Origin of the sequence: Aquamicrobium sp. LC103, assembly GCF_001014615.2 — a bacterium.
Taxonomy (GTDB): domain Bacteria; phylum Pseudomonadota; class Alphaproteobacteria; order Rhizobiales; family Rhizobiaceae; genus LBCQ02.
Window position 1 is genome coordinate 225,421 of the sequence record NZ_LBCQ02000012.1, and the last position, 44,544, is coordinate 269,964.

Here is a 44,544-nt window from a genome sequence, read left to right on the forward strand (position 1 = left end):
GCCGCGGTGACTTCCGGAGTGTCGCTGATCAACGTGGGCAGCAGGGCTGTCGTTCCGAACCGGGCGTGGGCCTCGCAGATAATGCGGATCGCCTCGACATCCTGGCGGTCGTTCAGCATCACGCCGCCACCGCCATTGACCTGCAGGTCGATGAAGCCCGGCGCGAGAATGCCGCCTTCCAACCGATGAAGAACAGCGCCTCCGGGGATTTGCGCTTCCGGAACTATCCTCTCGATGACCCCTCCGCGTGCGATCAGCGCCGCGTTCTCATGCCATTGCTCGCCGTCGAATATCCGCGCGCCCGCAAATGCCGTGATTTCGCTCATAGGGTTTCCGTCACTTTATTCAGATTCCGCGGCTCGTCGGGGTTCAGCCCGCGATGCCGGGCGAAAGCTTCCACGAAACCGTAGAAGGACACGATCAGCGCCAAGGGGTCCGTCAGCGGGTGGCCGGTGGCGGCGAAGGGCAGGGGGGCGGCCTTCGTCTTCCCCTTGGAGGTAACGAAGACGGCCGCCTGTTTGGCATGGAGAGCGTCCGCCGCCTCGATCATCGAGGCTTCGGAGGAGTCGCGCGCGGCGAGCGCGATGATCGGAAAGCCCGGGCCGACGAGCGCGAGCGGCCCGTGCATCACCTCCGCCGCGCTGTATGCCTCGGCATGCATGCCGCAGGTTTCCTTGAATTTGAGCGCCGCTTCGTTGGCGATGGCGAAGGAGGGGCCTCGTCCGAGGATGAAGAGCGAATTCTGACCGGCAAGCGCCGGGGCAAGTCCCATCCAGTCGCAGGCGATCGCTTTTTCGAAGTGCCCGGGAAGCTCGCCGAGCGCGGCAAGCAGTGCCTCGTCCTGCGTCGCGTGCGCCATCAGCGCGAGACCGGCGACTGCCGAATTGACGAAGGTCTTGGTCGCCGCCACGCTCTTCTCGGCGCCCGCCATGATGTCGATCGGAAAGTCGCAGGCACGCGCAAGAGGCGAATCCGCGGTATTGGTGAGCGCGATCGCGAGCGCGCCGCCCTTCCGCGCCTCCTCCGCCATGGCGACGATGTCCGGGCTCTTGCCGGATTGCGAGATCGCGAGACAGGCGGAGCCAGCGAGCCGGAGCCTTGCGCCATAGATCGAGGCGATGGACGGTCCGACCGAGGCGACCGGAATGCCGGCCGTCAGCTCGACGGCATATTTGAGGAACGCTGCGACATGATCCGAAGAACCGCGCGCGACCGTTACCAGGAAGCGCGGATCGCGCTCGCGAACCGCCGCGCCGGCTTCGCCGAGCATCTTGCCCGAGGCGCTGAGCAGCCGCGCCGTCGCCTCGGGAATCTCCCTGATTTCGCGCATCATATGCGTGGGTCCCGAAATCATCGCCTTTCTCCAATATCGTCGGCATCGCCAAGCCTCAGCTCGGCGACGAAATCATAGGTGTCGCCCCGATAGATGGAGCGGGTGAACTCGATCACCTTGCCGCTGGCCAGATAGGAGATGCGCTCGATGTTGAGACCCGCCGAGCCGATCGGCACGGCGAGCAGTTCGGCGTCGGCCTCGCCGAGATTCGTGGCCGAAATTCGTTGAACGGCGCGGATCGGCCGGTGGCCGGTTTCCTGCAGCGCGAGGTAGAGCGATCCGGAAACCGCTGTCGGATCGGGCAGGACGGTCGCTGACAGCGATGCGCGCTCGATCGCCAGCGGCGTCTCGTTGGCGATCCGCAAACGCGCGATGCGCGCGACCATCTCGTTGGAGGACAAGCCGAGGACCATCATCTCTTCCGGCGAAGGGGAATAGACGCCGCGGTCGAACCAGACCGACCGGGCATTGAGCCCACGCCGTGCCATGTCCTCCGTGAAGGAGGTGAGCCGCGAAAGCGACTGCTCGACACGCTCCATGCGCGGGGCGACGAAGGTGCCGGAGCCGTGGCGCTGGACCAGGATTCCGCCTCGCACGAGATCCTGCACCGCCTTGCGCACGGTGACGCGCGACACGTCCGCCTTGGCGGCGATGTCGCGCTCCGAAGGCAGGGCGTCGCCGGGGCTGATGATTCCGCGCAGCACGGCCTCCTCGATGTTCCGTTTCAGGCGGATATAGAGCGGAGCACCGTTTTGTCCGCCGTCCTTGACCGTGGAAAATATTTGTTCAGCCAGGTCGGACATGTCAGCCGCTCCCGCTCTTGCCGAAAAGCTCGACCGCCATTTCGACCGCCCCGCCAAGCGCGTCGCGCAGCGGCGGCTCGAGAATTTTCCGGTATCCCGGCGAAAGGCGCGGCGCCACGAAATCGGCCAGTCCGCCAAGAAGACAAAGTCGCTCGCCCGCGGCGAGATCGAGCGTATCCAGAGCCTCTTCGATATTGTCGACCGATCTTGCGACGAGGGTTTCGGCCACGGCGTCGCCTTGCGCGAAGTGCTCGAACACCATCGGCGCGAAGGAACCGAAATCGCGCGGCTTCGCCCTGGCCGCGAATTCCACGAGGTTGCGTGGATCGTTTTCGAAATGCTGGAGAACCGCCCGCGCGAGGCTCGATCCATCGTGGATGCCATCATGGGCAAGCAGCGCTTCCTCCAGAAGATCCCGGCCGAGGCGCGCGCCGCCGCCGAGGTCACCCAGCTTGAACCCCCAGCCGCCGATCGTCCGTGTCTGCCGTCCTCTGCGGGACATGAATATCGAGCCGGTGCCGATGATCGCGATCGCCCCGTCATGCCGGCCCAGGGCGCCATGAAGCGCGATCAGTGCGTCGCTTTCGACGGCACTTTCATGGAAGGGCAGAATTTCGAGGAGCTGCTGCCGATAGTCGCCGACATTCGTGCCGGCGAGGCCGAGCACCGCGGGCGTGGAAGACAGGAGCAGCGGATTCTGACCGGCGTCGGCGAAGGCGAGCCGGGCCGCTTCGACGATGCTGTCGCGGGCGCCGTGCAAATCCGTCATTATGTTGGCCGAGCCGCTTTTGCCGTAGCCGAGCACTTCGCCGCTCGTCCTGGCGAGTGCCGCCCTGCAGCTTGTGCCGCCGCCGTCGATGCCGAGTATCAATTTCACGCCGAATTTTCCTCCAACCTTGATGATACCAATAAAATACCAATAGCCAAGCGCCAATTTGGCTTCCAGGCCGCGTGTTAACGAAAACCGAGTGGAAATGCTTGGATGTGCCAGGAATTTTCTGCGTTCCGGTGAAAAGCATTAACCTTGCTGGACAAGTGGTATTTTTTTGGTATGGTCTGGTGAGTGGGAGGATTTGATGACGCTACGCCGGACCGAAGAGCAGCATCGGAATGCGCAAGGGCTCGACCTTGAAGCCCCGCGGACCGTGCTGCGGCATCTCGCCGAGGCGCAGGTCGAAGCGGCAAGCGCCGTCCACGATGCCATCGAAACCATCGCCAAAGCCGCGGAAGCCGCCGCCGCATCGCTGCGGAGCGGCAACCGCGTCGCCTATGCAGCCGCCGGAAGCTCGGGCCTGATGGCGCTGGCCGACGCGCTGGAACTGCCCGGCACGTTCGGCATTCCGCGCGACCGCATCGTCGTCATGCTTGCCGGCGGAACCGAGGCGCTCGTCAACCTTGCCGGCGCGGTCGAGGACGATACCGAAGAGGCGCGCCGCGCAGTCGCCGCTGCCGGGCTGGGGGAGGGCGACTGCCTCGTCGCCGTATCGGCCAGCGGCTCCACGCCCTATGCCGTCGCCGCGATCGAGGAGGCCAAAAGCCGCGGCGTGACGACCATCGCGTTCGCCAATAATGCCGGCACTCCGCTCGTATCGCTTGCCGATATCGGCGTCGTGCTTGCCACGCCGCCGGAACTGATCGCCGGCTCCACAAGAATGGGGGCGGGCACCGCGCAGAAGATCGCCCTCAATATGATGTCGACGCTCATGGCGGTTCATCTGGGCCATGTCCACGACGGATACATGATCAATCTCCATGCCGACAACATCAAGCTGAGGGAACGCGCGGCGCGCATGGTCGCGGCGATCAGCGGCTGCGACCCCCAACAGGCGCATCGGCGTCTCGGCGAGGCGGGAGGCTCGGTCAAGATCGCCGTTCTTCTCGAAGCCGGCGCCACCGATGGACGTGCCGCTCGGGCGCTCCTCGATAGTTCCGGCCAGAATCTCAGAGCGGCGCTCTCGCTGTTGGAAGGCCACGGCGCGTCTCGCAAACACGGAACCTGAACAGGTCAAAAGGGAGGATGAAATGACGATCAAGGCAATCACGGCGCTTCTGCTGGGCTCAAGCGTTCTCGGCTTTGCCGGAGCGGCCGCCGCGCAGGATGCCACGCTCACCATCGAAAGCTGGCGCAACGACGACCTCGCCATATGGCAGGAGAAACTGATTCCCGCCTTCGAGGCGAAGAACCCCGGGATCAAGGTGGTTTTCTCGCCGTCAGCGCCGACGGAATACAATGCGGCCCTCAATGCGAAGCTCGATGCGGGCTCGGCCGGCGACCTCATCACCTGTCGTCCCTTCGACGCCTCGCTCGAGCTGTTCAACAAGGGCCATCTCGCCGACCTGACGGACCTTTCGGGCATCGAGAACTTCTCCGACGTCGCAAAGTCCGCCTGGACCACAGACGACGGCAAGAGCACCTTCTGCGTGCCGATGGCCTCGGTCATTCACGGCTTCATCTACAATCAGGACGCCTTCGAGCAGCTCGGCATCACGCCGCCGACGACCGAGGAGGAATTCTTCGCCGTGCTCGACAAGATCAAGGAGGACGGCACCTATATTCCGATGGCGATGGGCACCAAGGATCTGTGGGAAGCCGCGACCATGGGCTACCAGAACATCGGCCCGACCTATTGGCACGGCGAGGAAGGGCGCCTGGCGCTCATCAAGGGCGAGCAGAAGCTGACGGATCCGGAATGGGTCGAGCCCTTCGCCACGCTCGCCAAATGGAAGGACTATCTCGGCGACGGCTTCGAAGCGCAGAGCTATCCGGACAGCCAGAACCTCTTCACGCTTGGTCGTGCCGCCATCTTCCCCGCCGGTTCGTGGGAAATCTCGGTGTTCAACACCCAGGCCGACTTCAAGATGGGCGCCTTCGCGCCGCCGGTGAGGAAGGCGGGCGACACCTGCTACATCTCCGACCACAACGACATCGGCATCGGCCTCAACGCGAAGAGCGCCAATGCCGAGGCCGCCAGAACCTTCCTGACGTGGGTCGCCTCGCCGGAATTCGCAACCATCTACGCCAACGCGCTGCCGGGCTTCTTCAGCCTGTCGTCGACGCCCGTCGAGATGGAGGACCCGCTGGCGAAGGAATTCGTCTCATGGCGCGAGAAGTGCGAGCCCACCATCCGCTCGACCTATCAGATCCTGTCGCGCGGCACGCCCAATCTCGAAAACGAAACCTGGGTGAAGTCGGCCAATGTGATCAACGGCACCGAGACGCCGGAGGCCGCGGCGGCCGAACTCCAGAAGGGCCTCGATAGCTGGTACAAGCCGGCGAAATAAGATACTCGGCCTCTCTTGCCGGGAGGGCCGGAAAGAATGTGAACGGGGAAGCGCAGGAGAAGCGGTAGACGTCCGTCGATCCGTCCCCCGCTTCCCTCCTTGTTTCCACAGGGTAGGGCAGGCTGGCCGGGTATCGGCAGCCTGCCTCGGGTCCTTCCTTTCCAGTCGGGTACCCTCCTTTCAAGATTGAAGATGGCCGGAAGCTCCCCTTTGGGGATATCGTCATCGATACTGCAAAAGGCTCGCGACGGCGCATTCATGGCGACTAGGATCAAGAAACCTTTCCGCTGGCATATTTTGGTGTTTTTGGCGCCGGCCGTGTTCGTCTACACGGCGGTAATGATCCTGCCGCTCTTCGGCACGCTGCAGCTTTCGCTGTTTCGCAATGCCGGCGGCGAGCAGGCCTTCGTGGGGATCGAGAATTTCCGCGCGCTTTTGACCGATCCTCGCTGGTCGGCGAGTTTCTGGAACGCGCTCGGCAACAATGTCTGGTTCTTCGTCGTTCATATGCTGGTGCAGAATCCGATTGGCATCCTCCTGGCGGCTTTGCTCAGCCATCCGAAGCTGCGTTTCAGCGCCTTCTACCGTGCCGCGATCTTCATCCCGACCATTCTTTCCTTCGTGATCGTCGGCTTCGCCTGGAAGCTTATCCTTTCGCCGCTGTGGGGCGTCGCGCCCAACCTGCTCGACCTCGTCGGCCTGAAGAGCCTCTTCACCCCCTGGCTCGGCAAGGCGGAATATGCGCTGACGACGTTGAGCCTGATCTCCGTCTGGCAGTTCGTCGGCATTCCGATGATGCTGATCTACGCCGCTCTTCTCGCAATCCCCGACGAGATTCTGGAGGCCGCCGAATGCGACGGCATCACCGGCATGGCGCAATTCTGGAAGATCAAGCTGCCGCTGATCCTGCCTTCGATCGGCATCATCTCGGTGCTCACCTTCGTGGGCAATTTCAACGCCTTCGACCTGATCTACTCCGCCCAGGGCGCGCTGGCGGGACCGAACTTCTCGACCGACATTCTCGGCACGTTTCTCTACCGCACCTTTTTCGGCTTCCAGTTGCAGCTCGGCGATCCGCATATGGGCGCCACCATCGCCTCGATGATGTTCTTCATCATCCTCGCCGGTGTCTGCCTCTATCTTTTCGCCATCCAGACGCGCCTGCGTCGCTATCAGTTCTGAGGGGAGGGAAGGATGAGCCAGGCCCGTTCCTCCCTGCCGCGCACGATCGCCGCGCATGCGATCCTGATCGCCTACACGATCATCGCGCTCTTCCCGGTGATCCTCATCGTCATGAACTCGTTCAAGTCGCGTCAAGCGATATTCCGTTCGCCGCTGATGCCGCCGACCGCCGAGACCTTCGACCTGGTCGGCTATCGGACCGTGATGGTGCAGGGCGACTTCTTCCTCTATTTTCAGAACAGCCTGATCGTGACCGTCGTGTCGCTGTTCCTGGTGCTGCTGTTCGGCGCAATGGCCGCCTTCGCCCTCGCCGAATACCGCTTCCGCGGCAACACGCTGACGGGGCTCTACCTCGCGCTCGGCATCATGATCCCGATCCGGCTGGGCACGGTCGCCATCCTGCAGCTCATGGTGGCGAGCGGCCTCGTCAACACGCGAACGGCATTGATCCTTGTCTATACCGCGCAAGGCCTGCCGCTGGCGATCTTCATCCTGTCCGAATTCACCCGGCAGATTTCCGACGACCTCAAGAATGCCGGCCGGATCGACGGGCTCTCCGAGTACCGCATCTTCTTCCGCCTGGTCCTGCCGTTGCTGCGGCCGGCGATGGCGACGGTGGCCGTCTTCACCATGATCCCGATCTGGAACGACCTTTGGTTCCCGCTGATCCTCGCGCCGGCCGAGCCGACCAAGACGATCACGCTCGGCGTGCAGATATTCCTCGGGCAGTTCGTGACCAACTGGAACGCGGTGCTTTCGGCGCTGTCACTCGCGATCGTGCCGGTACTCGTCCTCTACCTCATCTTCTCGCGGCAGCTCATCCGCGGCATCACATCGGGAGCGGTGAAGTGACTTCTGAAAGACCCGTTCGAGTTCTCGTCGCCGGGCTCGGCAATATGGGCCGGAGCCATGCGCTCGCCTATGCCAAGAACCCTGGCTTCGAGATCGTCTCGCTCGTCAACCGGTCGGACGTGCCGCTGCCCGTCGAGCTCGGTGGACACGAAATCCGGCGCTCGCTCGATGACGAAATCAAGGAGCTGGCGCCCGATCTCGTCTCGATCAACACCTATTCGGACAGCCACGCCGCCTATGCGATCAAGGCGATGGAGGCGGGCGCTCACGTCTTCGTCGAAAAGCCGCTGGCGACCACGGTCGCCGATGCCGAACGTGTCGTTGCCGCCGCCAAGGCGAACGGCCGCAAGCTGGTGGTCGGCTATATCCTGCGCCATCATCCTTCGTGGATGCGGCTGATCGAGGAAGCACGCAGGCTCGGCGGGCCCTACGTGTTCCGCATGAACCTCAACCAGCAGTCGAGCGGTCCCACATGGGAGACGCACAAGCAGCTGATGAAGACGACGTCGCCGATCGTCGACTGCGGCGTCCACTATCTCGACGTCATGTGCCAGATCACCGACGCCCGGCCGGTGCAGGTGCGCGGCATGGGCGTGCGGCTGACCGAGGAGGTCGCACCGCACATGTACAATTACGGGCACCTGCAGGTGCTGTTCGACGATGGTTCGGTTGGCTGGTACGAGGCGGGGTGGGGGCCGATGATGTCGGAAACCGCTTTTTTCGTGAAGGATGTGATCTCGCCCAATGGCTGCGTTTCGATCGTCATGGACGAGAGCGCCAAGTCCGACGACATCGACACCCACACCCGGACGTCGGTCATTCGCCTCCACAGGTCCGAAACCGGGCCCGACGGAAAGTTCCTCAAGTCCGACGACCATCTTTCTATGGAGGGCGAGCCCGACCATCAGGCGCTTTGCGACCGTGAGCAGGCCTTCGTTCTCAAGGCGATCCGCGAGGATCTCGACCTTACCCGCCACATGGACGACGCGGTCAAGTCGCTGCGCGTCTGCCTTGCCGCCGACGAGAGCGTGCGGACGGGCCACGCGGTCAAACTCTAACAGATTGGACGGAAGACGCCGTGGGTTCCCTAAGGCTCGAAAACATCAAGAAATCCTTCGGTCAGGTCGAGGTGCTCAAGGGTATCGACCTTGACGTGAAGGAGGGCGAATTCATTGTCTTTGTCGGGCCTTCGGGCTGCGGCAAGTCCACGCTGCTGCGCATCGTCGCCGGGCTCGAGGATGCCACCTCGGGCGAGGTGCTGATCGACGGCGCGAAGGTCAACACCGTCCCGCCGGCCAAGCGCGGCATTGCGATGGTATTTCAGACCTACGCGCTCTATCCGCATCTCACCGTGCGCAACAATATGGGACTCGGCCTCAAGCAGGCCGGCGCGCCAGCCCCCGAGATTGCCAAGCGCATCGCCACCGCCTCGACCATGCTGTCGCTCGATCCCTATCTGGAGCGGCGGCCGGCCGAGCTTTCCGGCGGACAGCGCCAGCGGGTGGCGATCGGCCGTGCCGTGGTGCGCGAGCCGAAGCTCTTCCTGTTCGATGAGCCGCTGTCCAATCTCGATGCCGCGCTGCGCGTCAACACGCGGCTGGAGATCGCGCAGTTGCACCGGCGGCTTTCGGCGACGATGATCTACGTCACGCATGATCAGGTCGAGGCGATGACGCTGGCCGACAGGATCGTCGTGCTCAACAACGGTCACGTCGAGCAGATCGGCGCGCCGATGCAGTTGTACAACGCTCCGGCCAACGAATTCGTCGCCGGCTTCATCGGCTCGCCGAAGATGAATTTCATCGACGGCGGCCGGCTCGGCGAGAGCGTCAAGACCATCGGCGTGCGGCCGGAACACCTGTCGGTCGATGCCGCAAAAGGTGATTGGAAAGGCACCGTCATCCATGTCGAGCATCTCGGCGCCGACACCAATCTCTACATCGACACGGAAAAGGCCGGCTTGCTGACGGCACGGATTTTCGGTGAGTACCGGGCTGAACCCGGCTCGACCGTCCATGCCACGCCGGAACCCGCGAAAACCTATCGGTTTGACGAGGAAGGCAGACGCATCGAATGACGGGTACCGACGCCTTGTCCGCGAAACCGCAACCTTGCCTGCCTTTCCCACAAGTTCCATAAGATAGATTATCTGACAAACCCCCGTGCCGGGGCGCGCGGCTCAGGGCTCGCGCTGCGCGAGATTTCGCAGCGGAACCCATCCCTGCCTCCCGTCGGCTGAACGGCACCAGGCCCAGCCATGTGTTTCCATGGCAATGGAGAGTGTTTCGCCCTCGAAGCAGGTCAACTCCATCGCGGAATAGTCATGCCTGGCGTAAAGCTTGCCGTGACTGGATTGCACGATGGTGTCGGGCACCCATCCAGCCTTTCCGTCCGGTCCCTCGGCCCAAAGCCAAGCGTGTCCATCCCAGACCTCTTTCTCGCCGGTCAGACGGATCGGATCGCCGGCATTGAGCACGACCGGATCAGCGTAGGAAGCCGCATGATCCCGGATGACGGTTTTCATGTCGAGAAACTCCATGATCGCCTTTGTCACAGCCACAGAAGATTTTTGGAACGCCGTGGTCAATCCGCGTCGTTCCTTGCCGCTTCGATGAGCCAGGCGCGGAAGCTCATCATCGCCGGCGTTTCGGCGCGTGACTGCAGGCGCGTCAGCCAATAGCTGCCGATCGTCACCTCGACGTCGAATGGCTGCCGGATCGTCTCGGCGCGCAGATGGCGCGAAAACATCGATGGTGGCGCCAGGGCGACGCCTGCCCCTTGCAGCGCAGCCTCCATCATGGCGAGCGAAGAATCGAAGACGAAGCTTTTCGTCAAGGGCATGTTTGCAGGCAGCCCCGCCGCCGCAAGCCATTGCGGCCATTCATCCGCCCTGTAGGAGCGCAGGAGCGTATGCTTGGACAAATCGGCAGGTGTCTTCAGATCGTCGGCGATCGATGGCACGCACAGGACGGATAGCGGCGCCTCCAGAAGCCGCACCGCCTCAACCCCGTGCCACGCGCCCGTTCCGAAACGGATCGCATGATCGAGCCCCTCGGCGGCGATGTCGACGCGGTTGTTGTTCGTCGAAAGGCGCAGATCGATGAAAGGATGTCGCGCCTGAAAGTTCGGCAGGCGGGGCAACAGCCAGCCGACCGCGAAGGTTCCGACGGCCCCTACCCTCAGCACCTCGTGGTAATGGCCGCCTTCGAAGCGTTCCAATGTTCCCGCGATGCGATCGAAGGCGTCGCGCAGCGTCGGCAGCAGCGTCTCGCCTTCCTGCGTCAGCATCAGGCCGCGAGGAAGCCGCTTGAACAGCGCAGCCTTCAAGAGGCTCTCCAGGCTCTTCACCTGATGGCTTACGGCGGCCTGAGTGACGTTCAACTCGATCGCCGCCTTGGTGAAGCTCAGATGCCGCGCCGATGCCTCGAAGGCTCGCAGCGCGTTCAACGGCAGATGGGGTCGGACCATTCGGATACCCAAATTTTTCTAATAGCTCGCGCTAGATATCGTCGTTTGTTGGGCGGGAACGGAACTCGTATATCGGCCACGCGCATCCGATGTGGATGCCGGCGACCATTTGGGCAAGCGCGATCGATTACATGAACCATGGGGATTATGTAGCTGTTATGAAATGTTTTTCCTTTTGGCACTTTGGAATTTTCACGGCCACTTCCTTGCTCTTCGGCACGGCCGTTCAGGCGGCCGACCAAAGCCTGATCGAGAACGTCGTGAACGAGGCGGTCCGTCAGGTCATGGAAGAGAACGAAATCCCCGGAATGACCGTCGCGATCACCGTTCGGGGTGAACGACATGTCTTCAACTATGGTGTCGCTTCCAGGGAGAACGGGCGAAAGGTCACCGACAACACGCTCTTCGAGATCGGCTCCATCAGCAAGACCTTTACCGCAACGCTCGCCTCCTATGCCGAGGCGCGGAGCGCCCTCTCCTTCTCCGACAATGCCAGCGAACACCTCCCGGCGCTTGCCGGCAGCAGCTTCGACCGCATTAGCCTCCTCGATCTCGGCACCTACACGGCGGGTGGCCTGCCCTTGCAGTTTCCCGACCACGTCACCGATCGGGAAACGATGATCGCCTATTACAAGAGCTGGCGCCCAGCCCATGACACGGGCACACAGCGGCAATATTCAAATCCGAGCATCGGTCTCTTCGGCCATATCGCAGCCGCGAGTTTGAACGAGCCTTTCGATGAGTTGATGGAAGAGACCATCTTTCCAGCGTTCGGCCTGTCCAGCACCTACATTCGCGTCCCCGAGGATCGCATGGACGACTACGCCTACGGCTATTCGAAAGCCGGCAAGCCAATCCGGGTGACGCCCGGTGTTCTGGATTCGGAAGCCTATGGCGTGAAGACGAGATCGGCCGATCTGATCCGCTTCGTCGAGGCGAACATGGACGGCTCGGAACTGGACGAAACGATGCTGCATGCGATCGCCTCGACGCATACCGGCTACTACAAGGTCGGCGACATGGTGCAGGGGCTGGGATGGGAAATGTACGCCTACCCCGCAACGCTTGAAACGCTGTTGGCCGGCAACTCCTCCGACATGGCCCTCAAGCCCAACGAAGCGAGCAAGCTCGTTCCGCCGCTGGCGCCGCAAAGGGACTTGCTGATCAACAAGACCGGCTCGACCAACGGGTTCGGCGCCTATGTGGCCTTCATTCCTGCGAGGAGTGTCGGCATCGTGATGCTGGCGAACAAGAACTATCCGATTCCAGCACGGGTGAAGGTCGCCCATCGAATATTGGAAGCGCTGGCGAGCGGGTCCGGATCGGAGCAAATCCGCTGAAGGCCGCCTTTCGGGCGGCCGAACATCCAATCGGCTGCCTACGGCATGTCCGGCACGCCGGCGGGCAATTCGGCCAGGGACATGCGTTGCCATCTAGCTTTCAGGCGCGAACACCGGAACGACGAGCCCGTCTTCCTCCGCCCAAAAGCGGACCGTCACCCGTTGACCGATCGAAAGCCGCTCGGGATCGCAGTCGACGATATTGGTGAACACGGAGATTCCCTCGTCGAGCGTGACATAGGCCGGCACCTTGCCGCCGCCGCGCCGCAATATGGTGAAGCTGTAGATCGTTCCGCCGCCCGATGCGTCGACCCATTCCGTCTCGCCGCCGCCACAATGCGGGCAATGGCTGCGCGGGTACCAGTGATGCTTCCCGCAAGCCGTGCAGCGCTTGATGACGAACCGGCCATGCGCCGCCTCGCGCCAGAAATGCCCCGTCTCCGGGTTGCCGAATGTTTGCGGATCGGGCACGTGGCCCCTCGCCTCTGCCATTATCTTTGCCTTTCAAGGATAACCACGCTGCCGCCATGACGCATGGCGAGCGAGCCGCCTATGCCGCTGGCGAGCGCGAGATCGCAGCCCGGCACCTGAACGGCCGGATGCGCTTCGCCGCGCAATTGCCGCACCGCCTCGATGATCTTGGTCATGCCGCCGCGGTTGTTGGGGTGATTGTTGCAGAGCCCGCCGCCGTCGGTGTTGAAAGGCAGGCGGCCGGATCCGGATATCAGATTCCCATCAGCGACGAACCGTCCCCCCTGTCCCTTCGGACAGAAGCCGAGATCCTCGATCTGCATCAGCACCGTTATGGTAAACGAATCGTAGATCGAGGCATATTTGATGTCGTCAGGCGTCACGCCCGCCTCGGAGAAGGCGCGCGGTGCCGCCGCGGCGATCGCCGAGTAGGTCAGATCGACATGGCCTCCGTCCTGACCCTTCATCGCTTCGCCCATCCCGATCACGCCGACGAGCGGACGGGCGAGTTGCCGGGCGATCTCCGGGCTGGTGACCACAAGGGCGCCGCCGCCGTCGGTGATCACGCAGCAATCAAGGCGGTGCAGCGGGTCGGCGACCAGCGGCGAATTGACCACCTCCTCGACCGTGACGACCTCGCGCAGCAAGGCGCGGGGATTGTGTTGCGCGTGGTGCGAGGCCGCCACCTTCACCCATGCAAGCTGCTCGCTCGTGGTGCCGAATTCATGCATGTGCCGCCTGGCACACATCGCGTAAGACCCTGCGATGACGTTCCCAAAGGGCAGCTCGAAGGGAATGTCCGGTTGCGCGTGATGGTAGGGCCGCGGCGCGGTGCCGGTCGACGCACCCTCGGCGCGCGGCCGACCGCCGAGCGTCACGAGCGCGACGCTGCATTTGCCCGCGGCGATCGCCTCCACCGCATGAGCAACGTGGATCATGTAGGAGCAGCCACCGGTATCGGTGGTGTCGATGTGGCGCAGCCTCAGATTGAGATAGTCGACGATGGCGAAGGCGCCGATGCCGGGCATGTCGTTGCCGCAGAAGAAGCCGTCGACGTCGTTCAATCCGAGGCCGGCGTCGGCCAGTGCGCCGAGCGCCGATTCCGCGTGAAGCTGCGCAATGGTCTTGTCGGTTGCCAGGCGCGTCGGATGTTCATACGCGCCCATTATATAGGCGCGGCTCTTGCGTTCGGTCATTTACCGTTTCTCCGTCAGGTCCGAGCATCGATCTCGGCGAGCGAGCCGCCCGTATCGGCCAGTTCGCGCAGAAACCGGGTCGGCCGCAATTCCTCTTCTCCGAGCGTCTCGGCCATCCGGTCGAGGTCGTCGGCCAGTCTTTTCAGACCGTAGGTCTCGGCGTGATGCATCGGCCCGCCTTTGTCGCGCGGCCAACCATATCCGTGGAGGTAGACGACGTCGATGTCGCCTGGACGCTCGACCATACCTTCCTCGACGATCCGGAAACCTTCATTGATCAGGGGGAACAGCAATCGCTTGCGTATCTCCTCGCCGCCGACGCGCCGGCGGGGGACCTTCAGTCGGCCAGCCACGCCGGCAACGATCTCCAGGAGTTCGGGATCGTCGACGCCGGTTCGCACCCCTTCCGGATAGAGATAGTAGCCCTTGCCCGTCTTCTGCCCCCAGCGTCCTGCATCGGCGATCGTATCGACCGGCTCCATCCGCTCGCCCCGTGCCTTGCGCAAGCGCCAGGCGACGTCGATTCCAGCAAGATCCTGCATCTGGCAAGGTCCCATCCGGAAGCCGAAATTTGTGAGCACGGTATCGATTTCGCGTGGCGAGCAACCCTCGAGCAGCAGCTTCTGCGTCTGAACCGTGCGCTGCCAGAGCATCCGGTTGCCGACGAAACCGTAGCAGACGCCGACGACGACGGGAATCTTGCCGGTTCTTCGCGCGATATCCAGTACGCTCGCCAGCGTCTGCGGCGAAGTCGCCGCGCCTCGGACCACTTCCAGCAGCTTCATCACATTGGCCGGGCTGAAATAATGCATGCCCACGACCCGCTCCGGCCGTGCCGTCTCCCGCGCCAATGCATCGATGTCCTGATAGGATGTGTTGGAGGCCAGGATGGCATGGTCCGGCGCCAGCCGCGACAGTTCCGCGAAGATACGCTTCTTGAGGTCCATATCCTCGTAGACCGCCTCGATGACGAGATCGGCCTCGGCCACGCCTTCGGCAAGATCGGAAAACCAGCGCAGGCGGGCACGGGCAGTCTCGGCGGCACCGGCGCTCATACGTCCGCGCCCGACGAGATCGCCATAGGTGGTGTTTATGCGAGTCCTGGCCGCATCCAGACTTTCCACGGCCGCGTCGACGACACATACGGCGTATCCGGCGTTTGCCAGCGTGATGGCGATGCCGGCGCCCATCGTGCCGGCGCCGATGACCGCCACGGTATCAACCGGCCGGCGCGGTGTGTCGCTCTTGACGCCAGGGACATGACGGGCGGCGCGCTCGGCGAGAAACGCGTGGATGCGCGCCTGAGCCACCGGACTCGTGCGCAGGCGCGTGAAGGCCTCGATTTCGCGAGCGAGAGCCTCGTCAAAGTCGCGATCGAAACTGTCGGCGACTGCCGCGATCGCCGCCTGGGTTGCCGCTGTGCCGTTAGTTCCAAGCTCCGCAGCCTTGCAGTCGAAAGCCGTTCGCGCCGCTTCGATGTCGGTCATGTCTCCCGAGGGCTGACGATCCCGCGCCCGTGGCAGAAGCGACCGGGCGAGCAGCCTGTCGACCCAGGCGAATGCATGTCCCAGCAGATCGTCCTCGACCACCGCATCGACAGCGCCGAGCCGCAGCGCCTCCTCGACTTCCAAATGCCGCCCCGACACGATCATCTCCAGTGCGACCGCTGCGCCGACGAGGCGCGGCAGGCGCTGCGTTCCGCCCGCGCCTGGAATGAGGCCGAGCGTGGCTTCCGGCAGGCCTACGCGGTTTCCAGCTAAGGCGACGCGGGCATGGCATCCCAGTGCTATCTCGAAACCGCCGCCGAGCGCGGTTCCCTGCACCGCCGCGACGACGGGTTTGCGCATGCCTTCCACATGGGCGAGGAAATCGCCGATCGTCGGACCCGTGCGCGGCATGTTTATGAGCTTGATGTCGGCTCCCGCGACGAAGACCTTGCCTGTTCCGGTGAGAACGACACCTCGAATCGCCGGGTCTTCGTCCGCCTTGCGGATCAGTTCGTTGAGCGCGAGCCGCACATGTGGCGACAGCGCGTTCACCGGGGGATTGTCGACCCGCAGCACCGCGATGCCGTCGTTTACCTCGTAGACCACACCTTCGGTCATGCCGTTCCTCCTTCCGAAATGCTTCTCAAGCCGCTTGTTGCAAGGCCGGCAGCGAATGACGGATGCGCTGGCGGTGGAGGACGGGAGCTCCTAGCCAGGCGTTGAGCTGCATGATGCGCTTGACGTAGAGGCTGACGTCGCATTCGTGGGTGTAGCCGATGGCACCGTGAAGCTGGATCGCCTGCCGCGCCGCAAGAAAAGCCGCGTCGCCGCACCGGCTCTTGCAGCCGGCTACACGCGCCGCCCTGGCTTCCCCATCCGAGAAGAACCGGGCAGCGCTCGCCAGCACGGAATTCGCCAGCTCGATCCGGACGAAGAGATCTGTCGCGACGAACTGCAGCGCCTGATTGGCGCCGATCGGACGGCCGAACTGCTTGCGTTCGCGCAGATAGCCGAGGGTCATCTCGAACACCGCCTCGGCCGCGCCCACCAGCTCCGCCGAAACCGCCAGTCGCGCGAGGTCGAGGATGATGTCGAGGCAGCCTGCGCCGCGCTCGGGTCCGCAAATCACCGCGTCGTCCGTCAGCACGGCACCGTCCAGGATGACGGTCGCGAATTCGGTCTTGTCCACTCCAGTACCGGCGTGGACGGTCATCGAAGGTGCGCCGGCCGGTATCCAGCCGAGCACCACGCCCTCCGAAGTCCCCGCGGCGACGACGATCGCGTCGGCCTGGCTCGCCCAGGGCACGAAACGTAGGGTTCCGTCGATCGTCCACCCTCCGACGATTCGACGCGCCCGCGCACCGCAATGCTCGGCGTCGATGGCGCCTCCCTTCCCTTGCCAGGCCAGAGTTGCAACGATTTCTCCCGCGCAGAGCTGCTCCAGCCGGGCGGCGAAGGCTGGATTGCCTGCCTCGGCCAGGATGCCCGCCGCCAGAACGCCGCTTGCCAGCACCGGCTCGGGAAGGACCTTCCGGCCCAATTCCCGGTGCAGCGCGACGAGGTCGCCAGCGTCCAGCTCGCCCTCGGACGAGAACATCATGCCCAGCCAGCCGAGTTCGGCCATTTTCCGAAAGAATTCGCGATCGAACATGCGGGTCTCGGCCAAGGCGCGGATATCGGCCAGCGGGCGCGCCGCGAGGAATTCGGCCGCGTTGGCCCGCAGGATTCGCCGGTGCTCGGGCTCGTGGGTGGTGACCGCCTTGGCAAACATTCGCTCTCCCCTTCTGCAAGTCGCAAATCCTATTGCACGCGCGCTTCAGATGGTCAAGAATACGAATAGTGTTTTAATATGTGAATAAACAAGGAGGAAGGCCATGGCCCATTACGACTATGCCGGGACATCGGTATTCGTCGCGGGAGGGACGAGCGGCATCAATCTGGGCATCGCCGACGCCTTTGCCCGGGCGGGCGCCAAGGTGGCGGTGATGAGCCGCAGCACGGAACGCGTCGATGCCGCCGTCCGGCAGCTCTCGCGCCATGGCCGCAAAACACTGGGGCATGCGGGAGACGTGCGAGACATCGATCAGGTGCGGGCCGCCATGCAGGTCGCGCATGATGCGCATGGCCCGTTCGACGTTCTCGTCTCCGGCGCCGCCGGCAATTTCCTGTGCCCGGCGCTCGACCTGTCGCCAAACGGGTTCAAGGTCGTCATCGACATCGACCTCATCGGGACGTTCCATGTCATGCGCGCGGGCTTCGATTTCGCGCGCCGGCCGGGTGCCTCCTTCATCAATATTTCCGCGCCGCAATCCGTGTCCCCTGCCCCCATGCAGGTGCATGTCTGCGCAGCCAAGGCCGGGCTCGACCAGATCATGCGGGTTCTTGCACTGGAATGGGGCGAGCACGGCGTACGCGTCAATTCGATCATGCCCGGACCGATCGAGGGAACGGAAGGGTTGAGCCGGCTGCTGACGGAGACGGAGCGGCCGCAATTCGAAAGCCGGGTTCCCATGCGGCGCGTGGGACAAAAGGAGGACGTTGCCAACATGGCGCTTTTCCTCGGCTCGCCGTTGGCGAGCTACGTCACCGGCGCGCTGATCCCCGTCGATGGCGGAGTCTCGCTTCTCGGTGGCCGCAACTATGCGGGCACGCCCGCGCCGACCCCCCGCGATTGAAAAACTCCAGCATAGATAGACGAGAAGGATCGAGAAATGACCGAACAGGTTGTCACCCGCGAACTGCGCGACGGAGTCGCGATCTGGCATATGAACCTGCCGCACCTGCGCAATCCGTTGTCGAGCGAGTTGAAGGCCGCCTTCGCCGAAGGCATCGCCGACTTCGCCAAGGATGGCGAACAACGCGTTCTGGTCATCACCGGCAGAGACGGCGCATTCTGCGCCGGCGGGGACCTGCGCACGATGGACAGCACGCCGGGAACCGTGGCCACGCGCCAGCGCATGCAGGTCTCCCATGCCTTCGTCCGCGGCTTCGCACGGGTCGAGAAGCCGATCATCATGGCGGTCAACGGCGCCGCGGTCGGCGCCGGCGCCTCGCTGGCCATGCTGGGCGACGTCGTCATCGCTTCCGAATCGGCCTATTTCGCCGCCGGGTTTCCCCGTGTCGGCGTATTGCCGGATCTCGGCCTGCTCTGGACGTTGCCGCGCGCCATCGGCTTGATTCGGGCCAAGGACTTCGTGCTGAGCAACCGCACCTACAAGGCCCGCGAGGCGCTGGAGATCGGCATGATCAGCCGCGTGCTGCCGGATGAAGGCTTCCTCGACCAGGTGGTGGAGCTTGCCGCTTCCATCGCGCGGGGACCGGCTGTATCACTCGGCATGTCCAAGCTGCTCATGGATCTCGGCCTGGACGACACTCTTGACGCCTACCTGCTTCGCGAGGAAATGGCACAGGCTGTCGTATTCGGCACTGAAGACTTCCGCGAGGGCACGCTCGCATTCCGCGAGAAGCGCAAGCCGGCGTTCAGGGGACGGTGACGAAATACGTGCAGACAGGCCTTGCAGAAAGACAGCCACGAAAGCCGGGAACGGAATGAACGAGAAACAAGCCACTCATCACGCCACACCCCGCTCGGCCGATCGGCTGCTGGCCATATTGGAGATGCTTGCCGAGGACGAGCGCGGTTGCACCCTCGCCGCCTTGAGCAAGCGCATGGGGACCCCCAAGAGCAGTGTCCTCAACCTCATGCGCGCGCTCACGCAGGCAGGCTATGTCGATCATGTCGAGGGCGTTTACCGGCTGGGAGGGCGCGCTTTCCGGCTGGCCTCGGCGATCGTCGCGCGCAGGCGCTTTCCAGAGGCTGCCCTGCCGATCCTGCGGCGCCTGGCGGAGACCACCTCAGAGACGGCGATGATCTGCGAGATGGCCCCCGGAGGCGACGAGTTCGTCTACATCGCGAAGGCGGAATCGACGCAGGCGCTGCGCTTCGCCGCAACCGTGGGTGACCGGCGTCCGCTCTACGCGACGGCGGGAGGGCTGGTGCTGCTCGCCTATTTGCCCAAGCGTTTCGTGGACGACTATCTGAGCCGCACGACGTTCAGCAAACTCACGCCTTACACCAAGACGAAGCGTGCGGACATCGAGACCATGCTGCAGGAAGTCCGCGAACGCGGCTACGCGTTGACCACAGCCGGTTCGACGCTTGGCCTCACGGGGATCGCCGCGCCGATCTTCGGCACCGGCGGGCTGGTCGGTGGCGTCGTGCTCGGCATCCCGACGGAGCGTTACCAGCTTCACAGCCAGGAACTGATCGCGGAGACCTGCGCGGCGGCGCGGGATATCTCGGAAGTTCTGGGCCAGATCAGCCAGACACAATCCGTCTGAAAAGCGACGGGCGCCGCGCCGTCGGCGCCCCCGTCCCGTTTTCTACATCCGGCTCGGCAGCATCAGAACGATCTGCGGGAAGGCCGTCAGCAGCAGCACGACGACGATCTCCGCCGCGATGAACCAGGTCAGGCCGCGAAAGATCGTCCCGAGACTGATGCTGTCGCCGACGATCCCCTTCACGACGAAGGCGTTCAGTCCGACCGGCGGGGTGATCAGTCCGATCTCGATGAACTTGACGACCATGATGCCCATCCAGACCTTGTCGTAACCGGCGGATTCGAAGAAGGGCAGGAAGATCGGCACCGTCAGAAGCAGGAGCCCGAGCGGATCGAGAAACATGCCGAGGATCAAATAGACCGTCGCGACGAAGAGCAGCAGCAGCGCCGGACTGAACGCCATCGTTTCGGCAAGTCCTGCCATGTATTGCGGCAGGCCGCAGAAGGTCAGGAAACGGCTGAAGAAGATCGCCCCGAACGATATGAACAGGATCGAGGAGGTGCTCTTCAGGGCCTCCACGACCGAAGAGCTGATCACGCCCATGGTCAGCGTCCGGTTGACCGCCGCCATCGCGAGCGCCGCGAGCGCGCCCACGGCCGCCGCCTCGGTGGTGGTGGCAAGCCCTGTGTAGAGCGAGACGATGACGATCAGGATCAGGATGGGAAGCTGCCAGATTTCGGTCAGTACCTTGAAGCGCTCGCCCCAGGTCACTTTCTCGATGAGCGGGGGCGCGAGCTTCGGGTTCCATGAACAGCGCGCAACGATCATGATGGCATAGACGACCGCCGTGAGGATGCCGGGCAGGATGCCGGCGATGAACAGCTTGCCGATCGAGGTCTCCGTCATCATGCCGAAGATGATCAGCATGATGCTCGGCGGAATCAGCGAGCCGAGCGTGCCGGCGGCCGCGACCACGCCCGTGGCGAGGCCCGGATCGTAATCGTAGCGGCGCATTTCCGGGATGGTGAGGCGGCCCATGGATGCAGCCGTCGCCATGCTCGAGCCGGAAGCGGCCGCGAAGCCCGCGCATCCGAAATTGGTGGCGACCGCCAACCCTCCCGGAAGCCGCGAGAACCAGAGCCGCATCGCCCGGAAGAGGCTGGTGGTCAGGCCGGAGTAATAGGCGATCGCCCCCATCAGCAGGAACATGGGGACGGACGACAGTTCCCACTTCGCGACGAAGGCATAGGGCATGCTGCGCGCCGCGCCGTAAACGGCATCGAAGCCGCGCACGAGGCCGATACCGACGAGCGACACCGCTCCCAGCGCGACGGCGATGGGCACACGCAGCGCCAGCAGAACGAGCAGCACGACGATTCCGGAGAATCCGATCATCAAAGGTGTCATTTTTCAGGCTCCGGATCAGTGGGCCGCGGGATCGGGCGGAGGCAGGCGGAAGCCCGAACGGAAACTCTCGGCGAGCTGTGCGAGGATTACGAGGCACATGGCGGCAAGGCCGAGGGGCACCAGAAGGCGGGTCGGCCACAGCGGAAAATCGGTCTGGATGACCGTGACGACCTCGTTGCGCGTGAACGAGCGTACGGTCTCCTGCCAGCCCCACCACCCGATGAACGCGACATAGGCGAGCGTGAAGAGCTGCGCGCCCCGGTCCACCCAAAGGCTGACCTTCGGTGGCATCAGTTGCGAGATGACTTCCACGATCACATGCCCCCGCTCTTCCTGGACGCGCCCGAGCGGCAGGAACACGACCGCCACCATGTAAAAATAGGTGACGTATTCGAGTGTGCCGACGATCGGCGTGCCCAGCAGGCGCCGGCTCAGAACGTCGGCGCAGATGTGCAGCATCATGGCGATCATCGCGATGATCCCTGCAATCATCAGCAGGGAGGTGCCCGCCCGGACGGGGCCGGACGGTACCTTTTGTTCGGCTATCGTGGTCATGGCCGCTCAGTCGATCTTGTCGTAGATTTCGGTCTTCAGGGCGGTCGCGTATTTGCTCCAGTCATCGCCCGTCTGCGTCATTACGCCGTCCCACTTCGTTATAAGCTCCTGAAATTTGGCGAACAGCGCCTCGGGCTCCTCGACGCCCCGGCTTCCGGCGAGTTCGCCGATGCGCTTGAGTTCGTCATGCTTGAAAGTTTCGAGGGCCTTGACGAGCGCCGGATCGGGCTCGGCAAAGACGACGCCGGCGTCTGTCGCCACCTTGCGTGCATGCGCGTCCTCCGCGATCGCGCCTTCGGTCAGATTGGCCATGGCCTGCGGGATGTTGCCGATGAAGGCTTTCTTCTCCTCGTCGGAGAGCCCTTCCCATACCGAGCTGTTCAGATTGAACACATGGGCGCCGTGGAAGGTGCCGATCGGCAGGTCGACGACATATTTGGCGACCTCGTAGAGCGAATAATTGGTCAGCGCCGGTACGTTGATCAGCGTGCAATCCACCTGTCCGCGCTGCAACGCCTCATACTGTTCGCCCGAGGTGATGTTGACGGGCGTCGCGCCGATCGAGGTCGCGAACACCGCCCAGGCGCCCGTGGCGCGGATGCGCGCGCCCTTCAGCGATTCGAGCGTCTCGAACGGCTTGTTGCAGATCAGATGATAGGGCGAGCTGGCGTAGACGGCCATGATCTTGAGATTGTTGTCCTCGCCTTCCTTCAGGCAGGACGGACAATTGAGAAGCTGCATCTCGTTGATTGCGGCCGTCATCACGGCCGCATCGGACCCCAACATCGCGAGCTCCGTAAGGATCGTGCTCGTCTTCAGGTCGTTCGGGGTATAAAAATCGACGATCGTCGACATGTCGATCAGCCCGTCGCGGATCCCCTGCAGAGAGTCGCGTCCGCTGACCAGCGTGCCGTCGGCCGCGAGCTCGAAGGTCAGCGAGCCGCCCGTATCCTTCTCGACCGCACGCATCCACGGGATGACGCTGGCAACGTTCGTCGCATGTCGCGCGGAGAGGTAAGTTCCGTAGGTAAGCGTCTTCGCCTCGGCAATCATCGGAGCCAGGGCGACAGCCGCGCCAGCGGCAGCAATGCGGATCGCATGTTTCATGTTGTTCCTCCCGAAAACACGCCGCGCCATTAGGGGGCGGATCGTGCAAATCTCCCAAATCCGGCACCGAAAAGGTCCCTCCCGGTCGGGTGCAATATGCGTAGCAGGCGGCACCCTATCGTTCAAGAATAAAAATGATGTTCTGATAATTGACCGATTGAAAGGCGCCAGCTACGCTCTTCATGTTCCGCGCGAGAGAACCCGTTGGGCGCGGGAACGAGGGGAGAGCATGCCGACATGACCGACTATAATTCCATGCCAGAAGCCGAATTCCGCGCCATGGTGCGCGAATTCGTGACCAGCGCCTTTCCGCCGGATTTGCTGCACGTCGCGCGCCGCGTCGGTCCGCTCGAAGTGACGGACTACAACCGGCGGATGGCGAAGAAGGGCTGGATAGCGCCGGCATGGCCAGTCGAATATGGCGGAATGGGGCTCGACATCGCCCACCAGATCGCCTTCGCGGAAGAGCTGAGCGCCATCGGTGTTCCGCGCCTGCACGAGATGGGTCTGGTCATGCTTGGTCCACTCTTGATGCAATTCGGCACCGATGAGCAGAAGAAGCGCTACCTGCCGAAGATCGTCAGCGCCGAGCATGTCTGGTGCCAGGGATATTCCGAGCCAAATGCCGGCTCCGACCTCGCTTCGCTCCGGCTCGCGGCCGTGCGGGAAGACGCCGAATGGATCCTCAACGGTCAGAAGATCTGGACCACCATGGCGCATCAGTCCAACATGATGTTCATGCTGGCCAGGACCGACCCGGCGCCACGCATCCGCCAGGAGGGCATCAGCTTTTTCCTCGTCGATCTTTCCACCCCCGGCATCACCGTCCGCCCCATACGCACCCTCTCCGACGAGTTGGAGTTCTGCGAGGTGTTCTTCGACAATGTGCGGGTGCCGGCCGAAAACCTCGTCGGCGAACTGCACAAGGGCTGGACCATCGCGAAGGCCCTGCTCGGCCACGAAAGGCTGTTCGTTGGGAGTCCGCGCTATCTGAAGGGAGCGATCGACCGGCTCGACGCACTGGCTGCCACGGCCGGCGGAGAAGCGCCCGGTTTCAGTGCCGAACGCTATACGAAGCTGCGCCTCGACTACGAGGACTTCCTGGCGCTCTACGCCGACTATTCCAATTTCGTGAAGAATGGCGGCGAGCTCGGCGCCGAAGCCTCGATCCTGAAGTTGATCAGCTCGGAAACCTACCAGGCGGTCACCGAGGAAATCCTGGCCATCACCGGCGAGGCGGGCGTTACGGCCGATGGCGGCAATGCCGAGCAGGTGGAAGGGGCCACGATGTTCTTCCAGTCGCGTCCATCGACGATTGCCGGCGGCACCAGCCAGGTGCAGCGCGGCATCATCGCCAAGGCGGTTCTCAACCTTCCTTCCGCCTGACGTCCGCCTGCTTCCCGGTCCATCCTCACCGGCATCAAGGTATCCACATGAGCGACGCTTATGATTTTTCGTCCATCAACTACCTGCTGAACCCCGCATCCGTCGCGGTGATCGGCGCTTCGGCGGACCGAAGCCGCATTGGCGGACGGCCGATCTGGTGGATGCTGGAAGCCGGCTTCAATGGCGCGATCTACCCCGTGAACCCCAACCGCCGGGAAATCCAGGGACTCGAAGCCTACCCGTCGATCGAGGAACTGCCTGAGACGCCCGAGGCGGCGATCGTCGCCGTCCCTGCGCCGCAGGTTGCCGATACATTGCGTTCGCTCGGCCGGCGCGGCTGCCGCGCCGCCGTCGTCTTTTCCTCCGGCTTCGCCGAGATGGGCAGCGAGGGCGCCGCGGCCCAGGCCGAGCTCGCCTCCATCGCACGCGAGTTCGGGTTGCGCATGCTCGGCCCCAATTCGCTCGGCATGTTCAATGCGCGCTGCGCCTGGTTTCCCACCTTCACGACGACCTTCGAATCCGGGTGGCCGCTCGACGGCGGCGTCAGCATCGTCAGCCAGTCGGGTGCCTTCGGCTCGCACCTGGCGACACTGGCACGCAATGCGGGCATCGGCGCGCCGCTCTGCGTGATGACCGGCAACGAAGCCGACGTGTCGGTAGGCGAGGTAATCGGATGCCTCGCCGCCGACCCGAATACCCGCGTCATCGCCGCCTACATGGAAGGCATCAAGAACGGTCGCACCTTGATGGCCGGCCTGGCCGCCGCCAGGGAGGCGGGCAAGCCGGTATTTGTCATGAAGGTCGGCCGCAGCCGGCTCGGCGCCCAGGCGGCCGCCTCCCACACCGCCTCCATCGCCGGCGACGACAAGGTCGCCGACGCGATATTCGAGGAGTTCGGCGCCATCCGCGTGCAATCGGCCGACCAGCTCCTGGATTTCGCCCGTGTCGCGGCACACGGCATCTATCCCGCACCCAACAGGCTCGGCGTGCTGACGGTGAGCGGCGGCGCCGGAGTGCTGATGAGCGACGCGGCCGATGAACGCGGCGTGTCGATGCCGGAAATGCCGTCTGAAACGCAGCGGCGCCTGCAGGCCGTCCTTCCCTTCGCCTCGTTCCGCAATCCGGTCGACTGCACCGCCCATATCGTCAACGATTCTTCGCTGCTCCACACCTGTCTCGAAGCGATGACGACCGAGGCGGATTACTCGTCGATCATCGCCTTCTTCGCCCAGGTCGCCGGTACGGAGAGTTTCGGCAAGCTGCTTTACGAGGAGCTTTCGGAGAAGCGGCGGCGCTTTCCCCATATCCTGATCGTCCTCGTGGCCGTGCTTTCCCGAGTACAGGCCCGCCGCTACGAAGAGATCGGCGTGGCGGTGTTCGAGGACGCGGACAGGGCCGTCGCCGCCGTGGCCGCGATGGGCCGCATCGGCGCGAGCCTCGCATCACGGGCAACCACCATCGCCACGGCGGCCGCGCCAGAAGTCGTTCTGCCGAAGAACACGCCCAGCGAAGCCGAGGCCAAGAGGCTGCTGGCCGCGCATGGCATCGCATTCCCAGAAGAGCAGGCCTGCGCCAGCGCGGAGGAAGCGGTCGCGGCGGCGGAGCGCATCGGCTATCCCTTGGTGCTGAAGATCCTCTCGCCCGACATCCATCACAAGACGGAGATCGGAGGCGTCTTGCTCGGCGTCGTGGACGCCCCCGCGGTGAGGGAAGGCTACGCGACGCTGATGGAACGCGCGCGACGAGGCGCGCCGGGCGCGCGGATCGAAGGTGTCCTCGTCGCGCGGCAAGTTGCCGGCGGCACGGAGGCGATCATGGGGATCAAGCACGATCCCGTGTTCGGCCCGATCGCGGTGTTCGGCCCCGGCGGCATCTTCACCGAGCTGATGGACGACTCCGTGCTGCGCCGTTGCCCCTTCTCCGAGATGGAGGCGCGCGCGATGATCGAGAGGACGCGCATGGCGGCCATGCTCAAGGGCGCTCGAGGCAAACCGCCGGCGGACATCGACGCCGCGGCAAAGCTGTTGTCCAGCCTATCCCGCTTCGCCGCCGGCGCCGACGCGCGCCTTGCTGGCATAGATCTCAATCCGGTCGTGATATTGGAACAGGGCAAGGGAGCACTGGCTCTCGATGCGCTTGTCGAGGTGGTGCCTGCTCCCTAGCCGCCCGGTTTTCTGGATCAGCTCCGTATCGAGGGCGGCGGGAGTTCACGCGCCTCCACGAGACGGCGCGTGACGACGAAGGGCGCGGCCGCCAGGAAAACGGCGAAACAAGCAACGATGAAAGCCGCTGTGTAGTCGCCCGTAAGATCGTGCAGCACGCCGGAAAGCCATGCTCCAAAGGCCGACCCGAACGACATGATCATGAAGATCAGGCCGTAGATCGAACTGACTTTCCCCCGCGCGAAGATGCGGGCGTTGAGCGCGCTGATGACGGGGCCACGCGCGCCCTGGCTGGTTCCGAAGGCCAGCATGTAGAGCAGCACCCAACCGGCATGCGGCCAGAAGGCAAAGAAGCAGAGACCGGCGATGCCGATAAAGGTGCCGACGAAAGACACGACCGTAGCGCGGCGCACTCCGAAGCGCACCATCGCCCAGCCTGACATCATGACGCCACAGATCGACAGCATGCCGGCAATTCCGAAGGCGAGCGCCGCGTCGAGCGGCGGATAGCCGCGGTCGATCAGGAAGGCGATCACCTGCACGGAGGTGAGATAGGCGGCGACCGCCGTGAAGAAGAAGGCCTGCACCAGAAGCCAGAACTCGAGCGTCCCGATGGCCGAGCGGACCGTCCATTGCGCATGGGTTTCGCCGGTCCGCGCAGCGTTTGAGCGTTGCGCCGGTGCGCGGGCGCGTGGGTTGCCGGGCGCACCGACCGCGATGCGGCTCCATGGCAGGAGAAGCAGCAGCGGAACCATCGCAAGCAGGCACATGAACATGATGCCGTAGGTCTCGCGCCATCCGAACGCATCGATGCCCGCCTGCGCCAGCGGCACCACCAGCAGCATGCCGGAGCCGAAACCGGCATAGGCGAGCGCAACGCCGACGCTCATCTGGCGATCGAACCAGCGGCCGATCAGCGCCGCCGCCGGAACCATGCCCATCAGCGACGAGGCCATTCCGCACATCACGCCGATCGCCAGGTAGAGCTGCCACATCGCCGACGTCTGCGAGGCGAGCAGCATGGCACCGGCCATCAGCGCGACGCCGGCCAGATAAGAGAGGTGTGGCCCCCAGCCGTCGAGAATGGCGCCCGTGAGCGGCGACATCACGCCGAGCGTGATCAGATAGGCCGAATAGACCTGGGTGAGGTCGGAATGGCGCCAGCCGAACTCGCGTTCCAGCGGAAGCATGAACACCAGGTAGGTGTCGACCACGCCACGAGCCACGAAGTTGCAGGCGAAGCCGATGACGACGACGAGCACGGCAATGCGCGTCGTGCTCCAGAATCCCGGCTGCGCATCCCTGTCAGCCGTCGTCATGCGCGCATCACTCCCCTGCTGTTGCGAGGATGTTGCGCGCCGCCCGCTCGTGCGGCTTGTCGATCATCTTGCCGTCGATCTGAACGACGCCCTGGTCCGGATTGTCCTCGAACGCCCGCACCACCGACCGCGCCCAGGCGATTTCCGCCTCCGTCGGTTGGAATGCGGCGTTGACCGGATCGACATGGCTGGGATGGATGACTGCCTTGGCGGAAAAGCCGTCGCGACGGGCGGCGCGGGCCTCGGCCGCCACATAGTCGAGGTCGCCAAGATTGGTGCAGACCGTGTCGATGGCCGCGACGCCGGCGGCCGACGCCGCCATCAGGCAGAGATTGCGGGCGAGCAGAAACGGACCGCTATAGACCTCGCCGTCGCGATTGCCGGTGGCGTTTATCGAGGCCGTCAGATCCTCAGCCCCCCAGAGCAGGCCGCGCAAACGCGGATGCGGCCGATAGGTGGAAAGCCCCAGCACCGATTCGCCGGTCTCGGTCGCCACCGCGATCACGCCGACTGTTCCCCTCTCCCGCCCATTGGCAACCTCGAAGGCGGACAAGTAGTGGTCGAGCACGTCGAGGTCGTGGCCGCCGCGACACTTCGGAAGCATGACGGCATCGGGCGCGTGCGGCATCACCGCGGCGAGGTCGTCGAGCGTCGATCCGGTATCGAATGCATTGACGCGGACGACGAGAATCTTGCCGGCGCGCTCGGAGCGCAGCATCTCGGCGACGGTTTCGCGCGCCTCGGCCTTTGCGGACGCCGCGACGGAGTCCTCCAGATCGAGTACCAGAGCGTTGGCGGCGGTGCCGATCGCCTTGGCGAATTTCCTCGGGCTGTCGCCCGGCACGAACAGGAGCGAACGCATCACGCCACCGGCATTTTGCGCATCATGCCGCTGCGGCGGCAGGAGGCGACGATTTCGCCACGCTGGTTGGTGCAGATATGCTCGAACTCGACGATGCCGGCATTGGGGCGCGAGGCGCTTTCGCGCTTGCTGACGATCTTGGTTCGGGCGCGCAGCGTGTCTCCGGCGAAAACCGGCTTCGGAAAGCGCACGTCGGTCATCCCGAGATTGCCGATCGTGGTGCCTAGCGTCGTGTCCTGCACCGACATCCCGACCATAATGGCGAGTGTATAAAGGGAATTGAAGAGCGGCTGCCCCCATTCCGTGCCCGCGGAAAAATGATTGTCCACATGCAATGGCTGGGGATTCATCGTCATCAGGCTGAAGGAAATGTTGTCATGCTCGGTGACTGTCCGCGAAAGCGGATGTTCATATTCTTTCCCAACCTCGAATTCCTCATAATAGAGTCCGGCCAATTTCCTCTCTCCTATGCTTCTTGTGTTTTCTAAATCTGTGCGCCTATGTCGTTGAAATCACACGGATCAAAGGACTACCCCTGAACGGCGCAATTCCTCCAGGCGATCGAGTCCGATGCCCCATAGGGCGAGCGTGCCGCTCACCTCCCCGTCTCCACGAGCCGGCCCCGATGGCGCCTCCGCCGGCGTTCCGGAGAAGCGCGGCCCAGGCGCGGGCTGAACCTTGCCGTCGATCTCGACATGGGCAGCGCGCGCGACATTATGGGGATGCCCCATCGCCTCCTCGAAGGTGAGCACCGGCGCGACGCAGGCGTCGGTACCCTCGAAGATTTCGATCCAATGCGAGCGCGGGCGGCTCGAGATGCGCTCTGCGATCAGGCGCCGCGCTTCCGGCCAGTTTTCCCGCCGCTCGACGTCGGGAAAGTCCTCGGGATCGAAGCCGAGCCCGGCCATAAGCTCGGCGCGGAACTTGGGCTCGATCGCCGCGACGGACAGATAGGTTCCATCGGCGCATGGGTATACGTCGTAATGCGGCGCACCCGTGTCGAGCAGGTTCTCGCCGCGCGAGCGATCATGGATGCCGGCCCCGATGAGCCCGAGAAGCGGGATGGAAAGCAGCGAAACTCCGTCGATCATCGCCGCGTCGACCACTTGTCCGCGCCCGCTCGTGCGCGCGCAGAGGATGGCGGCAAGCAGGCCGAAGGCCATCAGCATGCTGCCGCCGGCATAATCGCCGAGGAGATTGATCGGTGGCGTCGGGGCGTAGCCCGCCCTTCCCAGCCGGTCGAGCACTCCGGTGACCGCGAGATAGTTCAGGTCGTGTCCGGCGGTGCTCGAAAGCGGCCCGTCCTGTCCCCAGCCGGTCAGACGTCCATATGCAAGCCGTGGGTTGAGCGAAAGGCACGGCTCCGGACCTAATCCCAGCCGTTCCATCACGCCCGGCCGAAACCCTTCGATCAGCCCGTCGGCGCGCGCGATCAGCCCGAGCGCGAGCGCGACGCCTTCCCTGTGCTTGAGATCGATCCGTATCGACATACGCCCCCGCAGCGCGAAATCGAACTCGCGGGGCCGCGCGATTCCGACGCCGGAAGCAGCGATGCGCTCTATACGGATCACCTCGGCGCCGAGATCGGCCAGCAGCATCGCGGCCAGAGGCGCAGGTCCGATGCCCTCCATTTCCACGATTTTGAGGCCGGCGAGCGGTCCTTTTCTGCCGTTCACGCTCATTGCAGATGCTTCCTGCCGTCATGCCAGGCGCGTGCGAGCGGCTCGCGCCATTCAGGCGCGGCGATCGCGATCATGCGCCGAGCCCGCTCGTCGAGACTTTGGCCGCGAAGTTCCGCAACGCCGTGTTCGGTCACGATGGTGTCCGCGTCGGAGCGGGCGCAGGTGACGGTTCCGACCTGCGGCACGATGCGGCTCATGCCGTCCCGCGTCGCTGCCGGAAGCGCGACTATCGCCCGCCCGTGCGGCGACTTGCGTGCGGCACGCACGAAATCGACCTGGCCCCCGACGGCGCCGACATAGCGATCGCCGGCCAGTTCGGCGCCGACCTGCCCGGTGAGGTCGACCTCGAGCGCGGAATTGATGGCATGAAAACGCGACAAGCCGGCGATACGCGCGAGGCTATGGGTCTCGTCAGGCCCGGCCAGCCGCAGTTGCGGATTGCGATGGGCGAATTCATAGAGGCGACGACTGCCGAGAAGGATGCCAGTGACCGACACGCCGGCATCGATTTCCTTGCGCGCGTTGGTGAGCGCGCCCGCTTCCGCCAGGGCGACGAGCCCATCGGATGACGCGCCTGAGTGAAAGCCCAGATCCTTGTGGCTCGTGAGCGCATGGAGAACCGCTGCCGGGATGGAGCCGACGCCAGCCTGCAGCACCGCGCCGTCCGGCACTAGGGCCGCGACATTCGCCGCGATGCGTTTTTCCGTTTCACCAAGCACGGGCGGCGGGATTTCAAGCGGCGGAAACTCTGCCTCGACTACCGCCGAGAACGGCAGGTCGAGTTCGATGTCGCCGCCGCGGCAGGCCGGCAGCGCCGGGTTCAATTCCGCCACCACGCAACGCGTCTTTTTGACGACCTCGACCACGAAATCGCGTGCCACGCCGAGATTGTAGCCGCCACCGGCCAGGGCCGGGCGCAACTGGATCAACACGCAGGCGACCGCCAGCCGTGGACCACCGATTTCCTCGGCGAGATCGGAAAAATGTTCCGGATAGATCGAAAGCCTGCCGGCACGCGCGAGCTTCGCGGCGGCGCCGATGGCGCCGTAGCTTTCGAAGGCGATGTGAGCCGGAGCTTCAGTCGTGAAGGTATCGGAATAGGTCGGACCGATGAAGACGCTGCATGACGGCAGCCGCTCGGCCTGCCGCATCAGCGACCGGGTCAGCGTAAGCGGCTCCGCCGTCCCCTGCCCGACCAGCACGCGATCGCCTTCCCTGATCAGGGAAGGCAGGTCGAGAGCTGCGGCGGAGATCGCGGACATGGCGCGTCAGTAGGATTTCGCCAGGCCGAGCACGCGTTCGGCGATGAAGCTCAGGGCGAGTTGCGGGCTGATCGGCGCGATCCGCGGCACCATCACCTCGCGCAGATAGCGCTCGACATGGTATTCCTTGGCGTAGCCGAAGCCTCCATGGGTCATCACCGCGGTCTGACAGGCGTCGAAACCGGCCTCGCCGGCCAGATACTTCGCCGCATTGGCGGCGGCACCCGCCGGCTTTCCGGAATCGTACTGCCACGCCGCATTCATGACCATCAGCCAGGCGGCTTCGAGATCGCACCAGCATTTGGCAAGCGGGTGCTGGATGCCCTGGTTCTGGCCGATCGGGCGGCTGAACACGACACGCTCGCGCGCATATTGCGTGGCCTTGCGCAATGCGGCCATGCCGAGTCCGACCGCCTCCGCCGCGATCAGGATGCGCTCAGGGTTCATCCCGTGCAGGATGTACTCGAAGCCGCGCCCCTCCTCGCCGATCAGATCCTCTTCGGGTATGCGGAAATCCTCGAAGAAAAGCTCGTTGGAATCGACGCATTTGCGGCCCATCTTCTCGATTTCCCGCACCTTGATCCGCTCGCGGTCGAACTTGGTGTAGAACAGGCTGAGGCCGTGGGTTGCCTTCCTGACCTCTTCGAGAGGCGTCGTGCGGGCAAGCAACAGGATGCGGTCGGCGACCTGCGCGGTTGAAATCCAGACCTTCTGACCGGTGACGTGATAATGGCCGCCGCGTTTCTCGGCGCGCAGCTTGAGTTGCGTGGTGTTCAGTCCGGTATTCGGTTCGGTGACCGCGAAGCAGGCCTTCTCGCGCCCCTCGGCCATCGGCCTGATCATGCGGTTCTTCTGTTCCTCGGTGCCGAAGACGTCGACCGGCTTCAGGCCGAAAATGTTGATGTGGACGGCGGACGCGCCGGACATGCCGGCTCCGGATTCGGCGATGGTGCGCATCATGATCGCCGCCTCCGTGATGCCGAGCCCCGCGCCGCCCTGGGCCTCGGCGGTGCAGATGCCAAGCCAGCCCTCGCGGGCGAGCGCGTCATAGAAATCCTGCGGGAAGCCGCCTTCCTTGTCGCGCTTCAGCCAATAGGCATCGTCGAATTGAGAGCAGATGCGCTCAATCGCGTCGCGAATGGCTTCCTGTTCGCTGGTGAAACCAAAATCCATCTTTATCCTCTTTCGTCCTGTGAGGCCGGCTGCGCGGCAGCCGCAACGATCCCGCGTTCTAGAAGCGTGCTAATCCTGTCCTCGTCGGCACCGAGCTCCCGCAGCACCTCGACCGTGTGCTCACCCATGCGCGGCGCGAGGCGCCGCGTCTCGACGGGGGTTGCCGACATGCGTACCGGATTGGCCATCGTCACGATCTCGCCCTCGCTGGGATGCTCCACGCGCTGGAAAAAGCCGACTTCGGCGAGGTGCGGGTCCTCGAGCACCGTCTCGAAGCTGTGCATTGCCATGACCGGAATATCGGTCTCGTCGAGAAGCGCGATCCACTCGGCCGAACTGCGCGTCGCGAACAGCTCGGTGAGCCAGCCATAGACATGCGCCACATGCTCCATGCGGGCGCCGAAGCTGGCAAAGCGCGGGTCGGTCTGCATCAGATCAGGCTGGCCGATCGCTTCCAGGAAGCGCCTCCAATGGTCGTCGGTGTAGACGAGCGCGCAGACATGACCGTCCGCGGTCCGGAACGGACGACGGTCGCGGGCAAGCTGGCGCGCATAACCGCCGGCGTCGAGCGGCGGGTCGAAGGTGAGGCCGCCGAGATGATCGCCGAGAATGAAGCCCACCATCGTCTCGAACATCGGCACGTCGACGCGCTGGCCGCGGCCGCTGCGATCGCGTTCGAGAAGCGCTGCAAGGATCCCGCTCAAGGCGGTCAGACCGACGATGCGGTCGGCGATCGCTGACGGTACGTAGCGCGGCTCGCTCGACCCCGAAAGCATGAACAGGTATGGCAGCGTCGCGCCACCCTGGATGAGGTCGTCATAGGCTGGCCGGCGGGCATAGCGGCCATCCTGACCGTACCCATACAAGCCGGCATAGATGATGCGCGGATTGATCGCCGAGACTTCCTCGTAGGAGAGTCCGAGCCGGGCCATCGCCGCCGGGCGGATATTATAGACCAGAGCGTCCGCTTCGCGGCAAAGATCGAGCAGCAGCAGCCTCCCCTCGGCCGTCTTCAGATTGACGACGATCGACCGTTTGGAGCGATTGGCGTTGAGGAAGATCGGTCCCATGCTCGGCGAGCGGCCCGGACCTATCGAACGGACGAGGTCACCGCTCGGCGGCTCGACCTTGATCACGTCGGCGCCGAAATCTCCCAGGAACTGAGTGGCGTACGGCCCCATCAGCACCGCGGTGAGATCTATGACCTTCAATCCGGAAAGCGGGCCCATTCGCCGGCCTTTCTGCATTTGTCCGCATTTATGAATTTCTTATACATATATTTGGATCACAGTCGAAACGCGCTTGCAAGCTCGAAGAGCAAGAAATCCATGTTTTCGCGAAGCTTTTCTGAATCCCTTTTGTTCAATCGCGCGCAAATACCTGCAGCCTCCGTCCAAAAATTTGGACGAAGGCATGCCTGTTTCGGAACAAGAGAGAATCAGGCGGCCGGCGGCCCTTCCATGAGGCGCAGCGGCGTGTAAACCATCACCGTCTCGCCCCGCTGGTTGACGACCGCGTTGCGCGTACGCACCAGTCCGCGGCCTTCCTTCGAAGCCGCGCGTTGCTCGACGACGGTGATCTCGACATGGATCGTATCGCCTTGCTGCACCGGGCGCTCGACCGTCAGTTCCATATTCAGGAAGGCAAGCCCGGTGCCCTGGGCGGTGGCGTTCAGCACCAATCCTTCCGCGAGAGCGAGGACCAGCGCGGCCGGTGCAGGCCGCCCCGGAATGGCGGAATGCGCGGCGCGAAACTCGGCGTCCACGAACAGCGATTCGAGCATGCCGGCAACCGAGACGAAATTCACGATATCGGTCTCGGTCAGCGTCCGCCCGAAGGTGCGGAATGCGGCTCCGATCGGAAGGTCCGTCCAGTAAAGTCCCTTGCCAACGAGCTGCATTCCCTTTCCTCCCCGCGCTTTTTACTGGGCGGCGCCGAGGGCGTCGCGGAACGCGCCGAGGATCGTCTTGCCGGGCTTGCCGCGCTGATCGAGTTCATCGGCCCAGCGATTGCTCAAGGTTCCCAGCAGCTCCTCCAGCTTCGCCTTGTCGGCGTCGGGCAGGCTGACGAAGGTCACGCCGCCATCGGCGATCGTCTGCTTGTCGACACCGTCGAGCTTGTCCGCGACCTCACAGCCATGCATGGTCGCCGCCTCGCCAGCCTCCGCCAGGATCTTTTGCGTCTCCGCGTCGAGTTGATCCCATTTCTGCTGGCTGATGACGTAGGTGACGACGAAGGACCCGAAATTCACGTCCTGCGTGGCGTATTTGAGGAATGGCAGGACATCGTAGGGCAGGATAGACGAGTGCGGGAACAACAGCCCGTCCAGCGTGCCGCGCGACAGCGCGTCACGTGCCTCTGGCGCCGCCATCTGCACCGGCACCGCGCCGATCGAGTGCGTCGCGATCTCCTTCGCCCCGCCCGTGGTGCGCAGCTTCAGGCCCTTGAAGCTGTCGAGGCCGGAAATCTCGCGCTTCGCCGTGAAAACCTGATAGGGCGGCAGCACCATGACGAGCAGCACGCGAACGCCGTTGGGCGCGAATTCGGCCTGATCCAGCGCGCCGCCCGGCTTGGCGATCTCCCAGAACGCCTTGGTGCCCTGGCAGGAATTGGTGAAGGCCTCCGGCATCTCGCCGACGGAGGACAGGGGCAGCTTGTCGCTGACATAGGACGGGCCGACATAGCCGATGTCGAGCACGCCGCTCTGCGTCAGCGACAGGAGGTCCTTGGCCTTGCCCATCTGTTCGGCGGGAAAATACTGGAAGTCGATCTTGCCGCCCGACCTCGATTTGACGTCCTCCATCCAGAACTTGGTCATGTTTTCCGCGATGTAGTGGCCGACGGGAAAGGAATCCCCGATCCGCAGGGTCTCGGCGACCGACGGCATGGCCGAGACTGCGAGAAGCGATACCAGGGCTACTCCCGCTTTCAGATATTTCAGCATGATCATTCCTCCCAGCTTTTGATTGATTGCGTTCCGGATCAGCGCATCGTGGACGGAAGCCACAGGATTATTCCCGGAAAGAGCGTCAGGAGCGCGATCACGACGAGATGCGCCCAGACATGCGGCATGACGCCCCTGAACAGTTCGCCGAGCGGCCGGCGTGTGTATCTTGCCACCACGAAGACGTTCATGCCCAAGGGCGGCGTGACCATGCCGACCTCCGCGGTAACGACCACGATCACGCCGAACCAGATCGGATCGAAGCCGAGCTTGAGCACGATCGGCAGCACGACGGGCACGGTCAGGATCAGAATGGCGATCTGGTCCATGAAGAAGCCGAGGATGATGTAGCCGACCAGGATCAACGCCATGATCGCCAGCGGCGCAAGCGGCAAGGCCGCGACCCACTCGCTGAGGTCGTTGGTGACCCGTGTGATGGTGATGAAATAGCCGAAGACGTGAGCGCCGAGGATGATGAACAGGATCATGCAGCTCGTCTGCGCCGAGTTGCGCAGCGCGGCCCACAATGTCGACGGCGTCAGCTTGCGCTCGCGGATGGCGAGAAGCATGGCGATGAAAGCGCCGATGCCAGACGCCTCGGTGGGCGTGGCGATGCCGGAATAGATCGTGCCGGTAATCGCGAGGAACAGCACCAGCATCGGGCCGACCCGCTTCAGCGAGGCGAATTTTTCCGCGAAGGAGTAGCTGCGGCCACCCGGCGCCGACTCCGGCCACAGGATGACGAGGATCCAGACCGTCAGAATGATCGCCACGGTGACGATGAGGCCGGGAATGATGCCGCCGATGAGCAGCGCCGAGATCGAGACGTCCGCCAGGATGCCGTAGAGGATCAGCGCCACCGAAGGTGGGATCAGCATCGCGAGCGTGCCGGAGATCGCGACCACGCCGCCGGCGAGCTTCGGCTCGTAGCCCTGCTTGATCATCTCCGGCAGCGAGGTTGCGGCCAGCGTCGCGGCCGCCGCGGTGCTGGAACCCGAGATGGCGCCGAAGCCCGCCCCAGCGATCGCCGTCGCCATCGCGACACCGCCGCGCACGCGCCCCACCCATATGGTCGCGGCGCGGAACAGGTCGCTCGCGATGCCCGACAGGATGACGAACTCCGCCATCAGGATGAACATCGGGATCGTGATCATCTCGTAGGAATTCGCGGTGGTCAGCGGCGTCGTACTGAGAATGCCGGACAGGATCGGCATGCCACCGTAGAGATAGAGGCCGACGGCGCCCGACACCGCCATGCCGAAGGCGACCGGCAGACCGATGACGAGCAGAACGCCAAGCAGGAGAAGAACGAAAAGGACAAGCATGGATCAGATCTCCTCGACGCCGGCTTCGGTGGGCGGTGGCGGCATGTCGACGACCTCTCGGCCGATGATCGCGGATGCGAAATGGCCGTAGACCCTGAGGAGACAGCGCATAACCAGTACCGAGGAGCCGACGACGACGAGCAGGTAGGCAATCCAGGTGGGCCAGGGAACGAGCGCGGCGATGCGCTCATCCTGCAGGAAAGCGGTCTTGAGCCGCTGGCCCGCCCCCCACACGATCAGCACCATGACCCATGTCGACAGCGCATATCCTGTCCCCAGCAACAGATGCCGGAGCCGCAGCGGGATGAGGCGCTGGAAAATGTCGACGGCGATGTGGCCGTGATGGTTGAGCGTGTCCGGCAGCGCAAGGAAGAACACCGCCACCATGAGGTAGAGGCCGATCAGGTCGTAGGACCAGGTCAGGGGCGACGAGATGATGTAGCGCAACGTCGCGTCGAGGGTGACCACCAGCATGATGGCCGCCATCGCGACCGCCGACACCGCCATCAGCGCCACCTCCAACGAGGCCAGCGCACGCGAAATGCCGACGGTCTCCGCGGCATTGGACCTACGTTCCATCCTTTTCCTCCCAGTCTGGCGCATGGATCGCCACGGATCCTACGAACCCAATGACGAATTGTACATATATTTGTCTTTGATGTTCGGAAATTTGGATTCTTATGATGACATTGCCGGTAGTCAACCTAAAAATGGAGAAGTTGTCCAAATTCTTGGCATTCAAGGGGCGCAAGGAATCGAACTCGGTATTCGATTGGGGTTACCGCCCGTCGAGTTGCCATATATATAGACACGGACGCGGTGGGATTCGCTGCCGCATCTTCGAACGGAGAAATGACGGTGCTGGTCAGGCAAGTCGCAAATATGCTCGATCTACTCGAGTTCTTCGCCGCTCACGGCAAGCCCGCGAGCCTCGCCGAGGTATCGCAGCATTTCGGCTGGCCGCGCTCGTCCACCTTCAACCTCTTGTCCACGCTCGGCGCGCGCGGGTATCTCTTCGAGCCGGAAGGACGCGGCCGGTTCTATCCGACTCCGCGATGGCTGGCGATCGCGCAGACGATCTCCGCAGCCGAGCCCATACCGGATACGCTGGTGAGACTCGCCGGAGACCTGAACGACCGCACTGGCGAAACGGTTTGCATCGGAGCCGCCTCCGGCGGAAGCCTCATGTTCCTCGAAGTCGTCCAGTCCAAGGCCCGCGTTCGTTATGCCGCGGAAGTCGGGCAACGCATTCCACTGCATGCGACGGCTTCCGGCCAGGCGATCATCAGCCAATGGCCGAGCCGCCAGCGCAGCGCGCTGCTGCGCAAGGTGGTGTTTGAGCGCTACGGGTCAGGAACGCCGATGAGCGTGGAAACCGTCGAGGATCAGATCCGTGCCGGCCTGTTTCGCGGCTGGTTTCGCTCGGCGTCCAACTACAGCGTCGATCTCGGCGGCGTTTCTCTGCCCATCAACATTTCAGAACGCATCTTCTCCGTCACCGTCGCCGGCCCGCTCAACCGCGTCGAAGTCAGGATGCCGGAGATCGCCAGGATCATGCACGCCGCCGTGGCGCAGCATTTCGGACCGCGCTATCTGAGTGAGGAGATCAAGGGCTTGACGACGCCGCCACTCGACAGCGTGTGAATGACTGCAGAACGTCTTCTTATATGGACGTACCTTTCAAATATATAGACAAGCTGTTGCGGCTATCGTAGACATCCTCCAGTCAGCCTCGGCATCGCCGAAGTCGTCATCGCTGATCGCATCAGGGAGGATTGCGGAATGAACATCGCCAGTTGGCTGCACTCGACCGCGCGTGCCAAGCCGGACACGCCGGCGATCTTTCTCGGAACGCGTCCGATCGCGACCTATGGTGAGTTCCTGCGACGCGTTCGGGCGCGCGCTGCCGGCATGAGCCTGTCGCACGGGCTGCAGCCGGGCGATCGCGTGGCGGTTTTCCTGAAGAACATTCCAGAATATCTGGAACTGTTTTACGCGGTGTGGTGGGCGGGCGCGATCATTGTCCCGGTGAACCATAAGCTGCACCCGCGCGAAGTCGCCTGGATCGTCGAGAATGCGGGCGCGCGGCTGCTGTTCTCCGAGGACGGGGCCACCGGGTCGGAGACGCCGCTGCCGGAAGGCTGCCGCGAGATAGCGGTCGGCTCTCCCGAATGGACAGCACTCGAAGAGCAAGGCGATGGCACCGAAGCGCCGGCGGAGGTGACGGGCGAAGACACCGCATGGCTGTTCTACAGTTCCGGCACCACGGGCCGCCCGAAAGGCGTGATGCTGACGCACGACAATCTCCGGACCGCCAGCCTCGCCTACGCGCTCGACGTCGACCAGATTGCGGGTGATCAGGCTACGATCTACGCCGCGCCGATTTCGCATGGCGCCGGCATCTACAATTTCGTGTTCGTGCGCGCCGGCGGCGGCCACGTCTTCCCCGTTTCGCGCGGCTTCAATCCCGAAGAAATCGCGGATCTGTCGCGGCATTTCGGGCAGACGGTCATGTTCGCCGCCCCGACCATGGTGAAACGACTTGTCGAATGGTCGAAGACGTCCGGCTATCGCGGCGATGGCATACGCACCATCGTCTATGGCGGTGGGCCGATGTACGCAGCCGACATTGAAGAGGCGCTGCAGCTTTTCGGTCCGCGTTTCGTACAGATCTACGGTCAGGCCGAAAGCCCGATGACGATCACCTCCTTGCGGCGCGAGATTATCGCCGACCGCACCCATCCCGACCATTCGGAGCGCCGCGCGTCGGTCGGCCAAGCCATGGCGAGCATCGAGATGAGGATAGCAGGAGACGGCGGTCCGCCCCGGGAGGGCGAGCCGGGCGAAATCCTGGTGCGCGGCCCCACGGTGATGAAAGGCTACTGGAACAATCCGGAAGCGAGTGCCCGGACGCTTGCCAATGGATGGCTGCATACCGGCGACGTCGGGCGGATCGACGGCGACGGTTTCCTGACGCTCACCGACCGGTCGAAGGATGTCATCATATCGGGCGGAACCAACATCTATCCGCGCGAGGTGGAGGAAGTGCTCGCGCGCCATCCGGCCGTCCTGGAAGTCTCCGTGGTCGGCGCGCCGAGTTCGGAATGGGGCGAGGACGTCGTCGCCTTCGTCGTTTCCCGCCCCGGTGCCACCTGCGCGCCGGTCGAGCTCGAGACCTGGTGCCGGCGGGAGATCGCGTCCTTCAAGAAACCGAAACGTTACGTCTTTTGCGATGAACTGCCCAAGAACAGCTATGGCAAGGTGTTGAAGACCGAGCTGCGGGCGCGGTTGGCAAAGACGGACGAGGCCAGCTAGCGCCACGCTTCCTCAGCGCAGCGAGGAGAGCGCCTGCGTCTCCTCCTCCACCGTCATGGGCGGTGCCGCATCGATCGCCTGGAGATAGGCGTCGAGCGCCTCGGTCGAGGACGCCGGCGCGTATCCGCCACTGTCGGCGGGCGCGACGACGGCGAAGGTCACCCGCCAGCCGGGATCGGCGAAGCAGGCGACCGAAATCACGGTCGAGCTTTGCGCCGAGTCCAGCTCGAATTCGCGGCAAAGCGTCTGGGCATTGTCGCGGAAGGTGGCGATCGCGCGAAAGCGCTGGTTCGAGCCGGCCAGCTGCCGCTCGTCGCCCGCCGCCACCGTCCGCAAAGCCTCGACCAGGCCCGGGTCGCTGACAGCGACCAGATCCGTATTGCCGACCGGCGCGGACGCGCCGTCCGCGCCCAGCCAGTAGCCGCCGAGTGCCGCGAGCAGCGAGGCGGCGATGGGAACGATCCAGCGGGCACGATTGCCGTCGTTCGCCGCCCGGCGCGGGAACGGGACCACGGAGGCGTCGGCGGGCTCGGAGGGTTCGCGGGGGCCTTCCGCCGCCTTCTTCTCGGCGACCATTCTTTCGACCGCAGCGGTGAGATGGTCCGGCACCGGCTCTTCAAGCAGAGGCGCGAGCGCGTCCTTCGCCGCCGCGCGCGTCTCCATGAACATCGCCACGCGCGTCACGAGCTCGTCGTCGCTCTCCATCGCTCGTTCGACCTGCGCCGCGGTATCGGGGTCCAACTCCCCATCGGCGAAACGCATCAATATCTCGTCGGAAAATTCGGTCGTCATCGCTTAGCCCCGTGCACGATGTCAGAACGCATGTTCTCCCCGGTTATTCCCGCCGCGTCCGCCAAATTTTTGCGAGCGCGTGCAAGCCTGCTCATAACCGTTCCGATCGGAATTGCCAAAACGTCGGCCGCTTCGCGATAGGACAATTCCTCCACGCAGACCAGAAGCAGCACTTCGCGCTGCTCGTCCGGCAGATCGGCGATCGCTTCGCTGACGCTCTTGAGCGTCAGGCGGGCTTCGACCTCGCGTTCGCCGGAGGCGCCGGCGATGTCCTGGCGCTCGGAAATATCCTCGTGGACGCCGGCCGTCTTCTGCCGGCGGATGGTGTCGATCCACAGGTTGCGCAGGATTCGGAACATCCAGGCGTCGAAACGGGTGCCCTGCTCGAAACGCTCGGCATTGGCGAGCGCACGCTCGCAGGCCGCCTGAACCAGATCGTCGGCCACGTCCCGCGAACCGCACAGGGAAATGGCGAAGCGGCGTAAATTCGGCAGGAAGGCGACGAGTTGATCTTCGACTCGGCCGGTCCTCGGGCTCATTTTTTCGATATCCGATTGCAGATCGTGGAATAACGCCCGGGGCAGTGCGTTTTCCGGCAACCTACAATCAATGACCGGCCGTTCCAAGTGACTAGTTGGGCGTCCTTTGCTATGGCCATGTTCAGAGAGGAGAATGAAGCGATGCGCAACTCTCTTGCGGCGATCCGCACACCGGCACTGCTGCGCCTTCTGTTCGTGTTCGTGCTTTCCGGAAGCATGCTGATTGGCGGCGATTGGACGACGCCCGAGCTTATGGGCGTACAGCCTGCTCTTGCCGACGATGACGATGACGATGACGACGATGATGATGGTGTCGGCAACGTAATCCGCATGTTTCGCGGACAGTTCGCGCCGCGCCTGCCGCGGCCACAGCGTCGCAGCCCGCAACGCCGGGCACAGGTGCCTGCCCCGCCTCCCCCAACCCGCGCGCCGGACGAGATCGTCGGCCTCGGCTTCACTGCCGCCCAGCTCGATCAGATGACCGCCTCGGGTTTCGAGGTCCTGGAACGATCGCCGATCGCCTCGGCCGATACCGAGGTGATCAAGCTGCGCATCCCGTCAGGGATCACGCTGGAAGCTGCGCGCGAACAGGCCGTAGCCACCGCGCCGCAGGCCGTTCTCGACTTCAATCATTATTATCGCCCTGAACAGGGCGCCGAGCAGCCTTGTCTCACCGACGACTGCCTGGCGCGCGTGCTTGTCGGCTGGCCGGCCGGGCAGGAGGCGCCTGGCGCCTGCACAGGTACCGTGCATGTCGGTCTGGTCGATACGGCGATAAATGCGGAACACAGCGCGTTCGAAGGCGCCGAGGTCGAGGTCATCCGCCTCGTCGACGAGAAACTACCGGAATCGGGAAAGCAGCATGGGACGGCCGTGGCGGCGTTGCTGGTGGGAGCTCCGGAAAGCCGCACGCCCGGCCTCGTGCCAGGCGCCAGGCTGATCGCCCTGGATACGTTCCACAAAGCCCGCCGCAACGACGAGCGCGCAGAAGCATACAATCTCGTCCGCGCGCTGGATTTGCTCGTCGAGCGCCAGGTGCACGTCATCAACATGAGCCTTTCCGGCCCCGACAACGAGCTGCTGGAACAGGCGGTGGGAAGGGTGGCCGAACGTGGCATCATCATGGTCGCGGCCGCCGGCAATGAGGGGCCGAGATCCGAGCCGGTCTATCCGGCCGCCTATGAGGAAGTCGTCGCGGTGACGGCGATCGACCGGCGCAAGCGCCCCTACAGGCGCGCCGGCCGCGGCGAGCACATCGACTTCGCGGCACCCGGCGTCGCAGTGTGGACGGCAGCTTCGATAAGCGGCAAGCGCACAAAGACCGGCACTTCCTTCGCCGCCCCCTTCGTCACCGCCGCGGCAGCGTTGATGAAGACGGCAAATCCCGATCTGACGACGGAGCAGATTCGCGAACGCCTGACGCGCAGCGTCGAGGATCTGGGCGATCCCGGAAAGGATCCGGTCTTCGGTTGGGGGCTCCTCAACGCCCGCGCCATATGCGGCGCCACGCCCTGAAGCGACCTTGGCGGCCTGTGCGGACACATTCATCTCTCCGCGCAGGCCGTTTTTATCTTTCAAGGAACTTTCGACGGCCGGTTCGAGATCGCCGACCGGAGCCGTTTCGTCATGCCGCCTCCACGGCCAGGCGGTTGGCTAGCAGCATTTGAACGAGCCGGTCGATGTCGGCCGCGATCCGCTCGGGCTCGACGTCGGAAAAGGCCTCGCCGAGCGCGCAGGTGAGCTCCTGGACCGAGACCGGCTCCTCCATCAGCATCCAGACCGCCGCCCCGACGGCATCGAGCGCGAAGATGCCGCCGTGTTCGGGATCGGCAAGGAAGGCGGAACCTTCCGTCCGTTTGCAGACGATGCCCGGGCGTTGACAGATCATGCGTTCGCCGCGCTCTCCGCCATCCCGCAGCGGCTCAACACGCTCCACGGTTCGGATGGGAAGGGCCGTCCGTTCGAGTGAAGCCCAAAGCCTGCATGCCGGCTCGGCTGCGCCGAAGCTGCGCTCCAGAACCATGGCGGCTTCGCCAAGATCGCCGTAACGCAGCAGGAAGGCGGGATTCTCATCCGTCAGCCGGTCGATGCGGCCGACGATCGCCTCCGGCGCCGCCGCCGTACCGAAATTCTGGATGAGCAGGCTGCGCATCGCGCTCGCCTTGTCGACCGCCTGGAGCTGCGCCCCGCGCTGCCCGGAGCTACGCTCGAGGAAGACGAAGGCGGCGAGTTCGTGCCGTTCGCCGAGCGGGCATTTGAGCGAGGACGGCAGGTGAAGATAGCGGTAGTAGCCGTCGTCGGGACCGGCGGCGCGCCATGCCGAGAAGCGGAAACGCAGGCCGAGCGCGCGCGGAAGCGGAACCCTGAGACGAGGGGCGACTCCCGAGGCGATGGCGCGAATACCATCTCCGGCGCAGTCGAGAGGGAGAATGTCGTCCGCGACGACCTTGTGAGCGCGAAACGCCAACGCCGCGCCAAGGGTGCTCTTGCCGGCGCGATGCGTGCTCGGAAAGACGATCGTCCGCCCGCCGATCGCCACCGCACCGGCATGCAGGCACAGCAGATCGGCTTCATCCTCGATCATGCGGTTGAGCAGGACGACGATCAGGCTGCAGGCGGCGCTGACGGCGCTCGGCTCATGCAGGGTTTCGCGGCCGGCCTCCTCGATCGCGAAGCCCTCTTCATTGCGCGATATCGAGAGGGCGGTGCCATCGACCTCGCCCGCCAGGACGGCAAAGGACCAACCTTCGGTGACCGCAAGAAGCGTGTCGAAAACCTCGCCTGCATCCACGAAGCGAAGAGGGAGGGCGGTGAGGCTGCAACGAACGAGCATTCGTCGTCTCCATGAAAGAAGCGGCCGGGCGAAGAGCCCGGCCGCCTTTGACGGTCTCTTGTTAGAAGCGGAACAGGCCGCCGAAATCGCGCGCCGCCTGCCGCAGGCCGCGCCCGAGGGACCCTCCCCCGCCGGCGCGATAGCCACGTCCGCCGGAACCACGGCTTCCGCGTCCGCCACGGCCGC

General features: G+C 64.1%; 42 protein-coding genes (1 of these 42 only partly in view). 15 read left to right on the top strand and 27 right to left on the bottom strand.

Going from position 1 to position 44,544, the window contains the following annotated elements; genetic code table 11:
- The 4 genes in view from nagA to XW59_RS22885 are tightly spaced (at most 1 nt apart) and all read right to left on the bottom strand, a layout consistent with a single transcriptional unit that may run on beyond the window.
- Positions 1-326: the beginning of an N-acetylglucosamine-6-phosphate deacetylase gene (gene nagA / locus XW59_RS22870; protein WP_047147853.1), read on the bottom strand. It extends 841 nt beyond the left edge of the window; 326 of the gene's 1,167 nt are visible here — the first part of the coding sequence; the start codon lies at positions 324-326; its stop codon lies off the left edge, out of view.
- Positions 323-1,354, bottom strand: coding sequence for an SIS domain-containing protein (locus tag XW59_RS22875; protein ID WP_047147852.1), 1,032 nt, complete (start codon positions 1,352-1,354; stop codon positions 323-325). Before XW59_RS22875 ends, nagA begins: the two co-directional genes overlap by 4 nt.
- Positions 1,351-2,136, bottom strand: coding sequence for a GntR family transcriptional regulator (locus XW59_RS22880; protein WP_047147851.1), 786 nt, complete (start codon positions 2,134-2,136; stop codon positions 1,351-1,353). Before XW59_RS22880 ends, XW59_RS22875 begins: the two co-directional genes overlap by 4 nt.
- Before the next feature lies 1 nt (position 2,137).
- Entirely contained in the window at positions 2,138-3,013 is an 876-nt protein-coding gene (locus tag XW59_RS22885; protein ID WP_047148044.1) for an N-acetylglucosamine kinase, read from the bottom strand.
- 199 nt (positions 3,014-3,212) lie between these two features.
- Here XW59_RS22885 and XW59_RS22890 point away from each other — a divergent pair, with 199 nt between their 5' ends.
- From XW59_RS22890 to XW59_RS22915, 6 genes are all read left to right on the top strand, one after another.
- Positions 3,213-4,136, top strand: a complete 924-nt coding sequence (locus XW59_RS22890; RefSeq protein ID WP_047147850.1) for an N-acetylmuramic acid 6-phosphate etherase — start codon at positions 3,213-3,215, stop codon at positions 4,134-4,136.
- 22 nt (positions 4,137-4,158) lie between these two features.
- Complete coding sequence (locus XW59_RS22895) at positions 4,159-5,418, top strand: ABC transporter substrate-binding protein (protein WP_047147849.1); 1,260 nt, start codon at positions 4,159-4,161, stop codon at positions 5,416-5,418.
- Positions 5,419-5,676: 258 nt separating this feature from the next.
- On the top strand, positions 5,677-6,600 hold the full coding sequence (locus tag XW59_RS22900) for a sugar ABC transporter permease (RefSeq protein ID WP_047147848.1): 924 nt from the start codon (positions 5,677-5,679) through the stop codon (positions 6,598-6,600).
- A 12-nt stretch (positions 6,601-6,612) separates the two neighbouring features.
- On the top strand, positions 6,613-7,452 hold the full coding sequence (locus XW59_RS22905; protein ID WP_047147847.1) for a carbohydrate ABC transporter permease: 840 nt from the start codon (positions 6,613-6,615) through the stop codon (positions 7,450-7,452).
- Positions 7,449-8,510 (top strand): Gfo/Idh/MocA family oxidoreductase, encoded by a 1,062-nt coding sequence (locus XW59_RS22910; protein WP_047147846.1) that lies wholly within the window; start codon positions 7,449-7,451, stop codon positions 8,508-8,510. The genes XW59_RS22905 and XW59_RS22910 overlap by 4 nt, the downstream gene beginning before the upstream one ends.
- A 20-nt stretch (positions 8,511-8,530) precedes the next feature.
- The gene (locus tag XW59_RS22915) at positions 8,531-9,529 is read left to right on the top strand and encodes an ATP-binding cassette domain-containing protein (protein WP_047147845.1); all 999 of its coding nucleotides are present in this window, start codon (positions 8,531-8,533) and stop codon (positions 9,527-9,529) included.
- A gap of 102 nt (positions 9,530-9,631) precedes the next feature.
- On the opposite strand, the gene XW59_RS22920 is transcribed toward XW59_RS22915, so the two are convergent.
- Positions 9,632-10,039 carry an SH3 domain-containing protein gene (locus tag XW59_RS22920; protein ID WP_246666176.1) on the bottom strand — a complete coding sequence of 136 codons (408 nt, stop codon included), beginning with the start codon at positions 10,037-10,039 and terminating at the stop codon, positions 9,632-9,634.
- The gene (locus XW59_RS22925; protein ID WP_047147843.1) at positions 10,036-10,920 is read right to left on the bottom strand and encodes a LysR family transcriptional regulator; all 885 of its coding nucleotides are present in this window, start codon (positions 10,918-10,920) and stop codon (positions 10,036-10,038) included. Before XW59_RS22925 ends, XW59_RS22920 begins: the two co-directional genes overlap by 4 nt.
- Before the next feature lie 158 nt (positions 10,921-11,078).
- Here XW59_RS22925 and ampC point away from each other — a divergent pair, with 158 nt between their 5' ends.
- On the top strand, positions 11,079-12,260 hold the full coding sequence (gene ampC, locus XW59_RS22930; RefSeq protein WP_047148043.1) for a class C beta-lactamase: 1,182 nt from the start codon (positions 11,079-11,081) through the stop codon (positions 12,258-12,260).
- Positions 12,261-12,353: 93 nt separating this feature from the next.
- Here the strand turns inward: ampC and XW59_RS22935 are convergent, their stop codons facing one another.
- The 4 genes from XW59_RS22935 to XW59_RS22950 are packed head-to-tail and all read right to left on the bottom strand — an operon-like array spanning position 12,354 to position 17,185.
- The gene (locus XW59_RS22935; protein ID WP_047147842.1) at positions 12,354-12,752 is read right to left on the bottom strand and encodes an OB-fold domain-containing protein; all 399 of its coding nucleotides are present in this window, start codon (positions 12,750-12,752) and stop codon (positions 12,354-12,356) included.
- Complete coding sequence (locus XW59_RS22940) at positions 12,752-13,927, bottom strand: thiolase domain-containing protein (RefSeq protein ID WP_047147841.1); 1,176 nt, start codon at positions 13,925-13,927, stop codon at positions 12,752-12,754. The genes XW59_RS22935 and XW59_RS22940 overlap by 1 nt, the downstream gene beginning before the upstream one ends.
- Positions 13,928-13,941: 14 nt before the next feature.
- Positions 13,942-16,032: a 3-hydroxyacyl-CoA dehydrogenase NAD-binding domain-containing protein gene (locus tag XW59_RS22945; RefSeq protein WP_047147840.1), complete on the bottom strand. Its 2,091-nt coding sequence runs from the start codon at positions 16,030-16,032 to the stop codon at positions 13,942-13,944.
- Between the two features lie 25 nt (positions 16,033-16,057).
- The gene (locus tag XW59_RS22950; protein ID WP_047147839.1) at positions 16,058-17,185 is read right to left on the bottom strand and encodes an acyl-CoA dehydrogenase; all 1,128 of its coding nucleotides are present in this window, start codon (positions 17,183-17,185) and stop codon (positions 16,058-16,060) included.
- A gap of 103 nt (positions 17,186-17,288) precedes the next feature.
- Between XW59_RS22950 and XW59_RS22955 the strand changes: the two genes are divergently transcribed.
- From XW59_RS22955 to XW59_RS22965, 3 genes are read left to right on the top strand one after another with little or no spacing between them, the layout of a single operon-like run.
- Positions 17,289-18,089 carry an SDR family oxidoreductase gene (locus tag XW59_RS22955; RefSeq protein WP_047147838.1) on the top strand — a complete coding sequence of 267 codons (801 nt, stop codon included), beginning with the start codon at positions 17,289-17,291 and terminating at the stop codon, positions 18,087-18,089.
- A gap of 36 nt (positions 18,090-18,125) precedes the next feature.
- Positions 18,126-18,908 carry an enoyl-CoA hydratase-related protein gene (locus XW59_RS22960; protein ID WP_052958379.1) on the top strand — a complete coding sequence of 261 codons (783 nt, stop codon included), beginning with the start codon at positions 18,126-18,128 and terminating at the stop codon, positions 18,906-18,908.
- Between the two features lie 55 nt (positions 18,909-18,963).
- Positions 18,964-19,755 (top strand): IclR family transcriptional regulator, encoded by a 792-nt coding sequence (locus XW59_RS22965; protein WP_052958377.1) that lies wholly within the window; start codon positions 18,964-18,966, stop codon positions 19,753-19,755.
- Between the two features lie 42 nt (positions 19,756-19,797).
- Here the strand turns inward: XW59_RS22965 and XW59_RS22970 are convergent, their stop codons facing one another.
- The 3 genes from XW59_RS22970 to XW59_RS22980 are packed head-to-tail and all read right to left on the bottom strand — an operon-like array spanning position 19,798 to position 22,764.
- Positions 19,798-21,102: a TRAP transporter large permease gene (locus XW59_RS22970; RefSeq protein WP_137327080.1), complete on the bottom strand. Its 1,305-nt coding sequence runs from the start codon at positions 21,100-21,102 to the stop codon at positions 19,798-19,800.
- Positions 21,103-21,117: 15 nt separating this feature from the next.
- Entirely contained in the window at positions 21,118-21,657 is a 540-nt protein-coding gene (locus XW59_RS22975) for a TRAP transporter small permease (RefSeq protein ID WP_047147836.1), read from the bottom strand.
- 6 nt (positions 21,658-21,663) lie between these two features.
- Positions 21,664-22,764, bottom strand: coding sequence for a C4-dicarboxylate TRAP transporter substrate-binding protein (locus XW59_RS22980; protein ID WP_170990201.1), 1,101 nt, complete (start codon positions 22,762-22,764; stop codon positions 21,664-21,666).
- A 237-nt stretch (positions 22,765-23,001) separates the two neighbouring features.
- Here XW59_RS22980 and XW59_RS22985 point away from each other — a divergent pair, with 237 nt between their 5' ends.
- Positions 23,002-24,150: an acyl-CoA dehydrogenase family protein gene (locus XW59_RS22985; RefSeq protein ID WP_047147834.1), complete on the top strand. Its 1,149-nt coding sequence runs from the start codon at positions 23,002-23,004 to the stop codon at positions 24,148-24,150.
- 47 nt (positions 24,151-24,197) lie between these two features.
- Complete coding sequence (locus XW59_RS22990) at positions 24,198-26,312, top strand: acetate--CoA ligase family protein (RefSeq protein ID WP_047147833.1); 2,115 nt, start codon at positions 24,198-24,200, stop codon at positions 26,310-26,312.
- Positions 26,313-26,329: 17 nt separating this feature from the next.
- Here XW59_RS22990 and XW59_RS22995 read toward each other — a convergent pair whose 3' ends face one another.
- From XW59_RS22995 to XW59_RS23045, 11 genes are all read right to left on the bottom strand, one after another.
- Positions 26,330-27,631 carry an MFS transporter gene (locus XW59_RS22995; protein WP_047147832.1) on the bottom strand — a complete coding sequence of 434 codons (1,302 nt, stop codon included), beginning with the start codon at positions 27,629-27,631 and terminating at the stop codon, positions 26,330-26,332.
- Positions 27,632-27,638: 7 nt separating this feature from the next.
- Positions 27,639-28,493 carry a CoA ester lyase gene (locus XW59_RS23000; protein ID WP_047147831.1) on the bottom strand — a complete coding sequence of 285 codons (855 nt, stop codon included), beginning with the start codon at positions 28,491-28,493 and terminating at the stop codon, positions 27,639-27,641.
- Positions 28,493-28,948: a MaoC family dehydratase gene (locus tag XW59_RS23005; protein ID WP_047147830.1), complete on the bottom strand. Its 456-nt coding sequence runs from the start codon at positions 28,946-28,948 to the stop codon at positions 28,493-28,495. The genes XW59_RS23000 and XW59_RS23005 overlap by 1 nt, the downstream gene beginning before the upstream one ends.
- Positions 28,949-29,014: 66 nt before the next feature.
- Complete coding sequence (locus XW59_RS23010) at positions 29,015-30,175, bottom strand: CaiB/BaiF CoA-transferase family protein (RefSeq protein WP_047147829.1); 1,161 nt, start codon at positions 30,173-30,175, stop codon at positions 29,015-29,017.
- The gene (locus XW59_RS23015; RefSeq protein ID WP_047147828.1) at positions 30,172-31,437 is read right to left on the bottom strand and encodes an acetyl-CoA hydrolase/transferase C-terminal domain-containing protein; all 1,266 of its coding nucleotides are present in this window, start codon (positions 31,435-31,437) and stop codon (positions 30,172-30,174) included. The genes XW59_RS23010 and XW59_RS23015 overlap by 4 nt, the downstream gene beginning before the upstream one ends.
- A 6-nt stretch (positions 31,438-31,443) precedes the next feature.
- Positions 31,444-32,610, bottom strand: a complete 1,167-nt coding sequence (locus XW59_RS23020) for an acyl-CoA dehydrogenase family protein (RefSeq protein WP_047147827.1) — start codon at positions 32,608-32,610, stop codon at positions 31,444-31,446.
- Between the two features lie 2 nt (positions 32,611-32,612).
- Positions 32,613-33,839 (bottom strand): CoA transferase, encoded by a 1,227-nt coding sequence (locus tag XW59_RS23025; RefSeq protein WP_047147826.1) that lies wholly within the window; start codon positions 33,837-33,839, stop codon positions 32,613-32,615.
- Positions 33,840-34,048: 209 nt separating this feature from the next.
- Entirely contained in the window at positions 34,049-34,510 is a 462-nt protein-coding gene (locus XW59_RS23030; protein WP_047147825.1) for a MaoC/PaaZ C-terminal domain-containing protein, read from the bottom strand.
- A 21-nt stretch (positions 34,511-34,531) separates the two neighbouring features.
- A complete protein-coding gene (gene dctP / locus XW59_RS23035; RefSeq protein WP_047148040.1) occupies positions 34,532-35,554 on the bottom strand; it encodes a TRAP transporter substrate-binding protein DctP in 1,023 nt (340 codons plus the stop codon).
- A 38-nt stretch (positions 35,555-35,592) separates the two neighbouring features.
- Positions 35,593-36,879 (bottom strand): TRAP transporter large permease, encoded by a 1,287-nt coding sequence (locus XW59_RS23040; protein ID WP_047147824.1) that lies wholly within the window; start codon positions 36,877-36,879, stop codon positions 35,593-35,595.
- A 3-nt stretch (positions 36,880-36,882) separates the two neighbouring features.
- Positions 36,883-37,458 carry a TRAP transporter small permease gene (locus XW59_RS23045; RefSeq protein ID WP_047147823.1) on the bottom strand — a complete coding sequence of 192 codons (576 nt, stop codon included), beginning with the start codon at positions 37,456-37,458 and terminating at the stop codon, positions 36,883-36,885.
- A gap of 303 nt (positions 37,459-37,761) precedes the next feature.
- Between XW59_RS23045 and XW59_RS23050 the strand changes: the two genes are divergently transcribed.
- On the top strand, positions 37,762-38,523 hold the full coding sequence (locus tag XW59_RS23050; RefSeq protein ID WP_246666177.1) for a helix-turn-helix domain-containing protein: 762 nt from the start codon (positions 37,762-37,764) through the stop codon (positions 38,521-38,523).
- Between the two features lie 138 nt (positions 38,524-38,661).
- Entirely contained in the window at positions 38,662-40,194 is a 1,533-nt protein-coding gene (locus XW59_RS23055; RefSeq protein WP_047147822.1) for an AMP-binding protein, read from the top strand.
- Between the two features lie 12 nt (positions 40,195-40,206).
- Here the strand turns inward: XW59_RS23055 and XW59_RS23060 are convergent, their stop codons facing one another.
- Together XW59_RS23060 and XW59_RS23065 are read right to left on the bottom strand one after the other, a co-directional pair.
- Positions 40,207-40,986 (bottom strand): anti-sigma factor, encoded by a 780-nt coding sequence (locus tag XW59_RS23060; RefSeq protein WP_047147821.1) that lies wholly within the window; start codon positions 40,984-40,986, stop codon positions 40,207-40,209.
- A complete protein-coding gene (locus tag XW59_RS23065) occupies positions 40,983-41,525 on the bottom strand; it encodes an RNA polymerase sigma factor (protein ID WP_047147820.1) in 543 nt (180 codons plus the stop codon). Before XW59_RS23065 ends, XW59_RS23060 begins: the two co-directional genes overlap by 4 nt.
- Positions 41,526-41,666: 141 nt before the next feature.
- Between XW59_RS23065 and XW59_RS23070 the strand changes: the two genes are divergently transcribed.
- Positions 41,667-43,040 carry a S8 family serine peptidase gene (locus XW59_RS23070; protein ID WP_047148038.1) on the top strand — a complete coding sequence of 458 codons (1,374 nt, stop codon included), beginning with the start codon at positions 41,667-41,669 and terminating at the stop codon, positions 43,038-43,040.
- Between the two features lie 109 nt (positions 43,041-43,149).
- On the opposite strand, the gene XW59_RS23075 is transcribed toward XW59_RS23070, so the two are convergent.
- Positions 43,150-44,358, bottom strand: a complete 1,209-nt coding sequence (locus XW59_RS23075; RefSeq protein WP_047147819.1) for a PqqD family protein — start codon at positions 44,356-44,358, stop codon at positions 43,150-43,152.
- Positions 44,359-44,544 lie beyond the last annotated feature (186 nt).

Excerpts from the sequence above, each read along its gene's own strand:
- XW59_RS23055 (WP_047147822.1), top strand. The coding sequence starts at position 38,662 with ATGAACATCGCCAGTTGGCTGCACTCGACCGCGCGTGCCAAGCCGGAC.
- XW59_RS22925 (WP_047147843.1), bottom strand. The coding sequence starts at position 10,920 with ATGGTCCGACCCCATCTGCCGTTGAACGCGCTGCGAGCCTTCGAGGCA.
- XW59_RS22965 (WP_052958377.1), top strand. The coding sequence starts at position 18,964 with ATGAACGAGAAACAAGCCACTCATCACGCCACACCCCGCTCGGCCGAT.
- XW59_RS22875 (WP_047147852.1), bottom strand. The coding sequence starts at position 1,354 with ATGATTTCGGGACCCACGCATATGATGCGCGAAATCAGGGAGATTCCC.
- XW59_RS23020 (WP_047147827.1), bottom strand. The coding sequence starts at position 32,610 with ATGGATTTTGGTTTCACCAGCGAACAGGAAGCCATTCGCGACGCGATT.
- XW59_RS23050 (WP_246666177.1), top strand. The coding sequence starts at position 37,762 with ATGCTCGATCTACTCGAGTTCTTCGCCGCTCACGGCAAGCCCGCGAGC.
- XW59_RS23060 (WP_047147821.1), bottom strand. The coding sequence starts at position 40,986 with ATGACGACCGAATTTTCCGACGAGATATTGATGCGTTTCGCCGATGGG.
- XW59_RS22960 (WP_052958379.1), top strand. The coding sequence starts at position 18,126 with ATGACCGAACAGGTTGTCACCCGCGAACTGCGCGACGGAGTCGCGATC.
- XW59_RS22970 (WP_137327080.1), bottom strand. The coding sequence starts at position 21,102 with ATGACACCTTTGATGATCGGATTCTCCGGAATCGTCGTGCTGCTCGTT.
- XW59_RS22940 (WP_047147841.1), bottom strand. The coding sequence starts at position 13,927 with ATGACCGAACGCAAGAGCCGCGCCTATATAATGGGCGCGTATGAACAT.
- XW59_RS23015 (WP_047147828.1), bottom strand. The coding sequence starts at position 31,437 with ATGTCCGCGATCTCCGCCGCAGCTCTCGACCTGCCTTCCCTGATCAGG.
- XW59_RS22890 (WP_047147850.1), top strand. The coding sequence starts at position 3,213 with ATGACGCTACGCCGGACCGAAGAGCAGCATCGGAATGCGCAAGGGCTC.
- dctP (WP_047148040.1), bottom strand. The coding sequence starts at position 35,554 with ATGCTGAAATATCTGAAAGCGGGAGTAGCCCTGGTATCGCTTCTCGCA.
- XW59_RS22950 (WP_047147839.1), bottom strand. The coding sequence starts at position 17,185 with ATGTTTGCCAAGGCGGTCACCACCCACGAGCCCGAGCACCGGCGAATC.
- XW59_RS23045 (WP_047147823.1), bottom strand. The coding sequence starts at position 37,458 with ATGGAACGTAGGTCCAATGCCGCGGAGACCGTCGGCATTTCGCGTGCG.
- XW59_RS23000 (WP_047147831.1), bottom strand. The coding sequence starts at position 28,493 with ATGCGTTCGCTCCTGTTCGTGCCGGGCGACAGCCCGAGGAAATTCGCC.
- XW59_RS23065 (WP_047147820.1), bottom strand. The coding sequence starts at position 41,525 with ATGAGCCCGAGGACCGGCCGAGTCGAAGATCAACTCGTCGCCTTCCTG.
- XW59_RS22935 (WP_047147842.1), bottom strand. The coding sequence starts at position 12,752 with ATGGCAGAGGCGAGGGGCCACGTGCCCGATCCGCAAACATTCGGCAAC.
- XW59_RS23025 (WP_047147826.1), bottom strand. The coding sequence starts at position 33,839 with ATGGGCCCGCTTTCCGGATTGAAGGTCATAGATCTCACCGCGGTGCTG.
- XW59_RS22990 (WP_047147833.1), top strand. The coding sequence starts at position 24,198 with ATGAGCGACGCTTATGATTTTTCGTCCATCAACTACCTGCTGAACCCC.
- XW59_RS22980 (WP_170990201.1), bottom strand. The coding sequence starts at position 22,764 with ATGAAACATGCGATCCGCATTGCTGCCGCTGGCGCGGCTGTCGCCCTG.
- XW59_RS23040 (WP_047147824.1), bottom strand. The coding sequence starts at position 36,879 with ATGCTTGTCCTTTTCGTTCTTCTCCTGCTTGGCGTTCTGCTCGTCATC.
- XW59_RS22975 (WP_047147836.1), bottom strand. The coding sequence starts at position 21,657 with ATGACCACGATAGCCGAACAAAAGGTACCGTCCGGCCCCGTCCGGGCG.
- XW59_RS22985 (WP_047147834.1), top strand. The coding sequence starts at position 23,002 with ATGACCGACTATAATTCCATGCCAGAAGCCGAATTCCGCGCCATGGTG.
- XW59_RS23070 (WP_047148038.1), top strand. The coding sequence starts at position 41,667 with ATGCGCAACTCTCTTGCGGCGATCCGCACACCGGCACTGCTGCGCCTT.
- XW59_RS22945 (WP_047147840.1), bottom strand. The coding sequence starts at position 16,032 with ATGACCGAAGGTGTGGTCTACGAGGTAAACGACGGCATCGCGGTGCTG.
- XW59_RS22995 (WP_047147832.1), bottom strand. The coding sequence starts at position 27,631 with ATGACGACGGCTGACAGGGATGCGCAGCCGGGATTCTGGAGCACGACG.
- XW59_RS22895 (WP_047147849.1), top strand. The coding sequence starts at position 4,159 with ATGACGATCAAGGCAATCACGGCGCTTCTGCTGGGCTCAAGCGTTCTC.
- XW59_RS22905 (WP_047147847.1), top strand. The coding sequence starts at position 6,613 with ATGAGCCAGGCCCGTTCCTCCCTGCCGCGCACGATCGCCGCGCATGCG.
- XW59_RS22880 (WP_047147851.1), bottom strand. The coding sequence starts at position 2,136 with ATGTCCGACCTGGCTGAACAAATATTTTCCACGGTCAAGGACGGCGGA.
- XW59_RS23010 (WP_047147829.1), bottom strand. The coding sequence starts at position 30,175 with ATGAGCGTGAACGGCAGAAAAGGACCGCTCGCCGGCCTCAAAATCGTG.
- ampC (WP_047148043.1), top strand. The coding sequence starts at position 11,079 with ATGAAATGTTTTTCCTTTTGGCACTTTGGAATTTTCACGGCCACTTCC.
- XW59_RS22955 (WP_047147838.1), top strand. The coding sequence starts at position 17,289 with ATGGCCCATTACGACTATGCCGGGACATCGGTATTCGTCGCGGGAGGG.
- XW59_RS23030 (WP_047147825.1), bottom strand. The coding sequence starts at position 34,510 with ATGCAGCTCGTTGGCAAGGGACTTTACTGGACGGACCTTCCGATCGGA.
- XW59_RS23075 (WP_047147819.1), bottom strand. The coding sequence starts at position 44,358 with ATGCTCGTTCGTTGCAGCCTCACCGCCCTCCCTCTTCGCTTCGTGGAT.
- XW59_RS22900 (WP_047147848.1), top strand. The coding sequence starts at position 5,677 with ATGGCGACTAGGATCAAGAAACCTTTCCGCTGGCATATTTTGGTGTTT.